The sequence below is a fragment of the Flavobacterium supellecticarium genome, assembly GCF_004801375.1.
Lineage (GTDB): Bacteria > Bacteroidota > Bacteroidia > Flavobacteriales > Flavobacteriaceae > Flavobacterium > Flavobacterium supellecticarium.
This window is the reverse complement of the sequence record NZ_SSNZ01000001.1, coordinates 519,044-576,714: the sequence shown is the minus strand read 5'-3', so window position 1 is coordinate 576,714 and position 57,671 is coordinate 519,044. Positions and strand designations below refer to the sequence as shown.

The window sequence follows — 57,671 nt, the reverse complement described above, 5'->3', positions numbered from 1 at the left end:
TATTAAAATATAAAAGAGATAAACATGAGTAGCTATAAAAAGTATAAGATTCTAAAAATTTTGGCAGATTTAAAACGTGAGAATTCTCTGCGCCCTATAAGATATGATGAACTAGAATTTTCTTTATCAGCAGAAGAGATAAATGATCGACTTAAATATCCCATGCGAGATATTTCTGTAATCTGCGATGATTTTTACACATTAGGTTTTATACAATTAACCTCTTATGATGGTCAACCCGACATTGTAAGATATTATATTACTGAAAATGGAGAACAAGCACATTTTGACAGGTTATATCTAAATAAATTATGGTATAAGGACAACCGTTTTTTGATTCCACTGACTGTTTCTATCATCGCTATTATATTTCCAGTAGCAGTTTCAATATTTGACACCTCAAAATTGGAAAGAATAGAAAAATTAGAAAAAGAATTGGATTCATTACGTGTAGAGCTAAAGTTAAATAGTGTAAAAAATCGAAATGAGTCTGTAAAATAAGATTACAGACTCTTGTTTTAATAATTTGTTAAATCTAATTTTTCGGATAATTTATACTCCAAATCATTAATCTTAATTTATGACACCAATTCTTAATTATGGTAAGAATCATTGTCAACTATTAAATAATCTTAATTCTATATTAGCAACGAGTTCCGAGTTAAGGGCTTGAAAAATCGGTTTGTTTAACAACCGGACATCTTGCCGTTTGCAGGAACGAGGCAAACTGCTTTATTTTCTTTCTGTTTTATGGTTCAATTCCCGAAACACATTCTCCATTTACAATATAATAGGGGTAATGATCTTCTGACCAATTTAAACCATCAATAGAAAGTTTTCATCCATGATAACCACTTCATCACTTTCTCCATTTTTCAGCTTTGAGCCGAATGGTGCAAAAAAAACATATCATCAATAAATAATTTAGCTCTTTAAAAAATGTCCCCTTTAAGACCGATTAAAAGATCATCCATTATTATTTACTGTATCGTTAATGAAAATAATTACTCCTGAAATGTAATAGGAATAGCTTCGTTCTTGCCATTTAATCCCGTCATCACTTGCTTTGATCATTAAAGTATTCTGATTAGTTTAGGAAATGATAACATCCACACTGATTGCTCCAATAAAAATTTCAGCGCTTTTAATCTGTTCTGCAATCTTATTTTCGAATGTGGCGATAGCTTTCAGAGCATCAAAATCAGGATCATCAGTGTTTTAACTATTCCTACAGTTTCAAGAATACTTTGATTTATTAATACTGAAGCATAAGAAAAAAATCTCCCGATTCCTCTAAAAAAATCTTAGCTTGATATCTCATCAAGGCTAATAAGTCTTCAAAAGTTTTTTCTTTTATGGTAGGCTCTTATCCAGTATTTATTTTTTAGGACTCAAATAAATCCCTAACAACCGCTCAATATCTTCATTTTCAGAATTATAATAAATAACATCCAACTCATCTAGTGGCTCAAACAGATCATCTCCATCAAAAAGTTTCGGAATTTGGTTATTCAATAATTTACGTCTAAATACTTCATCCGAATAATGGTTATAATTTACAATCCCTATCGCTTTTTCTAATAAAGTAGCTTTTTTAATAGCACCTATTGTTCTAAGAGAATTAATGGTTATTTGCGCAAACTGTCCATATCCATTTACAAAATACTGATGAAAACCTCCATTAAAAATCTGATTATGAAAAACAACAGTTGAATAACAGATCTTTAAATCATCAGAAAGCCCAATAATATACTCATACCATTTAGTACTTTGGGTATTAAACCATTCTTCTTTGATGCCTTTAACTGCCTCGGCATATCTTTCTTCTATTAATGTTGCATAAGTCATATTTTATTATTTTATAAAAGCGTGTGGATACATTGTTTTATTCATTTGAATTAATTCTTTTAAAGAGGTATAAGGAATACTTGGATATACGCGTCTTAATTCGAAAATATCCCTTGCTAAAACTTGGCGCGCATTTGAAAAACCGGACATGTTTCTCGATAGAACTCCAACTCCTTGCGTATGTCCTAACTTCGGTACCAAAATTGATGGAGCAGTACTTGGATTATAACCTGGAACAAATTTACTCATTAGAGCTTTTTGACCTGCATGGTGAGCATCCAAACCAACTTCAACACCTCTTAATTTATTGTATGAACCAACTTCAAAAACTCTACTGCCCGTCTTAACTACACCTGTGGCTCCCGATTTTGTTATTTGTGCAACACCTTTTAATGCAGGAACAATACTGACTGCAGTAACTGAAGCTTCAAGCGTGGACATTTTATTCCCAAATCGATCCTTCCCTGTAAAAGTGTAAGATAGAACGTCCCAAAGCCCAGCAATTGGATTAAATTGATTGATTCCGTCAGCAATACGTGCACTAATATCTAAAGCACTACCACTTCCATCTCCACCGTACTTTCTGGTTGATGTTTCAGGTTTGTTTACCGAAATTACGATCTCATTCAGATCCCCATCATTTCGTGTCCAATTACCATTATTAAAGGAATAATTCCCTCCTCCGGTTGAAAGATAAGTATCCCCGTTTTTTGCATTATTTTTATCTGGGCATTCAGGACACAGTCCACTCGGATCACTTAAAGCTACTGGATTTGAAAATGAAAAACTGTACGGGCTACTATCAGGGAAAGATTCAGATAAAAGATCCTGTGAATTAAACCTGCCTAAAGTGTTATCATATTGACGAAAATCCATCGCCGTAATACTAAGTCCAAACTCATTCTGCAACTCCTTTCCATTGTATTTATACATATAGAAATTTGTTGGAGTTCGTGTCCCTTCCTCAATCAGTTCAGCACTGTAATATGAGGGACCACTCTCGCTAGGAATAAAGACATAGGACTGATTATTATAAGATTTATGCCGTTCTCCAAACGGATAAAAATGATTTTCAGTGATTGCCTGTACTATTCCTACCTTATCATCCCATGTCCAGCTACTGCGAATGTTACCAAGGTGATCTACATAATTGAATACATAATTTAAGAACTTACCTTCGGTAACGTTTACATATCCTTCTGCATGTGGGAAAAACTTTAAGGTCTGATCCACATAATAGAAACCTTTCTGGTAATCAGTAACAATGTTACTTTCTGAAGTGATTACCCTTTTCTGTAACTTGACACCTTCAGCATTGTAAAGATATGTAATTTTATTTCCGTCATTAAAAAGAATTTCCGTTGGCAGGTTTAAATGATTATAGATAATGTTACTGATTCCCTTATTCAGGTTTTTAGTCATGTTACCCCATACATCATAGGTGTAATCATCATAGGTATTTCCGTACCCGTTATCTTTAAACCCTTCTGGATTGTTGGTTGCATCATCTACACGAAGTAGTTTATTCCCGTTATAGGTATAGGTTAAATCGTCTATTTCAATAGGAAACAATGGATTATCAAGATTTCCATTTCGTTTTAAGCTTGTAATGTTTCCGTTTTTATCATACTTTGCTTCTTCGTTATAAGAGTTCGAAATTGGAACAGTACTAAGCGGCTTTTGATAGTATGCTTTTCGTAGTCTGTTTAAAGCGTCGTACCGGTAACCATATTTTCTGATTTGGTTATCAGAAAACGATAGCCAGAATGTTTCTGCAATGTTCCCATTGTACAACGGCTTAACCTCACCATTAACACTAGATCCCGAATAAATGATACGAGCCGTTTCAACTTCCGTTACCTGATTGTAATTGATTTTAAATCCGAACAGATCGCCGTTTCCTAATTGAAATTCAGCACTACCTATTGGAGCATCATTATTGATATCGGTCATCCACCCACGGATGTTATAACGGTAGTCTACTTTTTGTAGTCCAACCGCACCCGTTATATCACTACCACCAACATTCTTGGAAACAAGTTGCCCTAATTCGTCATACGTATTTTTTGTAAGTAACTGTTCTGCTTCATCATTAATCTTATGCTTGTGCAACAACAACCGGTCTTCTTCGGTATAAATATAGGAGTCTACTACGTTCAATTCCGATGCACTATTACTTAAAAGTTTATGAAACGTCTGGCTATACAACATCTTTCCGCTAAAATCCAGTTTACTATCCACTCGGGTGTAGCCACTCAAATGATTGGCGGTACAAACACTTATCGGACGGTATTTCGGATCGTATAGCGTATAGCTTTGCTCGTTTAAAGTTTCCTCCGCTGTAGTTAACACGCGTACCCAGCTTCCGGTTACCTGCCCGGTTACCGATGTGGCTACCGTTTGGTCCTCTATTAACGATGGTGGTGTAATAGCATTTATGTATCTATAATCATCATAATAATTCACGGTAAGCAGTTTCATCCCGCTGGTTGGTAGAACACGATTGGTATAACTAATTGCTATATTATCTACGGTTTCTGTTACACCCACTTTGGTACGTTCTTCCGATACAATTGTTGCCGCAGCATTGTATTGCCCCTGTAAGGTCGCTCGTGTAGAGTTCGTTTGTAACCAACCCGTATACAGCGTTCTATCTAATGCATCGTATTTGGTGATCAGGTATCCGGTTTGCGGACTGCCAAAAGGCGATAAGGCAGGCCCGGTGGCCACCACACGGTCGATTTTATCATATACAATAAATTCCCATTGCTTGCCTGGTAATTTCTTTTCGACCATACGGTTGCGGGAATCGTATTTATACTGATAACATAAATCGTCCAGCTGAGCCGTCGGGTTGGTAACCAATGGCGGAAGGACATATGTTTGGTTTCCATAGATATCATAGACATAATAAGTATCATGAGCACCATCATTATAGCTGCGTTTTAAGACTACAAGGCCATTTTTATCAGTAAACTCCTCAGTTGTATTGTTGGTTCCCGATGTCCAGTTCTCATCCTTGATTACCGTTTTATATAAGCTGTTCGCACTATAATATCCTTTATCCTGTAATTGGATCGCATAGACTCCATTCGTGTTATCCCAATTGGTTAACGCAAAATAGTTTTTTACTTCATTCGCACCATTGGTCTGATAGTCCATTTTTATGGTATGATCGGTATTCGCATTCGGGTTTACCTGCCAGTCTACCCCAGGGGCGCCTTGTTTTAAGATACGCGCCAAAGGGGATAATTCTACTATTTTTTCGCTAAAGGGATACTGTCCGCTGTATTGCGAATAACTTAAAGTTGCCGACTGCGCTCCAGCCTGATAACTCATATCGTTGCTCGTAGCCGGGTACGGCAAGTATTCTTTTAGCTGTCGCCCCTTATCGTATTCGATATGGGTGATCAAATCTTTTCCGTTTCCGGATTGTTTGTTTATATTTTGTTGAACCGGGCGTCCCAAACCATCATAATAAGTCACGGTCGAAACTGGTCGGCCGCTATTCGCATCCCGATAGGTTGTTTTTTTGGTCCAGTTCTGTGAGTTCGTTTGCGCCACCATCCAAATTGGTGCGCACAATAGAGCGATAAGTAATTTTTTCATACTACTGGTTTTAGTTGGTTCGATAATTGGTATCATACTCCTCGATGATATTTCCGTCATGGTCTTTAATACGCTTTAGACGTAACAGACTATCGTATTCGTAATAGGTATTACGACAATTCGTATCGACAGTTCGCGCTAATAACTTTGTAACCGCATCGTAATAGAAAAAGGTTACAATACTCCCCGGATAGCTCTGACTTAATCCACATGGGCTTCCCGGTGTCAGTTCCGGTAATGGAATCGGATTGGCTGTATCATCGGAATCCACTGGTATATAATTTTCTATTTTAAGCATCAGCTGGTTTCGGCCATTATACTGATAGTAGGTACGGGAGCCGTCTTTTTGTCGTACCTGCGCCATGTTTCCAAATCCATCGTATTTTTCAATCAGGATACGGTCTTCCAAAGCACCAGTTCCTTTTGAAAAACGAACAATCTCCGGTAGAATCCGGTTCGGATTGTTATTCCAGCTTTTAAATAGTGTCACCTTGGTTCCTACTGCTGTTGGAAGTCCGTCGCTAGGTCCTTTGAAGGTTTTCACCATCATCGGTTCCGAGATCATATTAAGCTCCAATAACTTGGCCATCGCTGCATTTTGAATAGGTGTTGCATTGGTTATCAAATGCGGTTGATCGGCATAAACATAGTTAACATAACTTACCAAGCCATCTTCACTGGTACTGCTGATAATCGAAGTCGGCAATCCGATCAAACTCCCATAGTGATAATCTTCTGTTGTAGTAATAGCCGTACTTAATGTCGGTCCAACAAAATCCACTGTTTTTTTCTGAATTAACTGTTTTTTACGGGCAATCAAAGTATACTTCGCTAAATCAAAACTACTTGCACTACTTGCCGGAAACAAACAATTGTAATAACAATAACCGCCAATTATACCTGATATATTGGCTATATCCTCATATTGGTATTTATAGGTTTGCTGTCTTACCATATTCAGGCTATTTCCACGTTTGATCAAATCAGTCTCTTCCATAAGGGTTCCGTGATAGATATCTTCAGCATTTCCAAAATAAATATTGCGTTCTTGTTGGAATACGCTACCATCAGCTACATGTAAATCTTCATTTATAGCCAGCGGTACATTATAAAAACGTTTGTATTTTCCACCTAATTCAAAATTGTCACCTCCAAAGCTCACAATTACTTCTTCGTATTTTCCTTCAAGCTGATTTAGCGGTATTTGAGATTGGGATGATAATGTCCGAAAGCCAAGTCCCCATTGCTGATCGTGTAACAATGATCCCTCACTTCCACCACTACAACAGCGTACTAATGCCCAATCGGTCGTATAGGCATAGTTCTTTTTAAAGACAGCAAGTTCTAAAGGGTTTTTGTTCAGATTTGCCAAACTGCTATAATAATATCGTTTGATATAAGCATTTTCGGTTTCGGCGTTATAATCAGTAACCCGTTTTACCCGAAGTGGGCCATCATCGACCAATCGCACTCCTTTTACATAGGCAAAATAAACTTCGGCATCAAACTGGGTAGTAGAAAATTGATAATTGTTGGATAACTGTAGCGAATACTTATGGTCTTTTCTAATATCGAATGTAAACTCAATAGAAAAATTATAGCTTCCGCTTCCTATTTCCTGGTTACCATCCGGCATTCGAAAGGTAAAATTCTGTACCGTGTTATCGGTGATATCGGTAATTTTCAGGACAATTACATCGGTATGGCCCATCTGACTATTAGAAATAATATTAGCAATTCCTTTAATAGTTTGATCCATATAAACCCCTAAAAAGCCAAATGTTCCGTCCGGATTCTGATACGAATCACCCATCATAGATGCGGTTGTCGAGGTTTTATTAACCGGATTTCTTCCCGGATTATTACGCCAAATGTTCATTTGAACTCCACCTCCATAATCCAGTTCTTTTGATTTCACCATCTCATATTCAAATTCCGAATAACCTTTGGTTGGAAAAATGATCTTCTTTAAAGCACCTTTAACAGCATATGTCAGATCGGAACTGCGGTCAGCAAAATTGGAATAGTAATTATGAAAGTAATGATCAAAGTTTTTTGGCAGTGCGATCGTGTTACCCCATTTGCCATTGTAGTAGCCTAATACATCTTTAGCCTGGCTATCCCGATTAGGGAGTTCATTTGGTTCGAAGTATTCTAATTCGTATTGTTCATATTTACGTCCACTACCATAATTTTTGTTTTTGTTGAACTCTACTTTGGTGAGGAAAAATCGTTCTGAGGTGCTTTGTGTTTGAGGAAAATAGTAATTCAGATCAATGGTGTTGAGAATTGTATTATCCTCCTTAATAACAATACTGTTTAGTACTTTTCTATAATGGGTAGCTGAACCGGGAGTACTATTAAAAGTAATCTCAGTCGCTCCTTGATTTCCCTTAATCTTTGATAATGTTTTACCACTGGCAATGATGTTATACGACGTGTTAATGTCGTGACTCATTTCTGAATAAGCCGGTTGTATACAATCCCGATGTTCAGTCGGTAGTCCCGCTATTTTAACGGTTACACTTTCATTGGTTTCCAGCCGAATATTACGGTTTACGCTATCACTCAGGTATTCCAGTGTAATGGTCCCGCTTATCGGATGTTGAATTTTTGTCAGATAATACCCTGTTGGTACATAGGGGTTATCGATACGATTTCCTAAAAAGGAGGTTTCGGTGGCGTTATCACCACCAAAATAGTATTTAACCCCTTCAGGAGTCGTGATACAAAATTCATTGGACTGTCGTAAGCGTGTTCTGAGATTCGAATCTGTTCCTACTATTTCTATTTTAAGGTTGCTATCTGCTTTTACCAATCGTGGTTTAAATTGCTTATCCAAGAAGAAACTACCCGAATAACCCGGGAAGTTAAAGTAAAAAATATCGGGCTTGATATCTACTAATTTGCGTCGCTTGGCAAGTGTCAGATTAATCCAGCCCGCATATGCAGAACCGTTTAAAAAACCTGCCGGTACGATGGTATCGGCCGTCATCCTTCCATCGGGATTATCGGCTTCGTCTCCTTTATCATGAACGGTACGGGTAATAACTCCCCCGGCATTTAACACCCAGTTTATTCCGGTCCAGGTAGCTGTCTGGCTTACTTTAACACCGGCCGCATTATAATCTAAATTAATCGGCAAAGAAAGGTTTCCGGATTTTAAAGTATAAAGAGGGATTGCAGCATTAACCATCCCGGTATATTCGCTAATTGGAATGTCGCCAAATTTGGTGATCGCCTGCGCATCGACAGACGGATTGGTAATTTGGGGAACTACCAAGGCTGTGGGGCTTTCCGGAAATGCTTCCTGGGCCATAGTTATCCCATAAAGCCCTAAAAGCAGTAAGGTGAATAGTATTTTTTTCATGTGATTTCTTATTTAGGTTGGATACCCTTGATGACTTTTACCGAGTTATGCTGTACGTTGGTACGGATTTCTACGATATAGATGCCTTCCGGATACAGACTTAAGTCCACCGGTACGGTGCGACTGTCGATCGAAAACTGTTGCAGTTGACGTCCCGAAAGATCATATATAGCGGCTGTTCCCGTTTGGAAATCGTAACCCACAATAATGTTGGTAAATTGTTGCGCCGGGTTTGGCAGGGCTTCGATGGCCGGTTTGTCCAGTTCTTTTTTATAACGGTCTTTGAGTTTTACCACCCAGAAGTCGCTGCCGCCATGTCCGCCACTTTTATTACGGGACGGTTTTCCTTTGGATGTTCCAGCTAAAAGGTAACCGCCATCGCGGGTTTCGATCAAGCGACCTAAGATGTCTTCGCCATCACTCCCTACGGTTTTGCTCCATACTTCTTCACCTTTATCGTTGATTTTTACCGCGATATAATCGTTGATGTCTTTTTTATCTTTTTTGCCTTCACCGACTTCGGTATGCGCATGACCGCCAATCAAAAACGTATGGTCGTCATTCTCAATAATGGAAGTTAACAAGTCGGTTTTACCATAATTATAGGTTTCCTGCCAGATCGTTTGTCCGTCGGTGTCTAATCGCACTACCCAGAAATCGGTTCCTTTACCGTTGGCCTTACTTTTATCGTTCGAAGGGTTCGAATTGGAACTTCCGCCCAATAAATAGCCGCCGGTTTTACATTGAATCAACGCAGTCAGGTTATCGTCGCCATTGCCGCCTAACGTACGTTGCCATTCGATAGCTCCTTGTTTGTCGGTTTTAAGGATCCAGTAATCACCCGCGCCCATATTGTCGTTGAGTTTGTTACCCGAAGCTGGAGAATTCGAATAGCCGCCAATAATATAACCGCCATCCGGGGTTTGCTCAACCGTTTTAAGCTGATCAAGGTATTTTCCGCCGTAGGTCTTTTGCCATTCGATGGTACCCTCGGAGTTCAATTTGACCACCCAGTAATCCAGGTTTCCAAAATTTTCTTCCGTTTTGTCACCGGATTTACCCGATGCGGACGAACCGCCTACAATATAACCGCCGTCTTTGGTAGGTCGGATACAAGTCAGTTGCTCTTGACCGTTTCCGCCAATCGTACGTTGCCACTGTTCGGCTCCTTTAGCGTCGAGTTTTACGATCCAGAAGTCATCGTGACCTTTGGAGTCGTCTTTTTTACCTGCGCTTTTTGGGGAATCCGAAACACCGGCCAGAATAAAGCCGCCATCGGCTGTTAGTTGTACACTTTGTAGAAAATCCATACCGGATCCGCCATAGCTTTTTTGCCATTCGGGCGAGCCGTGTTCATCCATCTTCCAAAGCCAGTAATCGAAATTACCGCTGGAAGCCATTTCTTTGTTTCCGTTTTTGTCGGATAAGGAACTGCCTGCTAAGAGGAACCCATAGTCGGGTGTGGGCAGTGCATCTGCTAGGAATTCGGCATGTTTGCCGCCATAAGATTTTTCCCATCGTATATCCTGAGAAAATCCAGTAAATGTGCATACCAATAGCAGGGACAGGCAATAAAACCTGAACATAAATAAGTAAGACATAATGTATTCTTTTTAAGAGTTTATAAGTGTCAAACATATACAAAACGCCTCATACAAAGCAAATAATAGCTATAAAATGGGGATTTTTCCCCTTTTTCCAACAAATACTTTATGTATAAATACTTAATAATTTCAGTCATTTAATGGTAATTACTAATGCCTGATAAATAAATAAAAATGGTTCTTAATAATTTACGACTTCGGAGCCAAATACTACGATAGTAGCAAGGAGTTTTATGCAGCGGAAAGTATTTCAAGATGCTCAAAACACACCTTGCTGTTACTTCGTGGTAACCAATAATTGATAAAAGAAATATCAAATATTTGGATGAGATCAGGGCATAAAATCTAGCTGTTAAGCCTGAGATTTTCTTTGTAAGAAGGTAGCAGTTTGCCCAGTTGCTGCAAACGGCAAGATGAACAGTTGTTAAACAACCGGAATTTTATCCCTATACTCGGATCTTGTGGGATTAGCTTACCGTTAAATATTAAAGTAGCTGAGCGGTGGTACTTGTGTACCACTGTTTGTACGGCTATATGTAGCTATGTTTGTACGTTGAAGTGTAGAATCAAACATTAATCTAATTGGTTAATAGGAATATTGTATGAATCCTCTTTCTCTGCGACTATCTTCTGAATAATGAAGAAAAAACAAATTTGCCCCCTAAGATTTTTAATCTCAAGACTTATTATTTTGTAAACGTGATTAAAGATTACTATTTCTTAATCTAAATTAGAAAACCCGGTTGAACGCAAACGAGTATAATCTAAATTCAATCTCTTAAGTTTATTCAAGTACAATAAAAGTGGCATCAAGTGTTCGATTGTAATATCTTTCAGATAAAAGATTTTTTTATCATACATAATTTGTGCAATTCTTCTCTAGTAAATAAAGCGATTCTCTTATTTCTAATTCAAATTCAATACTTTAAAACTCCTTGTCTATAAATTGAGTGAAAATACGTATTGTTTTGTTGTCTATAAATTACGTTCTTTCGAGTTTAACAGTATTACAATTATTAAATAGTTTTTTTACGAAATAAATAAGTGGAAAGTTTCGTGAAAAACACTGTTAGGGGCAATTTTTACGAACAACATCAACAAATTCAAAATATGACAAAACTATTACTTCCAATTATTTTCTTGTCTTTCTCATTAACTAATTTGTTTGGGCAGAATAAAGAAAGTAAAGACCCTATTATTGATGACAAAGGACAAATCAGTAGATTCTACTATTTTGAAATCCCATCTGCCATTAATGGTTCTAATTTAGACCCTTCTGCAATAAGCAATGTAACAGCTAATTTTACCGACAGTAAAATATCACTAAAACTTGGTTTTCCATCTCTATTTAAAGACGTACCTTCAACAAGAAATTTGAAAAACTCTGGATTTGTTCAAGCGAACTTTAAAGCATCAAATGGTATAACAACACTTTATAAAAGTGGTAATCCTCCATTAGAATATGGTTTGACTGCAGGTTTTTCGCGAGTAATAAGACACACATATTGGACATACACTGACACTGCTACTTATGGAAAAAATGCTCATTCGTCAGAAGGTATGACTTGGATAAATATTATTGGAAACTTAGAACAAGTCAATTACAACATTTTTACTCCATCGGGACAATATGGTAATTTGATTACGAAACTTAATGGACAACTTGGTGGTTTATACATTAGTTTAAATAGATACTTTCACTCGGATATTTCAGAGCATAAATGGAAAAGATGCATAGCCTCTATTGGAGTGGGGTATGCCAAAACAAACAACTATTCATCTTTGAAAAAACGAACATTAGAGGATGGTAAGTTAATTCACAATAAAGATTCAACAGCCTATCAAACAGTTGTTGAAACAACATCTGGTGCTATTGGAAATTTAATTACCGTAGAGGGTTTGACATCATTTGGAGAACTTTTTATACCTTTAATAAAAAGTAAAAAATATGGCAGTTTATATTTGGGTAGTAGATTAACATATTATGGTATAGGTAATGATAATTACATTATAAATGGTAATACAGGCTTTTATGTTAATCTAAAAGACAAGAAACTTGACAAAGACAATCTAGATAAGCCAGCCAAAGATATTATAAGTTTTTCAGTGACAGGACAATTTAACCAGTTGAACAAATCAAAAGAGACAGACTATTTCAATAACAATTTTAGTGTTGTTTTGCAGCTTGCTGTACCTATCAGATTTAACTAAAACTGCCACTACATCATATTGGCAATAGAGGAGTTGACAGTTATAAATTCAACATTACTTAATTCTATAAGGCATTTGTACAAATGTTGATCTGACGTTTTTCACATTCCCTGACATCGCCAATACGTAAACTGCTAGCTGTAATTAAAATAAACTAACTTGAGAAATTTTAGATTTAATAAGATATATGTCATCGAATCTTTAGATAAAGATGAACAAAAAACGGGAAAAGATTTATATGATGACATTCTTAGATGGAGACAAATGTCGAGTGATAATAAGTTTACTTGTGAATATAAACCCATTAATAATAAAGTAGAGTACGAAACACTTATCGCTCACATTGAAAAGGAATGTGAAAAAGGTATATTTCCAATTTTACATTTTGAAATTCATGGATTGAGTAATAAGTCAGGTTTAGTATTGAATAACAATGAGACAATAACTTATTCAAAGTTAACCGAAGATTTATCTAAAATTAATATAAAAATAGGAAACAATTTATTTCTCACTCTTGCTGTGTGTCATGGAGCTTACTTATTAGGCGCAGTTAAAATAAATAAACCTGCTCCGTTTTTAGGCTTTATTGGATCTTTCGAAACTATAAATAATGATGATATACTATATAGATATACAGGGTTTTACAATGAGTTCCTTACCTCTTTCGACCTATCTACTTCATTGAAAATCTTTTTTGAAGCAAACCACATTGATAATAATAAATTCTCTTTTATAGATACAGAGGAAACATTTATGACGGTATATAAAAATTACATTAAAGAAAATACATCGAAAAAAGGAATAAAAAAACGTATCGAAGATGCTATTCTTGAAAATAATCTAACTTTTAAGTCGAGACAGGAAAAAAGAAAGTTTGGCAGAGATTTTGAAAAGGAACTGAATAAAACTAAACAAAAATATTATTCTAAACATAAAGACATATTTTTTATGATAAAGGATTTTCCTGAAAATAAAGAAAGATTTAAATTGGCGAGAAACTATTCAGAAATAATTAATTACAACTAACAGCAGTTTTATGTTATTGATATTTCAGTTGTAAAAGTTCGTTCAGACTTTATAACTTCGTTTTGTTCCGGTGGAGAGTACTTAGCCCCAATTTCCGCAACTGTCGCAAAGCCACAGGGCTTTATTGTCATTTTGAAAAATTACTTTTACTATTGTGTTTTGTTAGGTTGCTCAACTCAAAATGGATATGTTAACAAAAACTAGAGAAAAAGTTAAGCTGCATTTTATAGTTGTGTAGTTTTTTATTCATTTCATATGAAAATTTTCCGACTCTTGACAAACTAGGTCTTCTTTAGTTTTACGCATGTTTTTGCCCGAGTGGATCAGAAAGGTGTCAATGAGTAGCTTTGATCTGATAACATTATTATATTTGTAATGAGTCGTTTATGTCAAAGATCTGACAATAGCAGCCTAATGATGACAGTATTTAGATCCCAAATCGTTACCATTTATTGAGAAAAATATTGAACACCTATAAATAGGGCTATACAGGGAAATGGTTAAATACTCTCTTTCTATTAGTATTAGAACTACTAATAGTTTACCAGCCATTCCACTATATATTTTCCAAAAGAAAAACAGAAAAAAGAAAGTGATCTAAATATATTGGAAGAAGTGGACAAACAAAAGGAAACGCAATAAGCCCCCTTCGGGGTGGTTTGTGAGTGTGCGAACAAGCCATTATGGTGTAGTCTTTTGGATTGTCATAAGCTTTTCCAATGTACATTTACGGTCTTTTTAATGGTTTGCTTTTTTAGAATTTCTAACTTAAATTTTTAGTTTTATAACCAATCGTAGGGTTTACCTAGTCTGTTTAGGTAGCAATACATTTCTTCTTTTTTTAATTCAGGAAAAAATTCTATAGCGCTATCAATCCCATAGTTTGGTAAGAAATAGATTTCATCGCGAAGTGCTTTTATTACTCTTTCATAACCGTAAAAGCGTACTAATTCATCAGCTTCTTGCTGTGATCCACGTTCTATAATCCTGCCTATTACCATTTTGTAGGCTTCATCCCAATCCATTTTATCAAAATCATATTCCCAAAAGAATTTTGGATCGAGATTAGGGACATCCTTATTTATGTTTTTGATTTTCATACTTATAAAGTTAAGCAAACTTTTACTATTATCTTATTTACCTTATCTACGAAATCCTTTTGTATTCTTTTTTTGGGTTATTTCTCTCGTATTGGTTAGTCTGGTTTCTGTAAAATTTTTAGTAGGCTCAAATACGGCTTCTCTTAGGCGATCCTTCATACTGTTCCAGTTTCTTTCATTGCCATTTAATATCTTAACCATCTGTGAAGAGGCTATATTTTTGTGATATAGTAAAGCATTCCCTGCAAGTTTTGCATTCCCCTCGTATTTCTGTTCATAGGCATCTAAATATGTTTTTAAGGGATGATGTTCCAATAAAAAGTACATATCAATAAAATCTTTTATTCTACTACCGCTTTGAACAATCGCATGAAGTTTCATTGCGCCAATATCTTCATTTGAAACCATCCTGATTCCCATGATATCCTCAATGGGTTTTAACAGAGGATATTTATGGGCAATAATATCAACTTTAACTTTTTCAACATAAGCGTTTATTGAGTTTTTAGTGTATCTTTTCAAAATAGCATTATAGTTGTTCTGTAAATGGATTACTAAATTTTCTACATTAAAATCCTTATTTGTAAATAAGTCTATATCAATTGATTCACGATGTCCTATTTTTAAGGATAATGCTGTTCCTCCAACTAAAACAAATTCTTTTAGCAATTCATCTTTCATTAGCTTTTGTAGCTGTACCCATAACTCCTCACTTACCGTTTCCTTGTATATCATAATCTTATGGTTTAAATATTCTACGATGTTTTGTAATTGATTAATTACTGTTGAATAGATAAAACTAATTGATTAGTTGACAGGATGTTGTAGATAAATACGGTGAATTAAGGCGCATTATATAGTAAACCGCAACAAATAAAATAATAGCTGGAAAACTATTCGGGGATGGGTATATAGGATTGAAATCAAAAACAATAAAAGCAAGGCAAAATTAGCAGATGCGTGTAACTACGCGCTCATAATGGAGCAACCAAAAACTGTACCACCCTTTGGGACTTATAGCACTCGGTTGCTTTTACGTCTGCTTTGAAAAGGCTTTCTTTTTTTCGTTTTTCTTTTGGAAATGATATAAAAGTGATTCCCCTTAGTCAGACAAACAGTACCTATCAGAGACAAAGGACTATAAAAGTTTCAGGACAGCTAGTTAATATTGATATTTCGTTTAGCATTAATTTAGAATAGCTCACCGGCAACCACCCAAGTGACAAAAAGGGGCTAACCCTGAGCATATTTTGATTAGGGTACGAACGCTTTAAATATTTAATTTTATTGTGCTGTAAAATGTAGTAAAGAATAAATGTTAAAGAGGTGATAAAGCCGCTTGATGTAATTTTTGGGCATACCATTTAGGATGTGGGATTAAAATGAGGGAGATATGGAATTAACAGTTTTAGACATTCAGATCGTGGATGCATTATGTAGGGAAATAAGAGAAGTTTCGGGATTGGTGAGAGAGATTACAGCACCGCACAGGGCATTACAGCAGACAAGTAAATGGTTGGATCAGCAGGAAGTTTGTCAATTGCTCGGTGTAAGCAAAAGAACCCTTCAAACCTATAGGGCAAAAGGAGTGCTACGGGCAACGCGGATCAACCGTAAGAATTTCTTTAAAGCGGTTGACGTGGAAAAGTTAATGCAGACTAAGTTATCCTTAAAAAAGCATAGGGTATGAAGCAAATCGGAGATTCAAATCAGGAGATGCTTGCTTTGCTGGAAGTAGTGGTAGGAATTAAAAACGAACTACTTCATATCAGGGAACATTTTCAGCCATTATTAAAGGGAGAAATCTATCTTAGTGGGGGACAGGTTTGCGCTATGTTACATATTAGCAAACGGACGTTGCAACAGTATAGGGATGATGGCCTTATACCTTATATCAAGTTCGAAAGGAAAATTCTTTTTCGGGAATCAGATATTATCAAAGTACTGGAGCAAAATTATAAGCGATAGCTTGGTTAAATTTTGATCGTATTAAATGGAGAAAAAACAGCCCGTTGTTTTTGGCAACGGGCTGATTGGTTTTATGGGTATGAACCTGTTTATAGGTTTGTCACAAAAGAATTTTCCATAGTCTTAAATTTATTCGCTACCTTCTGCATATCTTTTCCGACTTTCTCATTAAGTACCTTGGCATAAATTTGTGTGGTGGCAATATTTTTGTGTCCCATCATTTTACTAAGACTTTCAAGCGGAATGCCTTCGCTTAAAAACAGGGTTCCAAAAGTGTGGCGAGCCACATGGAAAGTAATCTTTTTTTTGTTAAGACTGGGTATTGCCTGAGATAATCGAAATAGAAAATCATTACAGACCCTATTACATGGTACAGGAAATAGTTTTCCATTTCTTGCTAATCCGGCATATTTTTCAATGATCATCTTTGCCATATCCAATAGCATTACGTTTGAGGATGTGGTCGTTTTCTTTCTGCGGATGATGATCCACAGGTTACCATCAAAAAACTGTTGAATATGGCTGTGTTCTAAACGCTTTATATCTGAATAAGAAAGTCCTGTAAAACAACTAAATACAAATAAGTCTTTAATCAATTTATCAATTCGTCTTTTACACTCATAGCTGATAACTTCTTCAAGTTCACTGCGCAATAAATAGCCACGGTCTTTATCCTCTTTTGTGTTTTTGTATTCGGAAAAGGGGTTAAAGCTAAGATGCTTTCTACTTATTGCTAAGCGGCATACAGTAGTAAAACCGATCATATATAACCAGATACTGTTATGTTGTATGCCTTTATCATCGCGCAGGTAGTAATCAAAGTCCTGTACCAAATCGTAGGTAAGATCGTTAAAAGACAGGTCGGAATATCCATATTTTTTGATTGTAAAAGCGCGAAGGTGTCCTAATAGAACTTTATATTTGGTCAATGTATTATACTGCCTGATCCCATTATCTACCTTTTTCTGAAAATCATCAATATACTGATCAAAGAATTTAAAAAATGTCAATTCACCGCTACTCAACCCAAGATAGGTATTTTTGAGTTTTGTGCTGTTTACCGTGCCCTCATTCTTTAGTAGTTTAGTATGGTACTGTTCTAAATCCAAACGTATCTTGTCCAGTTTCGTATTAAGGATTTGTGCTTCTTTACTTTTCCCTAAAACCCTACCATATTTCAAATCCCAATTGGATGTCGAAACGTCAAGCTTGGCACTGAATGCCGATTGCTTTCCATTTACTGTGATGCGGCACATTATCGGCACATTTCCGTTCTTCTTTAGTGCGTTTTTTTTAAGGTAAAACAATACCTTAAACGTTGATCTTTTTGTCGTTTCCATAACTCGCTACGCTTAATGTTAAAATTAAATTTTCGTGAGTTGGGAAACAAGATGAAGGATAGTGCAGAATGCTGAAAAACAGATGTTTATCGCGGTGTAGCCAAAGGTGATATAGGTAACGATTTAGTAACCTAACTTTGGTTTTTCTTTGCTTTTTACTGCATTCTAATTCATTGCCTAAAAATGCAAAACGGCTGTAAAACCTTTATTTACAACCGTTTTTAACTATCTTGCTTTTTGAAGCATTTTTAGTAAACTTTTATTTTAAAAATAATCCGATTTCGTCTAAACAAAATTGCTTAATTTTGTAATGAAATTTTTAAAAACACAACATAATATAATTATACTATGAGTTCATTTGACGTAGTTATTATTGGTTCGGGTCCTGGAGGCTATGTAGCGGCAATCCGTTGCGCCCAGTTAGGAATGAAAACGGCCATTATTGAAAAATATTCCACTTTAGGAGGTACTTGTTTAAATGTTGGATGTATCCCGTCTAAAGCGATGTTGGCTTCTTCCCACCATTTCGAAGAAATTTCTCATTTTGCAGATCACGGTATTGAAGTGAGTGGTGAGGTGAAAGTGAACCTTGAAAAAATGGTGGCCCGTAAAAAAGCTGTTGTTGATCAAACTGCCGGAGGGGTGAAATACCTGATGGATAAAAATAAAATTACCGTATTCGAAGGAGTGGGAGCTTTTGAAAGCGCTACAGCTATCGCGATTACGAAAAAAGACGGATCGGTTGAAAAAATCGAAGCAAAAAATACCATTATTGCTACCGGTTCAAAACCATCGAGCTTACCTTTTATTAAAATTGATAAAGAAAGAATCATTACGTCTACAGAAGCATTGGAATTAAAAGAAGTTCCGAAACACTTAGTGATCATCGGTGGTGGTGTGATCGGGTTGGAACTAGGTCAGGTGTATTTACGTCTTGGCGCTCAGGTTTCTGTGGTTGAATTTATGGATCGTATCATTCCGGGAATGGATGCCGGTTTGTCGAAAGAATTGACAAAGGTGTTGAAAAAACAGGGAATGAAATTCTATACGTCACATAAAGTTCAGGCGGTTGACCGTAACGGAGATGTGGTGACAGTAAAAGCGGAGAACGCTAAAGGTGAAGTGATCACTCTTGAAGGAGACTACGCGTTGATTTCAGTAGGTCGTCGTCCGTATACAGAAGGATTAAACGCTGATAAAGCCGGTGTGAAAATTACAGAAAGAGGTCAGATTGAAGTAAATGATCATTTACAAACTACGGCGTCAAATATTTATGCTATCGGTGATGTAGTTCGCGGTGCAATGTTGGCGCACAAAGCAGAAGAAGAAGGTGTGGTTGTAGCAGAATACCTTGCCGGACAAAAACCACATATCGATTATAACTTAATTCCGGGTGTTGTTTATACTTGGCCGGAAGTAGCTGCTGTTGGTAAAACGGAAGAGCAGTTAAAAGAAGCAGGAGTAGCTTACAAATCGGGAAGTTTCCCATTCAAAGCGTTAGGACGTGCGCGTGCCGGAGGTGATACCGACGGATTTGTAAAAATCCTGGCCGATGCTAAAACGGATGAAGTTTTAGGAGTACACATGATTGGGCCTCGTTGTGCCGATTTAATTGCGGAAGCAGTTACGGCTATGGAATTCAAAGCTTCGGCGGAAGATATTTCCAGAATGTCGCATGCTCACCCAACATTTGCAGAAGCAATCAAAGAAGCAGCTTTAGCCGCTACCGATAACAGAGCATTACACGTGTAATTTTTGAAATCAAGGACACTATCCCAAAAAGTGTGTAAGTTTAAAAATAATAGGGTTTGACTTTTTACTTAAAGTTGAACCCTTTTTTCAAATATAGTTAAGAACTGGTTGAGAATTAATCCCCAATTTTGGATTGGCATTGACCATTTTTTGGTTGCTTCCCTTAAAGCCAAATATACGGATTTTAAAACGGCGTCATCCGTTGGGAATGATAATTTATTTTTGGTGTATTTTCTAATTTTTCCATTAAGGTTTTCGATTAAATTTGTGGTGTAAATGATTTTTCTGATTTCGATCGGGAAGTCAAAGAAAACAGTAAGCTCCTCCCAGTTTTCTTGCCATGATTTAACCGCATAAGGATATTTATGATTCCATTTGCCTGTAAAATCCTCCAATGCACTTTTGGCAGCCTGTTTGGTCGGCGCGTCATAAATTTGCTTCATATCTCTTGAAAATTCTTTTTTATCCTTCCAAACCACATAACGAGCCGAGTTTCTAATTTGATGAACAACACAGATTTGTGTTTCAGATTCCGGGAATACGTTTTTAATGGTTTGTGTAAAGCCATTGAGGTTATCAGTTGCAGTAATGAGAATATCTTCCACACCTCGGGCTTTTAAATCCGTTAATACTCCCAACCAAAAACTGGCGCTTTCATTCTTACCCAGCCACATTCCTAAAACTTCCTTTTTACCATCCTTGTTCAGGCCTACAGCTAAATAGATAGTCTTATTAATAACTTTGGAACTTTCTCGAACTTTAAACACAATCCCATCCATCCAAACAATTAAGTAAACGGGATCTAATGGACGGTTTTGCCAAGCAATAATATCATTGGATACCGATTCTGTAATCCTTGATATAGTAGAGGTAGATACATCAAAATTATAAACTTCTCTTATCTGCTCTTCAATATCGCTAACACTCATTCCTTTGGCATAAAGCGATATGATGACATTTTCCAATCCGTCAGCCATACTTTGCCTTTTAGGGATTATCATGGGATTGAAAGAAGCTTCTCTGTCTCTGGGAACCTGAAGTTCTGATTCTCCAAATGAGGTTTTAACCTTTTTGTTGGAATAACCGTTCCTAGAATTGGATGTCGTTGATTTTTCGTGTTTATCGTAACCTAAATGAGCATCTAACTCACCATTCAAGATGGCTTCTAAACCACGTTTTTGTAGTTGGGCAAGAAAACCATTTAAGTCTTCACCTGTTTTGAACTGTTTTAAAAACTCTTCTGATAATAACTCTTCTTTTTTCATAAGACTGTGTAACATTTAAAATTAAACAAAAAAATAATGGGGTTTTAAAACCCCATTATTTTTTATACTTACACAGTTAGTGAGACACTACCGTTTTAAACGATACCGTTTATCGCTCTACTTGATCAAAAAAAGTTAAAACCGTTTCATTAAATAATTCCGGTATTTTTGCCGGTGCTTCGTGATCGCCACCTTTAAAGATGATCAGTTTGCTATGCGGAATTTTTTCGGCAATCAACTTGGTGTGTTTTTCTTTTACAACATCATATTGTCCGGCCATAACCAAAGTAGGCGCCTGGATTTTTTGTAAAGCATCCGGATTAATATTCGGCTCGGTTAATAACAGCATTTTTAAACGATAATCCATACTGGTCTCCGGAATTCCTTTGCTTTCCATTTCTTTTACCTGTTTACGGATTAGTTTATTGGTTTCAGAAGTAACAGAACTATCATTGTTATACAAAACGGTTCCCATAATGGCCATTTTATTGATCTTATCCGGATATTGCATTCCTAATACTACTGCGATATTTCCGCCATCACTCCAACCTAAGATGTTCACATTTTTTAGTTGCATTTTTTCAAGGAAGGTATTCACATCTTCCGCCATTAGTTCATAGGTGATTTTGGTACCATCGGAAGTCGACTTTCCTTGCCCGCGACTATCCAGACCAATGACCATATACTTTTTACTCAGTGCCTCCAATTGTTTATTAAAACTACCCATGGATGAATTATTACCGTGAAGCAACAAAAGCGGTTCCCTTTTTCCATATACTTCGTAATAGAGTTTAACACCGTTAACATCCATATATTTTCCTAATTCGGTATTGCTTCCTAATGTTGGCGCAACCGTAAGTTTAGAATTATCGATAAACAGTGCTTGTTTTCCGGAAAAAACGGTTTCTTGAGATAATGATAGACTGGTGTTTTTATCCATCGTCATCGTTTTCCAGTTTAATAACGAATCGCCTTCAAAATCGGAGTTGTGAATCGGAATTTCAATTCTGTTTTTACCGTCTTCTATAAATAATTTAAAATCGTCCAGATAGTAATTCCCGGGACCGGCAATGGCAACGCCTATAGCGAGGAATTTGGCATTTTTTTCAATTTTCCCATTCAGTACATACGAACTCCAGTCGTCTTTTTTATGATAATCACCTGCATTTTCGTTATACAAAGCATTTTTTATCGGTTTACCGTTAGCATCTACCGAACGTGCCGCCAGTACGAGCCAGGAATCATTGGCTATCGGATCTTTGTAATATATTTTCCCTTCAAGAGTGAATTTTTTCCCTTGGTACGATTCAATGGCTACAGCCTCATAAATTTCATAAAACTGCGCATAGGAGTTTGCAGAGGTTACCAGTAGCAATAGGATAAGTAATTTAAAATATAGTTTTGACATAGTACAATTTTTATAGGTTTTAAGAAGTAGACAAATCGAAATCGTCATTGTAATCGGATTCCTGCATATCTAAAACCTTGCCATTTTATTCTATATCATAAAAAAACCGGTCTTTATCATTGTTATTAATGAGTGAATAATAACTCATTTTTCTTTCTTAACACTAGTTCAGAATTTACTTAATATCGTTTAAAATAAATTAGGTATAAACACTTATTTTTTTTCTATATGGATCTACATATATTACCAAACAAATTTTATTATTGTAAAGAATAAAATTTGTTTGGTTAGTAAGTAAAACACAATCATATATAAATGGCACATAGTATTAGAATCAACTTAACAGATTCATATAGAATAAAAATTGAAAAAAGCTTTGAATTTAAAAATTCAATATTTAAAGAGGTTTATACGGCAGCAAAGGCAAATCTTTTAGAGATATTAAACGATGCTGAAAATAGTTCTGCTAAAACTGAAATTGTAAATAATAGTTTTAATAATATTATTTGCTTTGCTGGGGAAAGAGGGCAAGGTAAATCATCATCAATGATTTCATTTCTAACGGCACTTATTGAAAAAAATACTAGTAATGATGAAAAGTTCTTTAATGAAGAAAAAATAAAAAGGGTAAATTTCTCAACAATCGAATTAATTGATCCTTCTTTATTTAAAGGTGAAGAAACCTTGTTAGAAATTATTTTAGCAAAAATGTTTTCCAAATTCAAGTGCAATCTTGAAAATAGAAGTAATATAAATATACAGGATGATCATAGAAGGCAATTAGTGAATTTATTTCAAGAAGTATTTAATAATTTAAGATATATCAATAACAGAGAAAGCATTTATACAGAAGATTCTCTTGATGCTTTAATTAAATTATCAACGAGTAGTAATCTAAAAGAGAGTTTTGAAAAATTAGTAGACAAGTACTTAGAGGTTATGTCTATAGGAGATAATAAGTATCTTATTATTGCGATCGATGATTTTGATTTAAATACCGATGGTGTCCATGATATGCTAGAAGATATAAGACGGTTTTTAATTACAAAAAATATTATTTTGTTTATTGCCTGTAAACTGGAACAACTTAAAGAAGCAGTTGAAGCTAATATATATTCTGAATACCTCGCTCAGGTAAAAGGAAATTCTCAGATATTATTCAACGTAGTTGATGAAAAAGAAATAAAACGTAAAGCAGTTAAGTATGTAGATAAACTTATACCTGATAGTAGAAGAATTAACTTACCAGATGTCTCGAGATTAGACTTGAAAAAAATATTAGAGAAAAAAAATAGTGGTTTTCAGAATGCAAATACACTTGTGCTAGAGACGTTGTATGATCGTTTAAGTTTGTTTTTAAAGAAAGAAGATTATCAAGAGTCAATTTTTCTAAAAGCTAATTTACGTAGTTTGATTTCGCTCTTGGTTAGGCTTAATAAAATAGAATATTTTTATAAGAACAACTCTTTAAAACATTATGAGGCCGTTATTGAATTTAAAAATTACATTAGAGACTTTTTATTAGATTTTCTCGATTTAGATCAGATAGATTTAATATTACAATCTGATATTAATCTACTTAATTTTAGAGTTATTCAAACTCTAAGATTATATTTTTATTCAGAAATACCAAATGAAATTACGAATATTAAAAATTATAATTTAATCCAAAATAGTGATGTATATGGGGTTTTTTTTAATATTGAAACCCAAATATTAGATGATGATGTTAATTACGACTGGTTTCAATCGTTTAAATTATTATATATAGTTAGACAGTTACTATACAGAATTGAGCTTTCTCAAGTCTCAGATTCTTTTGAATTGGACATTTTTAATCAATCTGATTTAATAAATACTAAATTTATTAGAGATGTTCTGCCTAAAGATGAAAAGAGGCGTAGTAGAGATAATTTTAGATTTACAGAGAAAGTTGATAATCTAGAAATCTTTGAGATAATATCAAATCTAAATGATATCGATAAAAGCATATTAGCTGCTTTTATTGTGAATTTAGGACAATTTAGAGAATCATTTAGAGCCTTAAATCATAATATTTTTGATGTAAGTTTAGAGAACGTTTCAACTTTACAGTTTTCCCTATTTTCGTTTTTTTCTGCGCCTTATTCATTGTTACATAAATTGACAAATAATTATAGCATAAAAGACAATAGTGACTTAAAGAAAAATCATAAAATTTGGATTGAATCAAAGTTTTATTACCTTTTTAATAATGTAGATTTTGTTATGAATTTTTATGATGAATTTATCAAAAGCTATAAAGGTTTGAGTAAGGACAAACAATTTAAAGATCTTAGTTATTATGATATTTTAAAAGTTCTTTTAAATGAAGGATTGAAAAAAGCATTTAAAAATCTTAATGATAAATATTCATATTTAGATTTATCAATAGAAGATTATTATGAAGCATTTCCTTATGCTAAAATTTTTGTTGAAGAAGATAATGCTGACTTGAAACGAATTATTAATCATATATATGAAGAGCAATCAGGAGATAAGATTGTGAGATCTATGTCATTAACTCCAGGTGGAATAAATGAAATAGAGTCTGTAAATAATATTGATGCGCTAAAATCTTTAATACAGTTTCTTAAAAACAGGAAGCATGTAAGCTTTGAAAGAAAAACATTAGAAAAATATGTCAGAGATGTCGATTCAGATCTCAGAAATATTATTATGGAAACAAAGCATTTTAATTCATTGTTTAAGTCTGGAGGTAATAAGCAAGCAGTATTTAATAGAGATAGATTAATTATTGAATTAGAGAAATTATTAGCTAAAAATGGATAATCTACGTAAAACAATAAAGCTTTTTTTTAATGGCTTGGATCCCGATAGCGTACTAAAAGAATTACAAGGAAAAGATAATCTGGTTAACAGCAAATATGTTAATGATCGTGCTGTCTTTAAAAAGACAGCATTCGCACAAAGAACATTTGATAATAACAGTGTAGATGAAATAAATAATCTTTGCCGTAAGGTAGAAGAAGATTGGAGTTTTTCACCCTATAAGAACAATGGTGTAAGATCACCTTTTTATCTTCTCTCACATTTCACCAATCAGGTTATAACGGATGAAGGTAAAGAACCGTTTATAGTTTATGAACATTTATTAAAATGGCGTGATTTAACATTTGAAATTGGAGAGGATGTGTTTTCTACGTCACATTTGGCGTATTGTGATGTAATCTCAAATAGGAAACGACATTATTTATCTTGGAGACCTATTTTGTTCAGTAATAATAAACGTTTAAAAAAAATACTTGAAAGAGGAGTTGCTGAAAATCATTCCCATTTGTATGCATCGAGTTTAAATTTTGATGTGAGTTGGATCGCTTTGATGAACAAATATGATTTAAAGAAAAATAATCTTAAAAAAATTCTTAAAGAAGGAAGACTTGCTGGGAAAGCTTTGTATGATTTTAATAATGAGAAAGTTGAATTTTTAGTACTTATAAAAAAAGCAATAGCTATTCGGTTATTGTTATTTGAAGCGATCGAATACTATAATAAAGACATAAAAGATAGTGATTTAGAAAAGCATTTTAATGATAAACTAGATTTCGACATTAATTGTTTGTTTCAAAACGCTAATACAGTTGATTCGTTTAAACTCGGTTTAAACTTTGAAAAAATAAAAAATCAAATTAACTTTTTAGGAAATGAGCAGGCAATAAAACTACCATACAAAAGTAATCTAGAGTTTTACGATTATGCAGCTATAAGAAATATGCATCCGGAAAATTATTCAGGATGTTATTTTTTATTTGGGGAGCGATATATACTATATCATTCGTTTAAGAATTTATATCAAAGTTTAAATACTAAAAAGGATGTTGTTATACTGGAAAAATTTTTACATTTTTATTTGTTGATAAAGAATGCTTTTAGAAATGAAATTATACAGTTAAACAAACGATATGGCTTTGGAAATTTTAAAGCTTATCAGGACAGAAAATATTCTCTTATTGGACACAAAACTATTTATAATACTTTTTTTCTTGACATGGCTTTAAATTATAACAGGGAATTAATGAATATTAAATCTCATGAAGTTAGAATAGGACCAAATGAAAAGGTTTTAGAACTTAAGGAAAGTCTTGAAGGTATTATAAAGATTAGAGGATCAGAAAACTCAGAAGCAGACTGGAAAAAATACTTATTAGGAATTAGTGATTCTATTAAATATATTAGGCAGCTTAAAGAGGAAAATAAGGAAGAGAAATGTGAAGAATTATTTTTTGTGCTACATTTTTTTAAAAGAGATTGTAATGTCTATAATAAAAAAAACAATACCAAAAATTACATATGGATAAAACAGGTTAAGCAATCGCGAGATGAAACACTAAGACATAAAGTAAAGAAGAATGCGTATAGTATTATAGAGTTAAGAAAGAATTATGCTATTGCGACTAAAGTAAGAGGGATTGATGCCGCTTCAAGTGAAATTGCAGCGCGACCTGAAGTTTTTGGTTTGGCTTTTAGATATCTTAAAAAGCACACATTAAAACAAGAGGAAATATTTGTTAAAGGAATAAAAAGCATAAAACCATTACGTGTTACTTTTCATGCGGGTGAAGATTTTTTCGATATTGTAGATGGTATGCGTTATATCGATGAATGTATGTTTTTTTTAGGAATGGGACAAGGTGATAGATTCGGACATGCACTTGCTATTGGAGTTGATGTTCATGATTATTTTGAACTGAAATGTAGAAAAATAATGATGACTAAACATATGATTCTGGATAATATTGTATGGTTGTTAGCAAAGACGAAAGAGTTTGGGTTAAAAGAACATCTTGGTGAAATGGTAAAGCTTGAGGACATATTTAAGCAACTATTTAGCGAGATATATTTAAATTCTAATATAGATTCTGAAATAAGACATATATCTTATCACGATTATTATGATGCATGGAAGCTTAGAGGAGACGATCCAAATGTTTATTATGATTATTTTAATAAGTATACACACATTAACCTGGCTATTTATTTTAATGAATTAATAAACAATGATTTTTGGGACAGATGTCGTTTAAATGAGGGGGACTTCAGACTCAACCAGATAAGGAACAGATATGAAATTTCTCGATTGTATTATGAATATCATTATAACCCATCGGTGAAGAATAAAGGAAATGAAATAAAGCAATTTGAGATTACTGATGGTTACATAAAGCTTGTAGAAGCTGTCCAAAAATGTATGGTGGAATGTATTTTGCAGAGAAATATAGCTATTGAAACGAATCCGACATCAAATTATTTAATTGGTCCAATATCGAAATACATACAGCACCCTATTATAAAATGGCATAATTTAGGTTTGGAATACGACCACAGAAAAATTAGTGAGTCACCTCAAATTTCAGTTTCTATAAACACAGATGATGCAGGAATATTTTCTACTTCTTTAGAAAATGAATACGCCTTAATGGCAATTGCTTTGGAAAAAGAAAAAGATGAGAATGGAAAACCGAAATATAATAAATCGATGATTTATGACTGGATTGAAAATGTTAGAAAAATGGGACTAGAACAAAGTTTTCTGGATTAATTAAAAAAGAATAAAGAGATATATTATTATATAAATCTTAAAAAATTAGAATAACATTTTCATAATATCATTCAACCTCCGTCTGTTCCACTTGATCAAAAACAAACTTAGAATTTTCAAACACAATCGGAAATTCCGGTTTATAATACACAAAATTCATATAGCTGGCGGCAATACCGCTACCCAGTATTAATTTCCCATTGCGCTTTAAAAAAATTACCGGTACCACATTGATACCACCGCCAAAAGAACGGTAGCGGTACTTCCCGCGTAAGGTATCGCCGGAAATAATACCTTCAATATTCCCGGAATCTTTTACCACGCGGCTTCCGTAATAAATCTGATAGTTTCCGTAAAAACGATCTTTATGAGTTTCGATGGCCAATAGTGCCGTGTCGTTATGATGTACGGCACGATAATAGGAGCGGTATTCGTTAAAATCCTTTTTCTGACAACCGGGAAGCAATACTGAAAATAGCAAAATCAGCATACTAAAGATTAGCAATGGCTTACCGTTTACAGGATATGCTATTGGAGTGGTACTCATTTTAAGTTTGTAATGTAAAATGCGAAGATAAGATAACCGTTGCGGTTTTCGAACTTTTTTTGCAGATTGACAGATTGCTTTCAATGCGTTAAAACCATAGTGCTGCGGTAGTATTTAACGTAATAAAACTTATTTTTGCTGCGATTGCAAAACCTGATGATATGGATTACGATAAATTTATTTATTGCCTCGAAGCGGTCCCGGATATCGAGATATTTAGGGCGACCGAAGTATATAAAAATCTCGAAAAACTAGCTGCCGAGCAGGGAATAGACAGTATTTATAAAGTTTGCGATTCAATTGAAGGTCTGGAAGAAAGTCTGGGCGCTTTATTGTATGAAGATCATAACTTTAAGAATTATGAAATTATCTATCTGGTCATGCAGGGAAAAGGAAATAATATCTGTTTAAACGGATATTATTACAGCATTGAAGAAATCGCCGAGCTTTTCGAAGGAAAAATGAAAGGCAAAATCATTCACTTTGCCAATGCCAAGATTCTCGATTTAAACGACGACGAAGCGCAATATTTTCTGGATATTACCGGAGCAAGAGCTATTTCGGGTTATGGACACATGCATCCTACGATAAGCAGTAGCAATCTCGACCGGGTTTTCTTTAGCTTGTTTGAAGACGATGACAATCTGGTCGAAATTGTCGAAACCTTACACGAAAAACATTATGCTTTATGTAAGCTGCTGGATTTTAGATTGTATTATTGATAGTTAAAGTGTATGTATAAAAGAGTCTTAAGTCAATTGACTGTGGTATTCTCGATCGTATTTCTTCTGAGTTGTAATAAGGAACGAAATAAAATGATCCAAAAAGAAAAGAAAGAGGTAGTTACTCAGGAAAGTGATGGTACATATTTCAAGTTTGATACTGTCGAGCATTTTTATCTGAATATTGCTGAGCATGATGTCTATGAATTAGACAAAGCGAATAGAGAAAAGAAATCACAAGAAAAAGAGATGCTTTTGGAGGTAATCGGAGGGCATACGCCTACAATATTGCCGGATGAAAGTTATGGACGGATGCTTGAAAAAATGCATTTTTCTAAAACAATAATGGATCCATCTAAACATAAAGCAATACGCGAGGTATTTCGTGTGACAAGATGTGCCAATGGATTTGCAGCAGCATGTGAACCTATTTACAGGGATATTTTCATTTTTAAAAACAAAGGAAAAATAACCGGTTTTGCTAAAATCTGTTTTGATTGTCGTTTGTTTCATATCGTAGGAACAGATAAAGATCAAAGTGATTTCGGGCAATGTGGCGGATACGAAAAACTTCAGCGTCTGATAGAATAACAGTGAATATGAAAGTCAAAAGGGAAGTATTGGAAAAAATGGGTAATCGGGAATTGGAAAGTTATCTTGTGCCCGGTAATGGTTTTGTAGCCCAAGCGGTTGTTCTGGCTTTCCAAATTTTAAAAGAGCGAGGAATCGAATTTACAGACGAAGAGCTCGAAAATATCAGAACACTTATCGAAACTAAAAAAGAAAAGGAAGAAAGCCAAGACGAGCGAAAGGAAACACTGCCGGATCCTGGCTTTATAGAATTTATAGTTGCTTTATTAGGACGTTAATAAGGAACGTGTTAATATCATTTAGGTTTCTTACTCAACAAAAATATAGTTGAAATAATACAAATACTTCCAATCCAATCGATTGTAGAAAACGGAACCTGTAACCAGAGTACGGCCATAATGGTAGCCGATAAAGGTTCGGCAGAAGCTAATAAACTGGCTTTTTGTCCACCGATGATTTGTACGGCAGTCAGGTAGCTGTAAAAAGGGATTAAAGTTCCAAAAAGAACAATAAAACTGGTGTAAAGATAGGTTTGGGCATCCCATTGTCCTTCGATACTCCATGGTGCTTTTATAAAGGAAAAGGCCAGTCCGCCCAATAACATGCCCCATCCGATGATGACCGATGACTTATACCGACTTAATAATGCGATCGGTTGTAGAGTATAAATGGCAAGGGTTACAGCCGATGCCAATCCGAAAAACAAAGCGGTTCCGGATATCGCCAGACTATGGATATTACCGTGCGTTACCAGTAAGAAAGTACCGCCCACAGCCAAAGCGATGGCCAGATATTCAATAGGACGTGGGAGTTTTTTATTTTTTGCCGCCAGATAAATCGCGATAAATACCGGTCCGGCATATTGTAAAACCGTAGCAGTAGCCGCATTCGAATGTTTGATTGCCGCAAAATAGGTGTACTGTACCGCCAACATTCCGGTAGTACTAAAAATCAATAGTTGAATGGCATCTTTTTTATTTTTCCAGATTGCCCATAAATCCGATTTTTCGCCAAATCGGGCAAAAAGCAACAGGATTGTACCGGATACAAGCATTCGAAGGGTAATCAACCATTCGACATTAATACCTCTTTGCTGAAAAAGGAACTGTCCGAATGTACCGGAAACACCCCATAACATAGCGGCTAAAACAGCCAGAAAAAAACCTTTGATAATCGATGATGGCATAAAATAGGGGAAGGAAAAAAATTATAATTCGTTTTCTGGGATCGCTTTAATAACACGACACGGATTTCCGGCTGCGATCACATTGGCCGGAATACTTTTGGTGACTACGCTTCCAGCGCCAATAATGGAATTCGCACCAATGGTAACCCCTTGTAAAGTTACTGTGTTACCACCAATCCAGACATTATTTTCGATATGAACCGGTTTGGCGTATTCGATTCCGGCATTGCGTTGTTCGATATTAGTCGCATGATTTACGGTATAGATACTCACATTGGGAGCAATTAATACATTATCACCAATACGGACTTCCGCTTCGTCGAGAACCGTAAAATTAAAATTCGAAAAGAAGTTTTCGCCAACATGAATATTATAACCGTAATCACAATAAAACGGTTGCTTGATACTGAATTTTTCCCCGGTAGAACCAAACAATTTGCGAATAATTGTGGCTCGTGCCGCTTCTTCTTTTGGGTGTAGGCGATTGTAATCGGTTACAAGATCTTCGGCAATATCTCTTTCGGCATCCAGTTCGGCATCAATATAGGTATAGTAGGCTCCGGAAAGCATTTTTTCTTTTTCAGTCATTTTTTTGAGCGTATAAAGTGCAAAAATAGATCAAATAGCATGTGTTTTTTCTTTAAATTTAGGGTCTGATTTGCAATTTTGTTTCATTAATACCCCACATTCATTTGGAAAATCTGGATAAATTTGATTTAGCAATTTTAAAAGTGCTGCAAAAAGACAATCTTACACCGCAACGAACGATAGGAGAAAGCATCGGATTGTCGGCTGCCGCAGTACAACGACGGATCAAACGAATGCGGGAAACTGGTGTGATCTCGGCCGATATTACAGTGATCAACCGGGAAAAAGTAGGGAGGATGATCACCCTATTCGTTGAGGTAAAGATGGACAGCGAAAAGATTGAATTAATTGATCAAGCAAAAAACAGCTTCCGATCCGCGCCCGAAGTACAACAATGTTACTATGTAACCGGAGAAACGGATTTTGTACTGGTAATCGTAACCCCGTCGATGTACGACTATGAACAATTAACACGACGATTATTCTTTAGTAACAAAAACATCAAAAGTTTCCGAACCATTGTTACGTTGGATATCGTAAAAGAAGGATTGGAAATTCCGTTGGACTTTATAATGTAAGTTGTAATATTTCAAATAATTTGAGTATTAGAAGCTAGAAAATAGATCATGAATTATGGAAGTACAAAATACACACAAAAATGCTGTTTCAGAATTAGGATTTAGCTCTATTCCAGGAGTATATTCTAATGATGAGGTCGATGCAATCATACAGTTGATAACAAAGACAGATACCACAAGGGATACTTTTAGAAAATCGAAAGAATTGTTTGCGATTCGGCAGTTTTTAAAGGAGATTCCGAATATAAATGAACTAGTTTTTAATGAAAACTTGCAAAATATTATCAGAAATTATTTTGGAGAAGACTATTTTGTGGTAAAAAGTATTTATTTTGATAAACCGGAAACATCCAATTGGTATGTTGCTTACCATCAGGATTTAACGATTTCGGTTGATCAAAAAATAGAGATTAATGATTTTGGACCGTGGACGGTAAAGCAAAATCAATTTGCAGTGCAACCACCGTTATCTATTTTGGAAAATATTTTTACTGTCAGAATACATCTTGATGATACTGACGAAAATAACGGCGCGCTAAAGGTTATTGAAAAATCGCATGCAAAAGGAATTTATCGCCCGGAAACTATTGATTGGAATACAGAAACCGAAGCGATTTGTAGCGTTCCTAAAGGAGGAATAATGATTATGAAGCCATTATTGTTACACGGTTCAAATAGGACTACAAACCATAAAAAAAGAAGGGTGATCCATATTGAGTTTTCTAATATAACGTTGCCCGAAGGATTGAACTGGTCTGAGCGGATTAATTGAAAATCTATAAAGTAGGATAGGTATGAAAAATGCACTTTCAAAACAAATAGCAAAGCATTTCCGGGATTTACATTTTGGCGGAAACTGGACATCGGTAAGTCTTAAAGAGGCTTTGGAAGACATTAACTGGGAACAGGCGACAACAAAGGTATATGATCTGAATACGATAGCCGTTTTGGTCTATCACGTGAATTACTATGTTAGTGCTGTTTTAAAAGTTTTGGAAGGCGAACCATTGGACGCCAGTGATAAATTGAGCTTTAATCTGCCGCCAATTAGTTCGGAAGCCGAATGGGAAGCGTTAAAAAACAAAACATTCTCCGAAGCGGAACAATTTGCAGCCCGAATCGAACAACTGGACGATACACGTTTTTTCGAGGAATTTATCGAATCAAAATACGGCAATTACTATCGGAATATAACCGGAATCATCGAACACACGCATTACCATTTGGGGCAGATTTCGCTGATACGGAAAATGCTACCGCAAACAGTTGTTCAATGAAAATAGTAACACACGAAGTAAACAATATCCGAATCGCGGAGGTTATTTCCGACGAATGTATTGTAAACACTACTGACGAGGCTTTGCAATTATTGGTCGATTTGTATTATCAGGAGTTTGACAAGGTAATCCTGTATGCTCAAAATCTTCATCCGGATTTTTTCGACCTTAAAACCAAAATGGCAGGAGAAATTCTGCAAAAATTTTCGAACTATCGTGTACAACTCGCCATTGTCGGCGATTTTGACCAATATCCAGGCAAAAGTCTTAGGGATTTTATATACGAATGCAATAAAGGGAAGGCCGTCAATTTTGTTCCGACGCTTACTTTGGCACTGGACTAAAATCGATTTGAGTCGGAAATTAATTATGAAATGTTTAATAATTTTGGATGTATAAAATGTTTACTTTTGATAAAAAAGAAAAATGAAAAAACTACTATTGGCCTGTTCCGTACTGGCACTTTTTAGTGGCCAGATTCAGGCGCAAAATAAAGCAGCAACAGCATCAACCGAAAAATTAACCACTATGAATGCAGAAAACATTTATCAGTTTAAAGTAAAAGATATTGAAGGGAAAACCTTTGATTTTTCGAAATTAAAAGGGAAAAAAGTAATGATAGTCAACACTGCGTCCGAATGTGGTTTAACGCCACAGTACGAGCAGTTGCAAAAGCTATACACAGCGTATAAAGACAAAAACTTTATAATAGTAGGTTTTCCGGCTAATAATTTCGGAGCACAGGAACCGGGATCGAATAAGGAAATTGCGACTTTTTGCTCGAAAAACTACGGAGTGACATTCCCGATGATGGAAAAAATATCGGTAAAAGGGGATGATATGGCACCATTGTACCACTTTTTAACCGAAAAATCCAAAAACGGTTACCAGGATAGTCAGGTAGAATGGAATTTTCAGAAATACCTGATCAACGAAAAAGGACATTTGGTTAAAGTGATCAGCCCGAAAACACTACCGGATAGCAAAGAAGTTATCGATTGGATTAAAAGCTAAGACATATAAAAAGTAAAGAAGCCTCTGTTTTACGGAGGTTTTTTTTATAAAAATAATTGCAGAAATACCGAATCCAGCCAGCGATCAAATTTATAACCGCTTTCCCGTAAGGTTCCGGCGATTTCAAACCCCATTTTTTGATGAAACCGGATGCTGCCATCATTTTCGGCATCGATCACTGCGATCATGGTATGCTTTTGTTGTTCTTTTGCGATTTTGATCAATGCTCCCAACAATAGTTTACCCAAACCCTTTCCCTGATGTTCGTGGTGCAGATAAACCGAATGTTCCACCGTAAAGCGATAGCCTTCCTTAAAACGGAAATCACCGTAGGTTGCAAAACCGGCGATTGCGCCATCGGAAACCGCTACCAGAAACGGGAAGTTTTTAGTCTCTTTTTCGAGAATTATAGCTTGTTGTTGTTCCAGTGTTCGCGGCGCATAATCGTAAATGGAAACACCGTTCAGGATTTCGTAATTGATGATTTCCAGTACTTCCGGAATATCGACTTCGGTTACAGGTCGGATGATAACAGACATAGTATCGTGTGTTGTAGAAAGTAAAGTCAAAGATAGAAAGTTTCACACTTTTTTTGAAGGAAATTCAGTAGACTACCTTAAATTTGTTACTGCGTTTCAGGACGCCCAATTTAAACTACTACTACAAAATGGCATACCCTAAAATACCTTTGGCGCAAAGTATAATTGCGCTTTGTAAAGCCAAAGGACTACTTGATATCATTATTTCTCCAGGATCTCGTAATGCACCCTTAACCATTGGGTTTGCCAGTACAAAAGATTTTAATTGTTATAGTATTGCCGACGAACGTTGTGCCGCTTTTATGGCTGTTGGTATGGCGCAACAACTCGGAAGACCGGTCGCGCTTGTTTGTACTTCGGGTTCGGCTTTGTTGAATTACTATCCAGCGGTAGCCGAAGCCTTTTATAGTCAGTTGCCCATTGTGGTCATTTCTGCTGATCGTCCAACCTCTAAAATCGATATTGGCGACGGACAAACCATTCGACAGCGGGATGTATTCGCTAACCATATATTATATAATGCTAACCTTACAGAAGAGGCTTCAGCGGAAAACGATCTAATGATCAATGAAGCGATCAATACAGCCATACTACAAAAAGGTCCGGTCCATATTAATGCTCCGTTTGAGGAACCGCTATATGAAGTAACCGAAAACCTTTCGGTAGTACCAAAAGTAATCCAGCCCGAACTGTTGGAAAGCGTTTTGCCGGATGTACAGCCTTTTATCCGGCAATGGAATAAGGCAACGAAAAAACTGATTCTTATCGGGACCAACAATCCGGAGACTATAGCACCAGAGATCATCGATCAATTGGCGAACGATGACTCGGTAGTGGTAATGAAAGAGGTGACATCCAATATTCATCATCCGCATTTTATCGGGAATATCGATACGATTATAACGCCTTTTACCGATGCCGATTTTACCGGTTTTCAACCCGACATTCTGGTTACAATAGGTGGAATGGTGGTTTCGAAAAGGGTAAAAGCCTTTTTACGAAAATATCCGCCTCAGGAACACTGGCATGTCGACACCTTACGGGCATATGATACCTTTGGTTGTTTGTCGCAGCACTTTAAAGTTATGCCCAATACCTTTTTTGGAATGCTATTAGCGGAAAATAAACCGGTTGCCAGCGATTATTTGCCCAAAATAGTGGCATTAAAAGCATTACGGGCCGAAAAGCACGAAACCTACGCGAATCGTATTCCGTATTCTGATTTTACGGTATTTCAAACCCTTTTACCCGCTTTACCTGAAAGTAGCCAGCTGCAAATTAGTAACAGTTCGGCCATTCGCTATGCGCAGTTATTTTCGATAGATCCATCAATTGAAGTCTTTTGTAACCGCGGTACCAGTGGTATTGACGGTAGTACGTCGACTGCGATTGGTGCGGCCATTGCTTCAAATAAGCAAACCATTCTGATTACCGGTGATATCAGTTTTCTATATGATAGTAATGCCTTGTGGAATGCCTATATTCCGAATAACTTTAAAATCATATTGATCAATAATGGTGGTGGTGGTATTTTCAGAATTCTTCCCGGACATCAGGAAACACCGGTTTTTAACACCTATTTTGAAACCGAACATCAGTACACCGCCGAACATTTGGCAGCGATGTACCGATTTCGTTATACGGCGGTAAAAGAGCAGTCGGAACTGGAAAAAGCACTACCGGTTTTCTTTAGTGATAAAGCACAACCGGCACTATTGGAAATCCATACGCCTACGGAGATTAACGATAAAATTTTACTGGAATATTTTAAAAACTTAACGGAATAAGCAAGAAAATAATTGCCAAAAATAAGACATATTGGTTTTATTTTGTTAAATTTGAGAGAGTGTAAAAATCAATTAAGTAACACAAAACAAATTTATTATGAGTAAAAGAGATGAACTTATTGCAAAATACGCGGCTGATTTAAAAGATAAATGTGGCGTAACTCCGAATATGGATTTATTGACAAAAGTAACTATCGGTTGCGGTCCCTCTATTTACAATGCAGATTCTTCTACGGTTTCGGGGACTTCGAAATCGGAGTTGGATACCGTTAAAAATAACTTTTTGATCAAAAAGTTAGGTTTAAAAGACGGTCCGGAACTGGATAAAGCCATTGATGCCGTAATAGAAAAATATGGCCGTTCGAATAAAAACAAATACAGAGCGGTAGTGTACTACTTGTTGACGGTTCACTTTAAAAAAGAAAGTGTTTACAAATAGGATAAAATAAAAAAATAGGGCTTAAAGCCCTATTTTTTATGATAGAAAGATCCGTTTTTTATTTGAAAAGGTCCATTCCGGGAATATTCGGCATACCGTCTTTAGCCACTGCGGCCAATTCTACCTCATTTACATTTGTAGCTTTTGCGATAGCTTTGTTAATAACAAGTAGCAGATAGTCTTCCAATTGTTCTTTATCGTCCAATAAAGAATCGTCAATCTGGATGGATTTTATCGTTCTGTTAGCCGTTAACGTTACCTTTAAAAGCCCGTCGTTACTTTGCTCGTCAATTAAAACCGTATCCAAACGTTTTTTAGTGTCTTCAATTTTTTGCTGGGTCTCTTTTAGTTTCCCCATCATTCCCATAATGTCTCCGAACATGTTAATAAAATTAATGATTAATGTTACCGCAAAATTATTAAATTGCAGATTGATTAGTAAACAAAACTAAATGAAAAATCAAATTATTTTGAGTTGCGTTTGTCTTATTTTTGTAACGGGAAACGCACAAAATAAAAAGCCCGATATGGTAAAAACACTAACACCGCCTATGGCAGCCGTAAAGCCAAAACAATTGGAAAAACACGGCGATATACGAACAGATAATTACTATTGGTTGAACGAAAGAGAAAACCCGGAAGTTATCGATTACCTTAAAAAAGAAAACGAATATTACCAGCAAATGACCGCACATACGAAACAGTTCCAGGAGGACTTGTTTCAGGAAATGAAATCGCGGATAAAAGAAGACGACAGTTCGGTTCCGTATCTGTATAACGGGTATTATTACATCACCCGTTACGAAAAAGGAAAAGATTACCCGATTCACGCCCGTAAAAAAGGCTCGTTGGATGCCAAAGAAGAAATCCTGTTCGACTGTAACGAAATGGCCAAAGGACATGCGTATTTTCAGTTAAGCGGAATGAGCATCAGTGAAGACAACAAATGGTGTGCTTTTGGAATCGATACCGTTTCCAGAAGAGAATATACCATTCAGATCAAAAACCTTGAAACCGGAGAAATTCTACCGGTAAAACTTGAAAAAACAACCGGAGGTTCCACCTGGGCGAGCGATAATAAAACCTTGTTCTATACGCGTAAAGACCTGGTTACGCTTCGTTCGGATAAAATTTACAAACACAAACTGGGAACGGATCCTAAAAATGACAAGGTTGTTTTTGAAGAAAAAGACGATACTTTTTCGGTATTTGTATATAAAGAAAAATCAAAAAAATATATTGTAATCGGTTCTACAAGTACGCTAACGTCCGAATTCCGTATTCTTCCATCCAATACACCGGATGCCGAATTTAAAGTATTCCAGCCACGTACACGAGGATTGGAATACAGTATTTCACACTTTGGCGATAGTTTTTATGTGGTGACCAACAAAGACAAGGCGACCAATTTTAAACTAATGAAAACGCCCGAAAATGCAACCGGAAAAGAAAACTGGAAAGATCTGATCGCCCATCGTAAAGATGTTTTACTGGAAGATATTGAAATCTTTAAAAACTACCTGGTGGTTTCCGAGCGTTCTAATGGATTAAACAAAATCCGTATTATGCCTTGGAGCGGAAAAGGAGAGTACTACCTTCCGTTTGAAATCGAAACCTATACGGCGTATACGACTACCAATGTTGACTTTGATACCGATATTTTACGATACGGTTACCAGTCGATGGCCACTCCGTCGTCTGTTATCGATTTCAATATGAAAACCAAGACTAAGGAAGTCAAAAAAGAACAGGAAGTTTTAGGTGGGAAGTTTGATAAAAACAATTATATCGAAGAACGTATTTGGGCCACTGCTCAGGACGGAACTAAAGTGCCGATTTCGGTTGTATACCGCAAAGGTATCCAGAAAGATGGTAACAACCCGTTCTTGCTTTATGCTTACGGATCATATGGCGCTTCAATGGATCCGTATTTTTCATCGATACGTTTGAGTTTACTGGATCGGGGATTTATCTATGCTATAGCACATATCCGTGGAGGAGAAGATCTTGGACGGGAATGGTATGAAAATGGAAAACTACTTAAAAAGAAAAATACATTTACAGACTTTATTGACTGTTCCAAATTTGTAATTGCCGAAAAATACACCTCCGCGAAGCATTTATATGCCGAAGGCGGATCGGCCGGCGGATTACTAATGGGAGCAATTATCAATATGGCACCGGAGCTATACAACGGTGTAATTGCACAGGTACCTTTCGTAGACGTAATCACAACCATGCTGGACGATTCGATTCCGTTAACAACCGGAGAATATGACGAATGGGGGAACCCGAACGACAAAACGTATTACGACTACATGCTATCGTATTCGCCATATGACAATGTTAAAAAACAAAAATACCCGAATTTACTGGTCACAACCGGACTTCATGATTCGCAGGTGCAATATTGGGAACCGGCCAAATGGGTTGCCAAACTGCGCGTTATGAAAGTGGGAGATAGTCAGTTATATATGGATACCAATATGGATGCAGGCCATGGTGGTGCTTCCGGACGTTTCGAATCGCTTAAAGAAGTAGCCAAAGAGTATACTTTTTTGTTAGATTTAGAAGGAATTAAAAAGTAGATAAAATTTTTTTGTTAAATTTGCAGTGTTCTGAGGTTACTTAATTACTGTAAGTAATATCGCTCGACTAATTTATATTTTATGAAAGAAGACATAAAAGCCTATAATAATGTATTGGAATTAATAGGTAATACTCCCCTAATTAAGCTCAATAAAATTACAGAAGGATTAGAAGGTAATTTTTATGCTAAAGTAGAAGCTTTCAACCCGGGTCATTCCACAAAAGACAGAATTGCCGTATATATAATTGAAGAAGCAGAGAAAAGAGGAATTCTAAAACCTGGCGACACAATTATAGAAACGACTTCCGGTAACACGGGTTTTAGTCTGGCGATGGTGAGTATTATTAAAGGTTATGACTGCGTTTTGGCAGTTAGCTCAAAATCTTCCAAAGATAAAATAGATATGTTACGGGCGATGGGTGCTAAAGTATATGTATGTCCGGCACACGTATCTGCAGATGATCCCCGTTCGTATTATAACGTGGCCAAACGTTTACACGAAGAAACCAAAGGATCGGTTTATATCAACCAGTATTTTAACGATCTGAATGTCGATGCACATTATAATACAACCGGCCCTGAAATATGGGAACAAACCAACGGAAAAATCACCCATTTGGTGGCTTGTTCCGGTACTGGTGGAACGATTTCCGGAACGGCTCGTTTCTTAAAAGAGAAAAACCCGGCGATTAAAGTGCTTGGTGTGGATGCTTTTGGATCGGTGTTGAAAAAATACCATGAAACGAAGGAGTTCGATAGTGAAGAGATTTATCCGTATCGTATTGAAGGTTTGGGTAAAAACCTGATTCCAACAGCAACCGATTTTGACGCGATCGACAAGTTCACCAAAGTAAATGATGAAGAAAGTGCGCATACGGCGAGAGAGATTGCCAAAAAAGAAGGTTTGTTTGTAGGCTATACGTCCGGAGCAGCGATGCAGGCGGTGAAACAATTTGCCGAAGAAAACGAATTCACCAAAGACAGTAATGTGGTGATCATTTTCCCGGATCACGGTTCCCGTTATATGAGCAAAATCTTTAGCGATGAATGGATGAACGAACAAGGTTTTTTCGACAGCGTAAACGCCGAAGAAGTGCAAAAAATTGAATTTATAAAATAATATATATCACAATAAACATAAAGACTCCGAAGCCAATTCGGAGTCTTTTTGCTTTTAGTAAATATATTTTCAGATTGCTGGTGTAATAAGTAATGCAATGTGTACCTTTGTGCCTGATAATCGCACAGAATACCATGATTGAGATCGGAAAATACAACACCTTAAAAATCGACAGAGATACAAAAGTAGGCTTGTTCCTGACAGACGGTAACGCGGATATACTTTTACCGAATAAATATGTCCCGGAAGAATATGAAATAGGCGACGAGATTGCTGTTTTTGTCTATTTGGATCACGAAGAACGCCCTATTGCCACGACGTTAGAACCGTATATTTTTTTAAATGAGTTTGCCCTTTTACGCGTGAACTACACCAATAAATTTGGTGCGTTTATGAATTGGGGTATGGAAAAAGACCTGTTTGTTCCGTTTAAAGAGCAGGCACGTCCTATGGAACAGGGAAAACGGTACCTGGTGTATATGTATATCGATGAAAAAACCGGTCGACTGGTAGCTTCCAGTAAAACGAACCAGTTTTTGGATAACAAAGTGATCACGGTGGAAAAAGGCGAGGAAGTCGATCTGATCATTTCGCATATTACCGAAGTCGGAATCAATGTGATTATCAATGAAAAACACAAAGGTTTATTATACAAAAACGAAGTATACGACGATCTAAGAACGGGCGATCGTATTATCGGTTATATTAAAAACATCCGTCCCGATGGTAAAATTGACGTTTCGGCGACCAAATTAGGCTTTGAAAAACTAGAGCCGAGTTCCCAGTATATTTTAGACGAATTAAAAGCCAGCAGAGGTTTTTTACGACTCAATGACGATAGTCACCCGGAAGATATTAAAACCGTACTGAAAATGAGTAAAAAGACCTTTAAAAAAGCGATTGGTGTTTTGTACAAACAAAAGCTGATCGAAATTAAAGAAGACGGTATTCACCTGTTAAAATAAAACACAAAGAAGGGAGCATTATTAAGTGCTCCCTTTTGTTTTGGTTTGCTATACCTGACAGGTTTTTAAAACCTGTCAGGTAAAACAGTATTATATTATTGCGTTCCGCCACCTAATGCTTTATATAGCATGATGATGGCATTAAACTGTCGGTATTTATTATCGATAAGATCCAATTCACTACTTAAAGCGGAGTTCTTAGCCGTTAATACTTCTAAGTAGTTTACAAAACCGTGGTTTAATAACTCATCGGAATAATTGGCTGCTTTTTTAAGCGCATCCACTTGTTTTTCGCGGATTACCAGCTTACCGGTTTCGTTTTTATATTGCGATAATGCATCCGAAACTTCTTTTCCAGCCGTTAACAGAGATTGCTCAAATTGTAAATACGCTTTTTCCTGATTGGCTTTTGCGATTTCGTATTTGGTTTTAATCTGACGTTGATTAAAAATAGGTTGTGTCAATCCGGCTACGATATTTGCAAATAGGGAATTGGTGCTAAACCATTCTTTTAACTCCAAACTCTGGAAACCTCCGGAAGCCGTTACTGTAAACGACGGATAGAAATTACTACGCGCTACATTCGTCATCTCAAAATTAGAGATCAGATTGTATTCGGCAGCCATTACGTCCGGTCTTTTGCTTAATAAATCGGCAGGAACACCAAGGTTTACATCTACATTCATAGTCTGAGCCGCAAGGGTTCCTCTTTCGATTTTACCGGGCGATTGTCCTAATAAAATAGATAGGGTGTTCTCCATGATTGTGATGTTATTTTTCAAATCGGCAATAATCAACTCGGTAGCATATTTCTGTGCTTCCGTTTGTTTTACGGCTACTTCGTTTACGTTTCCGGCGTCTTTTAACGCTTTAATCGTAGTAACACTATTGTCACGGTTGAGCAAGGTTTCTTCGGCTACTTTTAACTGTGCATCCAACGATAACAACTGATAATAGGTCGAAGCAATACTGGCCAATAATTGTGTTTTTACTGCCTGATTGGCTGCTACCGTTTGCAAATAGGAAGCATTGGCCGCACGTTTGTTACTTCTGATTTTCCCCCAGATATCCGCTTCCCATGATAAGTTTCCGGCCAGTTGGTACTGGTCTAACGAACCATTAAAAAAGGAACCAAACTGACTGTTTTTGGCCAATTGCTGGTGGGTAAGGCTGGCACCCACACTAAGCGTAGGCAGGTAGCCCATTTTGCCTTGTTTCAGATTTGCTTCTGCCGCTACAATCGACTGCATGGCGATACGGATATCGTAATTATTCTGTAGTCCTTTTTCGATATAGCCCTGAAGGATCGGATCGGTAAAAAGTGTTTTCCACGAAACACCCGCCAGTGACGCACCTTCGGTAGTCGTAGCATCGGTACGATACAATGCTTCAGTTTTTACCTGTGGGCGCTCATAATTCTTGGCGACAAAGCAGGACTGCATCACCGATGCAGCTGCTATGACAACCATTATTTTATATGATTTTTGATATTTCATTTTCATAGTTTTATAATGCAACATTTTCAGAATCCTGCTCGGCCGCTTTTTGGGCTGCTGTTTTTCCGGTAATACGTTCCTGTAGTCCCTGAAAGATCACAAACAATACCGGAATAAAGAATACCCCTAAAATGGTACCGACTAACATTCCTCCAACAGCTCCCATACCAATGGAACGGTTACCTACGGCTCCAATTCCGTTGGCTAAAGCCAGTGGCAACAGACCAAAGATAAAGGCGAAAGAAGTCATCAGGATCGGTCGTAAACGGGCTTTAGCGCCTTCAACTGCCGATTCGAACAGGCTCATGCCATGACGTCTACGCTGGATGGCAAACTCTACGATCAGAATGGCATTCTTCGCGAGTAATCCGATAAGCATGATCAGTGCAATCTGGAAGTAAATGTTGTTTTCCAGACCGGCCAGTTTTACAAATCCGATGGCTCCTGCAATACCCACCGGTAACGATAGGATTACCGATAATGGTAATATATAACTTTCGTACTGTGCACTTAACAGGAAGTATACGAAAATCAAACTCAACAGGAATACGCCAATCGCCTGACCTCCGGAAGCAATCTCCTCACGGGTCATACCGGAAAACTCGTAGGTGTAGTTATTCGGTAAATGTTGCGCGGCTACTTCTTCGATGGCTTTAATCGCGTCCCCGGAACTGTATCCCGGTTTGGCTTTACCGTTCACGTTAACCGATTTTAATAAGTTAAAACGCGTAACCGATTCCGGGCCATAGGTTTTCTTAAGGCTCACAAACTGACTGATTGCTACCAATTCGTCATTTCGGTTTTTGATATAAATCTTATCCAAACTTTGTTCCGTAGCACGATCTTCCGGTTTTGCCTGAATCATTACACGGTACTGTTTACCGAAACTGTTAAAGTCGGTTGTATATAATCCTCCGTAATACCCTTGTAGCGTATTGAAAATATCGGATACACTGATACCGGCATCTTTCGTTTTTTCAATGTTAATGTCCAATTGGTATTGTGGGAAGTTCGGGTTAAAGTTGGTCATCGCATACTGGATTTCCGGACGTTGGTTTAGGGCTTGTAAAAACTCACCGGTCACTTTACTAATGGTTGCCCAGTCGTCGTCTGCTTTGGATTGTAGTTTAAACTCAAATCCGTCTGCCGTACCAAATCCCTGTACACTCGGAGGTGTAAAGAATAATGCTCGGGCATCTTTAAATTGCGCTGTACGTCCGAATAGTTCACCAACTACCGCTTCAATCGATTGGGTCGCTTCTTTACGGTGCGCCCAGTCTTTTAATTTGATAACGGTAAAGGCATATGAACCACCATTTACGTTGTTTAATAAACTGAAACCAACCACACTCATACGGGATTCAATAATGTCCATAGAGGCCAGAATAGAATCCAGTTCGTTAACGGCTAATTGTGTTTTTTCTAAAGTGGTTCCCGGAGGTAAGGTTAAATCACCCATAATGATACCACGGTCTTCATTCGGAATAAACCCGGATGGAGTGGTGTTGAATAATAGTAATGTAATACCCGTTACTGCTAATAAAGAGATTCCGGTGATCCATTTTCTTTTAACCAGGAAGTTTAACGACTTACTGTATTTGTTGTTCATCGAATCGAATGCCGTGTTGAACGCGGTAAAGAAACGATCTTTTAATCCTTTTTTAGCATGTTCCGAATCGTCATGTGGTTTTAAGAACAGGGCACAAAGCGCCGGACTCAAGGTTAAGGCGTTGATCGCCGAAATCACAATCGCAACGGCCAATGTAATCGCAAACTGTTTGTAGAATACTCCGGATGGTCCTTTCAGGAAGGAAACTGGTACGAATACCGCCGACATAACCAGGGTGATCGATACAATCGCTCCGGTGATCTCGTCCATAGCCGAAATCGTCGCTTGTTTGGCGTCTTTTATACCGTGGTCGAGCTTGGCGTGGACGGCTTCCACCACCACGATGGCGTCATCCACTACGATACCAATCGCCAGAATCATTGCAAACAAGGTAAGCATGTTGATCGAGAATCCGAATAATTGCAGGAAGAAGAACGTACCTACAATCGCAACCGGTACGGCAATGGCCGGAATCAATGTAGAGCGGATGTCCTGTAGGAATACGAATACTACGATAAATACCAGAATAAAGGCTTCTATCAATGTCGAAACTACTTTCGCGATCGACGCGTCAAGGAAGGTTTTCGAGTTGTAAGGGATTACATAATCAATACCTTTAGGGAAAGTACCTTTACTTTCTTCCAAAATATGGATTACTTCGGTCATAATGTCCTGAGCATTCGATCCGGAAGTCTGGAAAATACCAACGGCTACACCTTCTTTACCCATTGCCATGTTTTTGGCACCGTAGTTAAAGGCTCCCAATTCGACAGTAGCTACATCTTTTAATCGTAGGAAGTTTCCGTTTCCAGTAGATTTGATGATGATGTTTTCGTATTCGGAAATTTTAGATAAACGTCCTTTATATTTGATTACGTATTCGTAAACACCATCTGCGTTTTCACCGAATTTACCCGGTGCGGCTTCTAAGTTTTGTTCGCGTAACGCATCCTGAATATCCGATGGTACCACTTTGTAGTTGGCCATTTTCTCCGGATCGATCCAGATACGCATCGAGTAGTCTTTGGCACCAAATACGTTTACCTGTCCAACCCCTTTTACACGTTGTAATTTCGGTACCAGGTTGATACGGGCGTAGTTTTGGATAAACGTCTCGTCATAATCCTTATTGTTTGAATATAAAGCGAAGAACATCAACGCACTCGTTTGACTCTTAATCGTGGTTACACCGGTATTGACTACCGCTTGTGGTAGCTTACTGGTGGCACGTGCCACACGGTTTTGTACGTTTACGGCAGCGATATCGGGATTGACACCCAATTCGAAGAATACGCTAATGTTGGCCGCACCGTTATTTGCCGATGTCGACGTCATATAGGTCATTCCTTCCACACCGTTGATTTCTTCTTCGATTGGCGTTACAACACTGTTTAAAACCGTTTCGGCATTGGCTCCGGTATAGGTAGCACTAACCTGCACGGTTGGCGGTGCAATTTCCGGGTATTGTTCGATGGGTAACGACGTTAATCCCAGGATACCCAGAATGGTTATGATGATGGAGATTACGGTAGAAAGTACCGGTCTGTTTATAAATGTTTTAATCATAAGTTTACTTTTTTACGGGCGCATTTGCTGCCGGTTGTGCGTTTTTACCAGCTTCCTGTGGAACGATTTCCTGATTGTCGGCCAATTTGGTAACACCTTCCACCACAATTACTTCTCCGGATTCAACACCACCGGTTACGATAAAATTCAAACCGGAAGTACCGTTGGTTTCTATAATTTTCGAATGTACTTTGTTGTCTTTTCCAACCGCATAGATCATTTGTTTCCCTTGCATGTCGTAAACCGCATTCTGAGGAATCAGGATTACGTCCTTGGCTTCAACCGGTAAGCGAATGATCCCGCTACCACCGCTTCGCAATACCGATTGCGGGTTCGGGAACTGTGCACGGAACTCAGTACTACCGGTACGGGCGTTTACTAATCCGTTTACAGTTTCGATTTTCCCTTTGTGCTCGTATACCGAATTGTCGGCAAGGATTAATTCTACCGAAGGAATCGCTTTGATCTTGTCCGATAATGTAGCACCCGGGAAGGTTCTGCTAAACTGGATCATTTGTTTTTCATTCATCGTAAAATAAGCGCGAATATTACGGATATCCGATACAGTGGTCAACGGATCGGCTGTAGTAGCGCTTACCAAACTTCCTACTTTATACGGAATGCTTCCAATAACACCGTCTACCGGACTGGTAATGGTTCCAAAGTTGATGTTTGCCGCAATACTGTTGTAGCTGGCTTTCGCACGTGCCAGATTGGCTTTAGCGGTTTCCAACGTTACATTACTGATAATCTTACGATCCACTAACGGAATTAAACGATCTACTTCGACCTGAGCGGCTGCTACGGCTGCTTTGGCCGCACCGGCATCTTGCGACAGGGTGTTGGTTTCCAGTTTAAACAGTACCTGTCCTTTGCGCACCGTTTGTCCCTCGTCGACAAAAATCTGCTCGATAAAACCGCTTACTTTCGGGCGGATTTCAACGTTTTGCTGACCTTGTAAATTGGCGGAATATTCTTGATAGGTTGTGGTATTTTCTTTAACTACTTTCTGAACGGGAAAGGGCATGGGACCACCAGGTTGCTGCTGTTGCGGATTTTTGTCTCCACATGATGCCAATACCATCGACAGGACCAACATGCTAAATATTACTTTATTCTTCATAGGGTAAAATATTTATATATAATTGTAAATAGTTTTAAAATTCGTCTTTGGATAAGGATTCTTCCTTCATACATTCCGTGAGTATACTTTCAAATTTGCTCAGATAATTCATATAGGTATTCAAAGCATTCACAACAAAAGCCGTATGGGCTTTATCTTCTGCCGGATAGGTGAGCTCATAGGATTTTACACGGTTGAGCATGTTTTTCTCGGATTCAATAAATTTCAGATGATTCTGAATGCGTTCGTTGGGAGGGGAGGGCAAAAAATACTTTTTACGATCACCGGTTTTTGTGTAATAACTGATTTTTCCCAGCTTGAGTAATAAATTGATGTTGGTCGATATCGTGCTTTTGCTGGCACATCCCTGATCGACCAATTCTTCGAATGTCATGCCCTTATCGCGGGCATTCATAATTAATAATCCTAATATTCGGGCCGCACAGGGCGGTAGATGATAATACGTTTCAAAGTGTATCCCGAATAGTTCTATTAATTCTTCTTTTTCTTCCTGCTGTTTATTCATGGGGATTGATTTTGGTTCGCAAAGATACGATTAGTTTGGTTAAAACCGAACCAACCGAACTTTGTGAAAGCGTTAAAAAATACTTAATATTTTGACGCTGCGTCAGCCGTAAAAAAAAAAGAATCTGAATATTAGGATATTACTACTATTCAGATTCAAAAAACATTGAACTAATTTACAACAAAAATGAATTAAAAAAGCATTTTCTTGTTAAGAAATGATTGTCATAAGCCTATTTCTGTGATATTGTCATTCAATTAGGATGTCTTTTTTTGGGTTTTATTTCTTTTTAACGCATTCTTTGATAATAAAAAGCGTCGCGCTGGTTTGTTATTTTTTAAAGAGTTCCAAACACCACTATATAAGTGGCATAATTCAGTTTATCCTCAAACCATGTTATAAATTGCGTTTTAAATTCCAGTACTTTCGGGTCGTCTGTTTTTGATTGCTTTATTCGTTCCAGTATTATTTGGCAAGTTGGATTGTCAAAATAATTATAACCACAATGATCTAAAGAGTTTTCGATCAGTTTATTCCATGGATTTTGGATAGGAAAAACGGAGTTGAATTCGTCCAGGATAAGGTCAAAATCGTAGTCCGCAATAAAGACATCGTTTCGCTTTTTGGTTTTATAATAATTTATGTCATTATCGGCCGGCCATATACTAAACCCGATTTCATTTCGAGATGTTGGCTTTTCTCTTGTGGAGATTCGTACGGTTCTATCATTAATTCGTTCGATCGCTTTAGTAGTGTCATATTTACATAATTCATAATACTCCTTGGCGGTTTCATAATCACATTCTGCTTCAAATACTATTGCTCTTATTTTGTTGTGGTGAAATGCTTGTTCACTGGCGTCAATATCACCGTTATTTTCTTTTAAAAGTTGTATCGCAACGTCCAATGGAATTGCAGTTCTACTCCGTAATATTTTTATTTTAGTTGAATCCATTTAGTATTTATTCTTGTAAAGATCTATTTTGTCTAATAGTCTTTTTGCCAAATAGGCGTTGCCGTCTTTTAAATAGGTATAAATAACTTTTGCTTCTTCCCGGTATTTTTCCTTTTTCGATTGGTCCCAATAATAGGGTGGCGCATATAAATTGCAGATTCTATCGGCCATTTTAACCGCCCAGATTTCTTTAGGTTGTGCTTTTATCCGGTTTAAACTATCGACCATTTGAAGTTCTCTTTCAAGCTGCGTGTTTTTGGTTAAGGCCAGTACGCCTTCCAGAACCGGTTTCCCATAGTCTTTTTCCAATTCTTCGATACTAAGATCGGTATCTTCTATGGTATCGTGTAAAAGAGCACATTTTACGGCAAGCGCTACGTCGAAGTCTAAAGTGTTTTTTGAAGCATTTATAATTTCGAATACAACACTACCGATATGATTGATATATTCGATTTTTTCGCCTTTATTTTGCCCGCCATAGGTTTGTCCGCTATGTAAAATACTAACTTTTTGCCATAAGTCTTGTAAATCATCAATGGTAAACGTATTGTTCATTTTAGGTTTAATTTTTTAATTCATCGTCTGTATTCCAATAATCGCCAACGCCTATATATTCGATTTCTTTTTTAGCGAAAAATTTTTCGTAAACCTTATCTTCTTCCCGGATGGTTTTTATGTCATCTTCAATTCTGTGCTTTTCAAAATACCATTCTTTCCAGGTGTTTAGGTTGGTCCAACGAATGGTTGTATCGAAATGTTCCACCTGAATACCTTTTACCCATCCGCTACACGAAGGAACGCCACAGCAACATGAAAAGATAAAGTATTCTCCATTCTGTACCATACTTTTTAGAAATTCCGAAATATCAATGATGTCGCTTTCTGCATAGGGCTTTTCAGCGTTGATCCGGATTTCAAATTTTCCCTGCATATAGACCTCGTTCTCATCATATATCGATTGTGAAGCCGTAACAACCAACTCTATACAAATGGTATCATATATTTGCGCCTCCAGCCAATCGTTTAGTTGTTTTAATTTCTCGGGGGCAATATGACTTTTGTAATTTAAAATCTGCTGTAGTAATTCCTGATAATCTTCTACATCGTAATGCCGTTCTTTTGGATCCTCACCTTCACTGATTATTTCGTCATGACGTAGTATCATTTCATTTGCTTTTTCAACATAAAAATCGGCAAGGAGCTGTTTGGAATCAGCATAGTTGTCGACTACGTATTCTTCAAAAAGGCAATTCCAACGCGTAAAGTCCCGGGTACTTCTGAAATTTAACGTTCCATTTATAATTTCATACCGACTGATTATGTCATCCCAGAGTATATAAAATAAGGCATCTTCCAAATAGGTCGCCATAGTCGAAAAAAAATCATTGAAATCGCTACCAAAGCCCGATTTGCTGCCACTTTGTAGCGATATATAGATACCGGGTTCATTGAAATCGATTATCCGGTCTGTTGCAAAAAGAGAAATTCGCTCAATTTTCCCGTCTTCTGAGTTTATGATAAACGTATTGGAAAAAATACCTTGTGCATTGGTATTGTTTCCCTGATTGACGATGGTATATTTTTTTAAAAAAGCAGCTTCTTTATTTTTACGAACCCGCAAAATAGTCCCGGAATTAATAATTCCTGGTTTAAGCTGATACAGATCGTTTGTTATTCCCATTTGTTGCTTTTAAATTAGGGGCATTCCAATACTTTTTCCGAAGAATCGATCTCGTGCATGATCGTACGTGAGTTTTTCCTTTTTGATGATCCAGGCAATTTCAAACAAACCGGATAGATTTGCCATTGCGAGGAATCGGGTAGATTCCTCCATTGAACAAAAAAATTCGGCTCGTTCCGAAACGGCATAGCCTTTACCATTATCGGTTAACGTTACAATAGCTATAGTTTTGGCATCATCACCGGACATTCCGAACTCGGTATCCCATTTCCATCGTAGGTTGTCGGTCGCGCCAACCAAAATAACATTTTTGTCAATATCGATCCAATTGACTACAAGGTGTGTAAGTGACTCGCTCATTTTATTTTGTATTATTAGGATATTAGGGGGCGTTTTTAGGTTTAATTTACTTTCGGACTTACCCATCCGGAGTAGACGCTTTGGTCAAATAAAATTTCGGTATCAATAGGGCGGAAATCAAATCCGGTCAGTTTATTTTCCTCAATGGCATTTTTTACTTTTTCGTTACAGATTAAGCCTATTCCAAAAGCGGGAGTGATATCAAAACACCCGGCGATTTTTAAAGATTTCGACGTTAAATCCCAACCGACTTCATCCGCATTGTCATCAAATAATGTTCTATATTTAGCTTTATAATCTTCAAAGTCGTTTACAGCTATTATCGCTCCCGATTTTTCATAAATATCGTTGTATTCAATAAATTCTGATTTTTTAAAATCTATTTTGCTTATAGCGCCATATTCGTACCAAAGAAAACGGTAGGGATGAGGCGTTCCGCGTCGGAAAATAGTCATGGGATGAAAACTACCGTTTATTGTAAAGGCTTCTAAAATCTGAGAACATTTTTCACTGAGAAATAAACCACTGGATGTGATGACAAAATTATTAGAAACACAGTCTGAAAGCCTCGAATTATTATGCAAAACAAAATTATTAAGGTCGGGAATATCATCTTCTGATTTCCATTTGCTTATGATACCCCATTGCGAAGCTCTTGCTTCATGAAAACCGATTTTTAATTCTTTTACCTGAGGATATTTACCTATTATCTTCGAATCGGTTTCTTGTCTTATTTCAAAGTGTTTCATACTTAATTATTTAATCGTAATCCGCTATTTGAACTTTTAGCCAATCTTTTAAGACATTAAATTCTTCTATCGTAATCGTATTTTTGTAATTTGAAAGGCTATCGAGTAATTCTTCATACTCGTCTACATCATACAAATCTTTTGGATTTTCGCCATCTTCAATCATTTCATTATGCCGTACTAGCATTTCGTATGTTTGATCAGCATAATAATCGCCAATAATTGGCTCGGCATCGGTATAATTTGCTTTTAAGTATTTTCCAAAATTATAATTCCAAACACTAAAATCACGAGTATTTTTATGATACAATGTTCCATTTGTGATTTCATACCGATCGATTATAAAATCCCAGATCACGTAGAATAGGGAATCTTCCAAATAGGCAGCCATCTCATTTATAAGCACATCAAAATCGCTTCCGAAACCATTTTTACTGCTATCCTGTATGGATATATAAATACCAGGTTCTTTAAAATCGATGATTCTTTCTGTGGCATAAAGGGCATATCTTCTCACTTTTCCATCCGGAGCGTTTATGACGAATGTATTGGAAAAAATACCGTGCCCGTCATTGGTATAATCGATTTGAGGATCGGTGTATTTTTCTAAAAAAGCAGTCTCTTTTTCTCTTCGAACCCGTAGGATGGCACCACAATTTATGACTTTGGGTTTCAACTGATAGACTTCATGTAGTGTTCCCATTTCTGTTTGTAATTGGAAGTACAAACATATCGTTTTATTTCATTTTTTTGTGAAATTTTTTAAAATATTCGTATTTAATCTGATCTCGCGGATTTGTAATCCGTGATATCAAGGTATACACTGTGATCAATTGTTCTTTTATTTGATCAATCTTTTCTGAAGAAAGGATGCGACATCATTAAATTCCCGGTTATCAATAGAAGCAGAATAATCGGTTCCGGCATAAACAGCAATCGTATTCTCATTTTATCAATAACCGTTTGACTCCAAAAATCAAAATAGTTCAAATAAAAGACATTAATACGATCCGGTTGATGCTTTACTTTATTGCCTTCTGCGAATAAATGAGCTGCCGGCGGAATAAGTATTCGTATTCCCGAATCGGCAAACTTAACTTCGTATTCTTCATTTTTGATCATATTGGAACAACTCAAATTCTCCGGATTTAAATAGTAAATGATTGTAATGATTTTGAAATTTGAGAGGCAGGCACCAAAAGCAACCGTCTTTATTATCTGAATTGGTGCTGTTTTCGGATCAATTCAATTATCGGGACAAACAGTTCTATTGCTTCCGTTGCCGCTCTCCAGGTATAATCGATGTTTTTATCGGCCAAAAGGAAGCCAAATTTCCATTCGGAACAATCCAGAATGATTGCTTTTTCATTCCGTATGCTTTCGGGTAATTGTATTTGTTTCAGTTTTAACAATTGCTCTTTTAATAGTGCAATGTCGCTTTCGGAAAGCTTTTTTTCATCCGTTATGATTCGAAGTCGGTCCAGATTGTAAATCCCGTTGATCCATTGTGAAAAGTTGTATTCGGTGTCCCATTGTCTGAATCTTGAAAGGATCGTGCCGTCTGGGGTTTCAATTATAATTATTTTATATGGAAAACCACGAATTGGCGGTACTTCTGAAAAATAAGCGATAATTTTTTCTCCTTCCTTCAAATCAAATTGGTCAATCTCAATTTGGGCCGCCTGATATACGGCTTGGTCATCATTTGTGAGTCGTTCCATTTTGTTATGTTCTTTTTTGTCCTTTATCCGGACGGATTTTAAGGTAAAAAATTTCAGTTGATCATTAGATAGGAGTAAGCCTTTCCGGTTATTCTAAGTCAATTTTAAAATCTTCTTTGAGAAATTCTCTAAAGTCAGCCCATTCCACTTCATTATGATGCCCACACCATGGGTGAGCATCATTGAAGTCGAATATTTTAGCAAAATCTTCTGACGACTTATCACAACATAGTAGGAACTCATGATGCGATCCCCATTCACCAATGACCAGAAATAGTTTATCATTTTTGGTAAGTTGGTTGGCATCCCGTCGTTCCAAAAATTCATCGTCAAACATTTTTGTCCATGATTCGGTGTTGGATAATGCTCTTGAAAGACTATATAAATCGCCAACGTCTAATTTTTGAACATTGTCGGTATAGATTCGTGGCACTTCAAGGTTTTGATCAAGGTATTCCGAATCGAAATAAGGAGCGTAAATTTGCTTTAATCGTTCCGTTACTTCCTTGTTGATTTCTCCGTGGTTCATAAATCCTCGGTTTGTTTCATTTACAGGAAATTAGTTTTCGATTTTAATTTCGAACATTTTATCCCAGTTCTTACCGGTTACAAAAATGGTTTTGGTTTTAGGATTGTAGGCAATTCCGTTTAAAACGTCCAGATCCGGATGTGCCGTTACTTTCGATTTTAGATCGCTTAGGTTTACAATCGCTTCTACCGCACCATTTTTCGGATCGATAATCGCAATCGCATCTTTGGTATAAATGTTAGCATAAATTTTACCGTCGATCCATTCCATTTCATTTACCGCTTTAATTTTAGAACCGGCCGTATACACATTAATATAGTCCACTTCCTTAAAGTCGGCCGGATTTACAAACCAGATTTTTTCGGTTCCGTCTGACATTAGCAGGTTTTTACCGTCGTTCGATAATCCCCATCCTTCCATTTGTTTAAAATAAGGGAAGGTTTTTTCTTTTTTAAAGGTGTCGGCATTATACACGTAGGCTTCATTATTCTGATACGTAAGTTGATATACCTTATTGTTTAATACGGTTGTACCTTCTGCGAATACATTTTGAGGTAATTCGACAATCTTATATACTTTTCCGGTTTTATAATCGGTTTTGCGCAAACTGGAAATCCCGCGCAATCCGGTTCCGTTTCCGGCACCGTTTCCAGTACTTTCAATTAAAGTGTCACGGTAAAATTCCAATCCCTGTGTATAGGCTTTGCTATCGTGCGGGTAGGTGTTTAGGATTTTATAGTTTAAAAGTTTGGGTTGTACATCCGATACCACTTCAATACGGCCGGTTACTTCATTGGTATTTCCTTCCGAATAAACCAAGGCTTTAATATTCTGATACCCCAGTTTTTGTTCTTTTAGAGCAAAAGCGAATTTTTCACTTCCTTTAACACGGCCTACAATTTTGTTGTTGATATAAAAAACAATAGAGTCGACAGGCTTGTTTTCGGCATTTTTTATACCCAATCCCAGGCTTTCATTGGGTTGGTATACCTCTTTTAAGTCGGTTGTATCGAGGCTAAATAAATTTTCTTCATTTTTTTTTCCGTTGTCACACGAAAAGAAAAAAGAGCTTAATAAAATGAATGCGAATGCATTATACTTTTTCATGGTTATTAAAATTGGATACCACAATATACAATTGTATTTTATATCTCGCAATTGCCTTGCAAAAATATAAAAAGATTGTATATTTGCACCGGCAAGTCCTACACGACCAGCTCCTGCAGACTCCTCCAGGGTGGGAACACAGCAAAGGTATGTGGTTGTAGCGGTGCGATGTAGGTCGCTTGCCATTTTTTCTTTGATCTCCTTTTGGGAGATTTTTTTGTTTTAGAACTTTTGTAACGTTTTTCTTCCTTATTTTAGCAACTCAAATTTTGAACCGGATACTATGGGAAAAGTGGTTTTAATTACCGGAGGCTCGTCAGGCATCGGAAAAGCCATAGGCGAATTATTATTTCAAAAAGGATATACCGTTTACGGAACCAGCAGAAACCCCGAAAAGATACAGCAAACGCTTTTTCCGTTACTAGCAATGGATGTGCGTCAGGCGGATACCATTCGTATGGCTGTCGACACCATCGTAGCCAAAGAAGGGCGATTAGATGTGTTGATCAACAATGCGGGAGTGGGAATTACCGGTCCGCTGGAGGAAATTCCTGGCGATGAAATCCGCAATAATTTTGAAACCAATCTTTTTGGTCCGATCGAAGTGATGAAGGCTGTTTTGCCCTCGATGCGCAAGCAGCAATCTGGATTGATCATTAATGTAACCTCCATTGCCGGTTATATGGGATTGCCGTACAGAAGTGTGTATTCGGCCTCAAAAGGTGCATTGGAATTGATCACAGAAGCGCTTCGTATGGAAGTAAAAGCTTTTGGGGTTCAGATCACCAATGTAGCGCCAGGCGATTTTGCCACCAATATCGCTTCAGGACGTTATCATGCACCGTTGGTTAAAGGATCGGCCTATGAAGTTCCGTATGGGAATACGTTAAGTATGATGAATGATCATGTCGATAGCGGTAGTGATCCCGGACAAATGGCTGCAGCAGTATATGCGATTCTTCAAAATCCAAATCCGAAGATCCATTATAAGGTGGGTGCTTTTATGCAAAAGTTTTCGATTGTTTTAAAACGGATACTTCCGGATAAAGTATACGAAAAGTTATTAATGAACCATTATAAGTTGTAATTTTGTAATCCGAATTTTAACACAACTATCATTAAATATATTTAAGATGAAATTTTTTATTGACACGGCTAATTTAGAGCAAATTAAAGAAGCGCAAGCTTTGGGAGTATTGGATGGTGTAACAACTAATCCGTCGCTAATGGCCAAAGAGGGAATCACCGGAAAAGACAATATTTTAAAACACTATGTAGACATTTGTAACATTGTAGACGGTGACGTAAGTGCTGAAGTAATTGCTACCGATTACGAAGGAATGGTTCGGGAAGGCGAAGAATTGGCGGAACTACACGAACAGATTGTGGTGAAAATCCCAATGACCAAAGAAGGAATCAAAGCGTGTAAATATTTTTCAGATCGCGGTATTAAAACAAACGTAACCTTAGTATTCTCTGCTGGTCAGGCTTTATTGGCGGCCAAAGCAGGGGCAACATATGTGTCGCCTTTCTTAGGTCGTTTGGACGATGTTTCGACAGATGGTTTAAACCTGATTGATGAAATCCGTTTGATCTATGATAACTATGCGTATGAAACACAAATTCTGGCTGCTTCAGTTCGTCATACGATGCACGTTGTAAATTGTGCGAAGATCGGAGCTGATGTTATGACAGGACCATTGTCGTCAATTTTAGGACTTTTAAAGCACCCGCTTACTGATATCGGTTTGGCGCAGTTTTTAGCCGACTACGAAAAAGGAAACAAATAATAATACTCCTTATAGTATACAAGCAAAAAGGCGGTTTCAATAATTTGAAACCGCCTTTTTTATGTTTAGTTTGTTTATTTGAGGTTCTTTTCAAAATCGGAATCAAAAAGACTCACAAAAGCATTTTTGATCATGCCATTTGGCTGGAGTAGGATCGTACGTTGTATTTTCGTAATCACCCAATGGTCTTTTAAAGCTTCGAAATTTGCCGAATGCAATTCCGTAGTGTTTTCAAAGGCATATTGCGATAGTATTTGTTTCCATTCCTGTTCGGAATCATCCACATTGATCGAAACAAAATGCAGGTTTGGATGTTTCTTTTTTAATTCGTTTACCTTTTTGTGTACGGTTACCATATGGGCTTTGGCATTGGATGTCCAGAAAAACAGTACCGTCTGTTTACCATCGGTTATCGAATTCAGGTCGATTTTTTCACC

Annotated in this window: 52 protein-coding genes and 1 other RNA gene (1 of these 53 cut by a window edge); 24 read left to right on the top strand and 29 right to left on the bottom strand. The window is 36.8% G+C overall.

All coding sequences use genetic code 11. The annotated features are described in order from the left end of the window. Window positions 1–24: 24 nt before the first annotated feature. Entirely contained in the window at window positions 25–501 is a 477-nt protein-coding gene (locus E6C50_RS02790; protein ID WP_136401671.1) for a hypothetical protein, read from the top strand. 876 nt (window positions 502–1,377) lie between these two features. Here the strand turns inward: E6C50_RS02790 and E6C50_RS02785 are convergent. The 4 genes from E6C50_RS02785 to E6C50_RS02770 are packed head-to-tail and all read right to left on the bottom strand — an operon-like array spanning window position 1,378 to window position 10,428. Beyond that, window positions 1,378–1,848, bottom strand: coding sequence for a DMP19 family protein (locus E6C50_RS02785; RefSeq protein WP_136401670.1), 471 nt, complete (start codon window positions 1,846–1,848; stop codon window positions 1,378–1,380). Window positions 1,849–1,854: 6 nt separating this feature from the next. Next, on the bottom strand, window positions 1,855–5,457 hold the full coding sequence (locus tag E6C50_RS02780) for a DUF6443 domain-containing protein (RefSeq protein WP_168732729.1): 3,603 nt from the start codon (window positions 5,455–5,457) through the stop codon (window positions 1,855–1,857). A gap of 10 nt (window positions 5,458–5,467) precedes the next feature. After that, complete coding sequence (locus tag E6C50_RS02775; RefSeq protein ID WP_136401668.1) at window positions 5,468–8,827, bottom strand: hypothetical protein; 3,360 nt, start codon at window positions 8,825–8,827, stop codon at window positions 5,468–5,470. Window positions 8,828–8,835: 8 nt separating this feature from the next. Further along, window positions 8,836–10,428, bottom strand: coding sequence for a T9SS type A sorting domain-containing protein (locus tag E6C50_RS02770; protein ID WP_230978942.1), 1,593 nt, complete (start codon window positions 10,426–10,428; stop codon window positions 8,836–8,838). 1,113 nt (window positions 10,429–11,541) lie between these two features. On the opposite strand from E6C50_RS02770, the gene E6C50_RS02765 reads away from it, so the two are divergent. Next, complete coding sequence (locus E6C50_RS02765) at window positions 11,542–12,642, top strand: hypothetical protein (RefSeq protein WP_136401667.1); 1,101 nt, start codon at window positions 11,542–11,544, stop codon at window positions 12,640–12,642. A 159-nt stretch (window positions 12,643–12,801) separates the two neighbouring features. Continuing rightward, window positions 12,802–13,668: a hypothetical protein gene (locus tag E6C50_RS02760; protein ID WP_136401666.1), complete on the top strand. Its 867-nt coding sequence runs from the start codon at window positions 12,802–12,804 to the stop codon at window positions 13,666–13,668. Window positions 13,669–14,450: 782 nt separating this feature from the next. Here E6C50_RS02760 and E6C50_RS02755 read toward each other — a convergent pair. After that, complete coding sequence (locus tag E6C50_RS02755) at window positions 14,451–14,768, bottom strand: DUF6922 domain-containing protein (RefSeq protein WP_136401665.1); 318 nt, start codon at window positions 14,766–14,768, stop codon at window positions 14,451–14,453. Between the two features lie 42 nt (window positions 14,769–14,810). Next, window positions 14,811–15,503: a nucleotidyl transferase AbiEii/AbiGii toxin family protein gene (locus E6C50_RS02750; RefSeq protein WP_136401664.1), complete on the bottom strand. Its 693-nt coding sequence runs from the start codon at window positions 15,501–15,503 to the stop codon at window positions 14,811–14,813. A gap of 658 nt (window positions 15,504–16,161) precedes the next feature. On the opposite strand from E6C50_RS02750, the gene E6C50_RS02745 reads away from it, so the two are divergent. Then, complete coding sequence (locus tag E6C50_RS02745) at window positions 16,162–16,458, top strand: helix-turn-helix domain-containing protein (protein WP_136401663.1); 297 nt, start codon at window positions 16,162–16,164, stop codon at window positions 16,456–16,458. Further along, complete coding sequence (locus tag E6C50_RS02740; protein ID WP_136401662.1) at window positions 16,455–16,736, top strand: helix-turn-helix domain-containing protein; 282 nt, start codon at window positions 16,455–16,457, stop codon at window positions 16,734–16,736. Before E6C50_RS02745 ends, E6C50_RS02740 begins: the two co-directional genes overlap by 4 nt. A gap of 89 nt (window positions 16,737–16,825) precedes the next feature. Here E6C50_RS02740 and E6C50_RS02735 read toward each other — a convergent pair whose 3' ends face one another. After that, the gene (locus E6C50_RS02735; RefSeq protein WP_136401661.1) at window positions 16,826–18,076 is read right to left on the bottom strand and encodes a site-specific integrase; all 1,251 of its coding nucleotides are present in this window, start codon (window positions 18,074–18,076) and stop codon (window positions 16,826–16,828) included. 348 nt (window positions 18,077–18,424) lie between these two features. Here E6C50_RS02735 and lpdA point away from each other — a divergent pair, with 348 nt between their 5' ends. Next, complete coding sequence (gene lpdA, locus E6C50_RS02730) at window positions 18,425–19,828, top strand: dihydrolipoyl dehydrogenase (RefSeq protein WP_136401660.1); 1,404 nt, start codon at window positions 18,425–18,427, stop codon at window positions 19,826–19,828. 68 nt (window positions 19,829–19,896) lie between these two features. Here lpdA and E6C50_RS02725 read toward each other — a convergent pair whose 3' ends face one another. Together E6C50_RS02725 and E6C50_RS02720 are read right to left on the bottom strand one after the other, a co-directional pair. Continuing rightward, window positions 19,897–21,093, bottom strand: coding sequence for an IS256 family transposase (locus E6C50_RS02725; RefSeq protein WP_136401659.1), 1,197 nt, complete (start codon window positions 21,091–21,093; stop codon window positions 19,897–19,899). 109 nt (window positions 21,094–21,202) lie between these two features. Continuing rightward, window positions 21,203–22,501, bottom strand: a complete 1,299-nt coding sequence (locus E6C50_RS02720; RefSeq protein WP_168732728.1) for an alpha/beta fold hydrolase — start codon at window positions 22,499–22,501, stop codon at window positions 21,203–21,205. Window positions 22,502–22,816: 315 nt separating this feature from the next. Between E6C50_RS02720 and E6C50_RS02715 the strand changes: the two genes are divergently transcribed. Beyond that, window positions 22,817–25,312, top strand: a complete 2,496-nt coding sequence (locus E6C50_RS02715) for a hypothetical protein (RefSeq protein ID WP_136401657.1) — start codon at window positions 22,817–22,819, stop codon at window positions 25,310–25,312. Then, window positions 25,305–28,079, top strand: coding sequence for an amidohydrolase family protein (locus E6C50_RS02710; protein ID WP_136401656.1), 2,775 nt, complete (start codon window positions 25,305–25,307; stop codon window positions 28,077–28,079). The genes E6C50_RS02715 and E6C50_RS02710 overlap by 8 nt, the downstream gene beginning before the upstream one ends. Before the next feature lie 67 nt (window positions 28,080–28,146). Here E6C50_RS02710 and E6C50_RS02705 read toward each other — a convergent pair whose 3' ends face one another. Next, entirely contained in the window at window positions 28,147–28,626 is a 480-nt protein-coding gene (locus E6C50_RS02705; RefSeq protein WP_230978941.1) for a hypothetical protein, read from the bottom strand. Between the two features lie 161 nt (window positions 28,627–28,787). Here E6C50_RS02705 and E6C50_RS02700 point away from each other — a divergent pair, with 161 nt between their 5' ends. The 3 genes from E6C50_RS02700 (at window position 28,788) to E6C50_RS02690 (ending at window position 30,217) form a co-directional block, all read left to right on the top strand. Next, on the top strand, window positions 28,788–29,348 hold the full coding sequence (locus E6C50_RS02700; RefSeq protein WP_136401655.1) for a DUF6642 family protein: 561 nt from the start codon (window positions 28,788–28,790) through the stop codon (window positions 29,346–29,348). A gap of 93 nt (window positions 29,349–29,441) precedes the next feature. Then, complete coding sequence (locus E6C50_RS02695; protein ID WP_136401654.1) at window positions 29,442–29,939, top strand: hypothetical protein; 498 nt, start codon at window positions 29,442–29,444, stop codon at window positions 29,937–29,939. A gap of 8 nt (window positions 29,940–29,947) precedes the next feature. Then, window positions 29,948–30,217: a hypothetical protein gene (locus E6C50_RS02690; RefSeq protein WP_136401653.1), complete on the top strand. Its 270-nt coding sequence runs from the start codon at window positions 29,948–29,950 to the stop codon at window positions 30,215–30,217. A gap of 17 nt (window positions 30,218–30,234) precedes the next feature. Here E6C50_RS02690 and E6C50_RS02685 read toward each other — a convergent pair whose 3' ends face one another. Together E6C50_RS02685 and E6C50_RS02680 are read right to left on the bottom strand one after the other, a co-directional pair. Next, a complete protein-coding gene (locus E6C50_RS02685) occupies window positions 30,235–31,125 on the bottom strand; it encodes a DMT family transporter (RefSeq protein ID WP_136401652.1) in 891 nt (296 codons plus the stop codon). A gap of 21 nt (window positions 31,126–31,146) precedes the next feature. Then, window positions 31,147–31,713 (bottom strand): sugar O-acetyltransferase, encoded by a 567-nt coding sequence (locus E6C50_RS02680; RefSeq protein WP_136401651.1) that lies wholly within the window; start codon window positions 31,711–31,713, stop codon window positions 31,147–31,149. A gap of 104 nt (window positions 31,714–31,817) precedes the next feature. Here E6C50_RS02680 and E6C50_RS02675 point away from each other — a divergent pair, with 104 nt between their 5' ends. From E6C50_RS02675 to E6C50_RS02655, 5 genes are all read left to right on the top strand, one after another. After that, complete coding sequence (locus E6C50_RS02675; RefSeq protein WP_136401650.1) at window positions 31,818–32,291, top strand: Lrp/AsnC family transcriptional regulator; 474 nt, start codon at window positions 31,818–31,820, stop codon at window positions 32,289–32,291. A 55-nt stretch (window positions 32,292–32,346) separates the two neighbouring features. Then, window positions 32,347–33,063 carry a phytanoyl-CoA dioxygenase family protein gene (locus tag E6C50_RS02670; protein ID WP_136401649.1) on the top strand — a complete coding sequence of 239 codons (717 nt, stop codon included), beginning with the start codon at window positions 32,347–32,349 and terminating at the stop codon, window positions 33,061–33,063. A gap of 22 nt (window positions 33,064–33,085) precedes the next feature. Continuing rightward, the gene (locus E6C50_RS02665; RefSeq protein WP_136401648.1) at window positions 33,086–33,568 is read left to right on the top strand and encodes a DinB family protein; all 483 of its coding nucleotides are present in this window, start codon (window positions 33,086–33,088) and stop codon (window positions 33,566–33,568) included. Next, complete coding sequence (locus E6C50_RS02660; RefSeq protein WP_136401647.1) at window positions 33,565–33,912, top strand: DUF4180 domain-containing protein; 348 nt, start codon at window positions 33,565–33,567, stop codon at window positions 33,910–33,912. Before E6C50_RS02665 ends, E6C50_RS02660 begins: the two co-directional genes overlap by 4 nt. 82 nt (window positions 33,913–33,994) lie before the next feature. Next, window positions 33,995–34,582, top strand: coding sequence for a glutathione peroxidase (locus tag E6C50_RS02655; protein ID WP_136401646.1), 588 nt, complete (start codon window positions 33,995–33,997; stop codon window positions 34,580–34,582). 44 nt (window positions 34,583–34,626) lie between these two features. Here E6C50_RS02655 and E6C50_RS02650 read toward each other — a convergent pair whose 3' ends face one another. Then, complete coding sequence (locus tag E6C50_RS02650; RefSeq protein ID WP_136402063.1) at window positions 34,627–35,121, bottom strand: GNAT family N-acetyltransferase; 495 nt, start codon at window positions 35,119–35,121, stop codon at window positions 34,627–34,629. 128 nt (window positions 35,122–35,249) lie between these two features. On the opposite strand from E6C50_RS02650, the gene menD reads away from it, so the two are divergent. Both menD and E6C50_RS02640 read left to right on the top strand, forming a co-directional pair. Further along, entirely contained in the window at window positions 35,250–36,908 is a 1,659-nt protein-coding gene (menD, locus tag E6C50_RS02645) for a 2-succinyl-5-enolpyruvyl-6-hydroxy-3-cyclohexene-1-carboxylic-acid synthase (RefSeq protein ID WP_136401645.1), read from the top strand. Window positions 36,909–37,005: 97 nt separating this feature from the next. After that, complete coding sequence (locus E6C50_RS02640) at window positions 37,006–37,347, top strand: DUF2853 family protein (RefSeq protein ID WP_136401644.1); 342 nt, start codon at window positions 37,006–37,008, stop codon at window positions 37,345–37,347. 58 nt (window positions 37,348–37,405) lie between these two features. On the opposite strand, the gene E6C50_RS02635 is transcribed toward E6C50_RS02640, so the two are convergent. Next, complete coding sequence (locus E6C50_RS02635; RefSeq protein ID WP_136401643.1) at window positions 37,406–37,729, bottom strand: YbaB/EbfC family nucleoid-associated protein; 324 nt, start codon at window positions 37,727–37,729, stop codon at window positions 37,406–37,408. A 145-nt stretch (window positions 37,730–37,874) separates the two neighbouring features. Here E6C50_RS02635 and E6C50_RS02630 point away from each other — a divergent pair, with 145 nt between their 5' ends. The 3 genes from E6C50_RS02630 to E6C50_RS02620 all read left to right on the top strand — a co-directional run bounded on the left by E6C50_RS02630 (window position 37,875) and on the right by E6C50_RS02620 (window position 42,022). Next, a complete protein-coding gene (locus E6C50_RS02630; RefSeq protein ID WP_394346674.1) occupies window positions 37,875–39,935 on the top strand; it encodes a S9 family peptidase in 2,061 nt (686 codons plus the stop codon). 81 nt (window positions 39,936–40,016) lie between these two features. Next, a complete protein-coding gene (locus tag E6C50_RS02625; protein WP_136401641.1) occupies window positions 40,017–41,057 on the top strand; it encodes a PLP-dependent cysteine synthase family protein in 1,041 nt (346 codons plus the stop codon). Window positions 41,058–41,191: 134 nt separating this feature from the next. After that, on the top strand, window positions 41,192–42,022 hold the full coding sequence (locus E6C50_RS02620) for a CvfB family protein (RefSeq protein WP_136401640.1): 831 nt from the start codon (window positions 41,192–41,194) through the stop codon (window positions 42,020–42,022). Between the two features lie 95 nt (window positions 42,023–42,117). Here the strand turns inward: E6C50_RS02620 and E6C50_RS02615 are convergent, their stop codons facing one another. The 14 genes from E6C50_RS02615 to E6C50_RS02550 all read right to left on the bottom strand — a co-directional run bounded on the left by E6C50_RS02615 (window position 42,118) and on the right by E6C50_RS02550 (window position 55,444). Next, window positions 42,118–43,518 (bottom strand): efflux transporter outer membrane subunit, encoded by a 1,401-nt coding sequence (locus tag E6C50_RS02615; RefSeq protein WP_211089514.1) that lies wholly within the window; start codon window positions 43,516–43,518, stop codon window positions 42,118–42,120. 10 nt (window positions 43,519–43,528) lie between these two features. Continuing rightward, the gene (locus E6C50_RS02610) at window positions 43,529–46,693 is read right to left on the bottom strand and encodes an efflux RND transporter permease subunit (RefSeq protein WP_136401638.1); all 3,165 of its coding nucleotides are present in this window, start codon (window positions 46,691–46,693) and stop codon (window positions 43,529–43,531) included. 4 nt (window positions 46,694–46,697) lie between these two features. Beyond that, window positions 46,698–47,816: an efflux RND transporter periplasmic adaptor subunit gene (locus E6C50_RS02605; protein ID WP_136401637.1), complete on the bottom strand. Its 1,119-nt coding sequence runs from the start codon at window positions 47,814–47,816 to the stop codon at window positions 46,698–46,700. Window positions 47,817–47,850: 34 nt separating this feature from the next. Then, the gene (locus E6C50_RS02600) at window positions 47,851–48,342 is read right to left on the bottom strand and encodes a GbsR/MarR family transcriptional regulator (protein WP_136401636.1); all 492 of its coding nucleotides are present in this window, start codon (window positions 48,340–48,342) and stop codon (window positions 47,851–47,853) included. Window positions 48,343–48,679: 337 nt separating this feature from the next. Then, entirely contained in the window at window positions 48,680–49,297 is a 618-nt protein-coding gene (locus tag E6C50_RS02595; RefSeq protein WP_136401635.1) for a hypothetical protein, read from the bottom strand. Continuing rightward, on the bottom strand, window positions 49,298–49,852 hold the full coding sequence (locus E6C50_RS02590; RefSeq protein ID WP_136401634.1) for an HD domain-containing protein: 555 nt from the start codon (window positions 49,850–49,852) through the stop codon (window positions 49,298–49,300). Between the two features lie 7 nt (window positions 49,853–49,859). Then, window positions 49,860–50,978, bottom strand: coding sequence for a hypothetical protein (locus tag E6C50_RS02585; RefSeq protein ID WP_136401633.1), 1,119 nt, complete (start codon window positions 50,976–50,978; stop codon window positions 49,860–49,862). A gap of 9 nt (window positions 50,979–50,987) precedes the next feature. Then, the gene (locus E6C50_RS02580; RefSeq protein WP_136401632.1) at window positions 50,988–51,338 is read right to left on the bottom strand and encodes a hypothetical protein; all 351 of its coding nucleotides are present in this window, start codon (window positions 51,336–51,338) and stop codon (window positions 50,988–50,990) included. A gap of 41 nt (window positions 51,339–51,379) precedes the next feature. Continuing rightward, window positions 51,380–52,087 (bottom strand): hypothetical protein, encoded by a 708-nt coding sequence (locus E6C50_RS02575; RefSeq protein ID WP_136401631.1) that lies wholly within the window; start codon window positions 52,085–52,087, stop codon window positions 51,380–51,382. Window positions 52,088–52,097: 10 nt separating this feature from the next. Next, complete coding sequence (locus E6C50_RS02570; protein ID WP_136401630.1) at window positions 52,098–52,790, bottom strand: hypothetical protein; 693 nt, start codon at window positions 52,788–52,790, stop codon at window positions 52,098–52,100. A gap of 146 nt (window positions 52,791–52,936) precedes the next feature. After that, on the bottom strand, window positions 52,937–53,224 hold the full coding sequence (locus E6C50_RS02565) for a hypothetical protein (protein ID WP_136401629.1): 288 nt from the start codon (window positions 53,222–53,224) through the stop codon (window positions 52,937–52,939). A 77-nt stretch (window positions 53,225–53,301) separates the two neighbouring features. Continuing rightward, window positions 53,302–53,808, bottom strand: a complete 507-nt coding sequence (locus tag E6C50_RS02560) for a hypothetical protein (RefSeq protein ID WP_136401628.1) — start codon at window positions 53,806–53,808, stop codon at window positions 53,302–53,304. 88 nt (window positions 53,809–53,896) lie between these two features. Continuing rightward, a complete protein-coding gene (locus E6C50_RS02555; protein WP_136401627.1) occupies window positions 53,897–54,337 on the bottom strand; it encodes a hypothetical protein in 441 nt (146 codons plus the stop codon). 30 nt (window positions 54,338–54,367) lie between these two features. Continuing rightward, window positions 54,368–55,444: a glutaminyl-peptide cyclotransferase gene (locus E6C50_RS02550; RefSeq protein ID WP_136401626.1), complete on the bottom strand. Its 1,077-nt coding sequence runs from the start codon at window positions 55,442–55,444 to the stop codon at window positions 54,368–54,370. An 89-nt stretch (window positions 55,445–55,533) separates the two neighbouring features. On the opposite strand from E6C50_RS02550, the gene ffs reads away from it, so the two are divergent. The 3 genes from ffs to fsa all read left to right on the top strand — a co-directional run bounded on the left by ffs (window position 55,534) and on the right by fsa (window position 57,234). Further along, an RNA gene (ffs, locus tag E6C50_RS02545) (signal recognition particle sRNA small type) lies at window positions 55,534–55,631 on the top strand. A gap of 96 nt (window positions 55,632–55,727) precedes the next feature. After that, window positions 55,728–56,531, top strand: a complete 804-nt coding sequence (locus E6C50_RS02540) for an SDR family oxidoreductase (RefSeq protein ID WP_136401625.1) — start codon at window positions 55,728–55,730, stop codon at window positions 56,529–56,531. A 46-nt stretch (window positions 56,532–56,577) separates the two neighbouring features. Continuing rightward, on the top strand, window positions 56,578–57,234 hold the full coding sequence (fsa, locus tag E6C50_RS02535) for a fructose-6-phosphate aldolase (RefSeq protein ID WP_136401624.1): 657 nt from the start codon (window positions 56,578–56,580) through the stop codon (window positions 57,232–57,234). A gap of 74 nt (window positions 57,235–57,308) precedes the next feature. Here the strand turns inward: fsa and E6C50_RS02530 are convergent, their stop codons facing one another. Continuing rightward, window positions 57,309–57,671 carry the 3' end of a TlpA family protein disulfide reductase gene (locus E6C50_RS02530; RefSeq protein ID WP_136401623.1) on the bottom strand. Its footprint extends 1,050 nt past the window's final position, so the window shows 363 of its 1,413 coding nt (coding positions 1,051–1,413); its start codon lies beyond the right edge, outside the window; its stop codon occupies window positions 57,309–57,311.

Coding starts and splice junctions, on each gene's coding strand:
- E6C50_RS02790 (WP_136401671.1), top strand. CDS start 25: ATGAGTAGCTATAAAAAGTATAAGATTCTAAAAATTTTGGCAGATTTA.
- E6C50_RS02785 (WP_136401670.1), bottom strand. CDS start 1,848: ATGACTTATGCAACATTAATAGAAGAAAGATATGCCGAGGCAGTTAAA.
- E6C50_RS02780 (WP_168732729.1), bottom strand. CDS start 5,457: ATGAAAAAATTACTTATCGCTCTATTGTGCGCACCAATTTGGATGGTG.
- E6C50_RS02775 (WP_136401668.1), bottom strand. CDS start 8,827: ATGAAAAAAATACTATTCACCTTACTGCTTTTAGGGCTTTATGGGATA.
- E6C50_RS02770 (WP_230978942.1), bottom strand. CDS start 10,428: ATGTCTTACTTATTTATGTTCAGGTTTTATTGCCTGTCCCTGCTATTG.
- E6C50_RS02765 (WP_136401667.1), top strand. CDS start 11,542: ATGACAAAACTATTACTTCCAATTATTTTCTTGTCTTTCTCATTAACT.
- E6C50_RS02755 (WP_136401665.1), bottom strand. CDS start 14,768: ATGAAAATCAAAAACATAAATAAGGATGTCCCTAATCTCGATCCAAAA.
- E6C50_RS02750 (WP_136401664.1), bottom strand. CDS start 15,503: ATGATATACAAGGAAACGGTAAGTGAGGAGTTATGGGTACAGCTACAA.
- E6C50_RS02745 (WP_136401663.1), top strand. CDS start 16,162: ATGGAATTAACAGTTTTAGACATTCAGATCGTGGATGCATTATGTAGG.
- E6C50_RS02740 (WP_136401662.1), top strand. CDS start 16,455: ATGAAGCAAATCGGAGATTCAAATCAGGAGATGCTTGCTTTGCTGGAA.
- E6C50_RS02735 (WP_136401661.1), bottom strand. CDS start 18,076: ATGGAAACGACAAAAAGATCAACGTTTAAGGTATTGTTTTACCTTAAA.
- lpdA (WP_136401660.1), top strand. CDS start 18,425: ATGAGTTCATTTGACGTAGTTATTATTGGTTCGGGTCCTGGAGGCTAT.
- E6C50_RS02725 (WP_136401659.1), bottom strand. CDS start 21,093: ATGAAAAAAGAAGAGTTATTATCAGAAGAGTTTTTAAAACAGTTCAAA.
- E6C50_RS02720 (WP_168732728.1), bottom strand. CDS start 22,501: ATGTCAAAACTATATTTTAAATTACTTATCCTATTGCTACTGGTAACC.
- E6C50_RS02715 (WP_136401657.1), top strand. CDS start 22,817: ATGGCACATAGTATTAGAATCAACTTAACAGATTCATATAGAATAAAA.
- E6C50_RS02710 (WP_136401656.1), top strand. CDS start 25,305: ATGGATAATCTACGTAAAACAATAAAGCTTTTTTTTAATGGCTTGGAT.
- E6C50_RS02705 (WP_230978941.1), bottom strand. CDS start 28,626: ATGAGTACCACTCCAATAGCATATCCTGTAAACGGTAAGCCATTGCTA.
- E6C50_RS02700 (WP_136401655.1), top strand. CDS start 28,788: ATGGATTACGATAAATTTATTTATTGCCTCGAAGCGGTCCCGGATATC.
- E6C50_RS02695 (WP_136401654.1), top strand. CDS start 29,442: ATGATCCAAAAAGAAAAGAAAGAGGTAGTTACTCAGGAAAGTGATGGT.
- E6C50_RS02690 (WP_136401653.1), top strand. CDS start 29,948: ATGAAAGTCAAAAGGGAAGTATTGGAAAAAATGGGTAATCGGGAATTG.
- E6C50_RS02685 (WP_136401652.1), bottom strand. CDS start 31,125: ATGCCATCATCGATTATCAAAGGTTTTTTTCTGGCTGTTTTAGCCGCT.
- E6C50_RS02680 (WP_136401651.1), bottom strand. CDS start 31,713: ATGACTGAAAAAGAAAAAATGCTTTCCGGAGCCTACTATACCTATATT.
- E6C50_RS02670 (WP_136401649.1), top strand. CDS start 32,347: ATGGAAGTACAAAATACACACAAAAATGCTGTTTCAGAATTAGGATTT.
- E6C50_RS02665 (WP_136401648.1), top strand. CDS start 33,086: ATGAAAAATGCACTTTCAAAACAAATAGCAAAGCATTTCCGGGATTTA.
- E6C50_RS02660 (WP_136401647.1), top strand. CDS start 33,565: ATGAAAATAGTAACACACGAAGTAAACAATATCCGAATCGCGGAGGTT.
- E6C50_RS02655 (WP_136401646.1), top strand. CDS start 33,995: ATGAAAAAACTACTATTGGCCTGTTCCGTACTGGCACTTTTTAGTGGC.
- E6C50_RS02650 (WP_136402063.1), bottom strand. CDS start 35,121: ATGTCTGTTATCATCCGACCTGTAACCGAAGTCGATATTCCGGAAGTA.
- menD (WP_136401645.1), top strand. CDS start 35,250: ATGGCATACCCTAAAATACCTTTGGCGCAAAGTATAATTGCGCTTTGT.
- E6C50_RS02640 (WP_136401644.1), top strand. CDS start 37,006: ATGAGTAAAAGAGATGAACTTATTGCAAAATACGCGGCTGATTTAAAA.
- E6C50_RS02635 (WP_136401643.1), bottom strand. CDS start 37,729: ATGTTCGGAGACATTATGGGAATGATGGGGAAACTAAAAGAGACCCAG.
- E6C50_RS02630 (WP_394346674.1), top strand. CDS start 37,875: ATGGTAAAAACACTAACACCGCCTATGGCAGCCGTAAAGCCAAAACAA.
- E6C50_RS02625 (WP_136401641.1), top strand. CDS start 40,017: ATGAAAGAAGACATAAAAGCCTATAATAATGTATTGGAATTAATAGGT.
- E6C50_RS02620 (WP_136401640.1), top strand. CDS start 41,192: ATGATTGAGATCGGAAAATACAACACCTTAAAAATCGACAGAGATACA.
- E6C50_RS02615 (WP_211089514.1), bottom strand. CDS start 43,518: ATGAAATATCAAAAATCATATAAAATAATGGTTGTCATAGCAGCTGCA.
- E6C50_RS02610 (WP_136401638.1), bottom strand. CDS start 46,693: ATGATTAAAACATTTATAAACAGACCGGTACTTTCTACCGTAATCTCC.
- E6C50_RS02605 (WP_136401637.1), bottom strand. CDS start 47,816: ATGAAGAATAAAGTAATATTTAGCATGTTGGTCCTGTCGATGGTATTG.
- E6C50_RS02600 (WP_136401636.1), bottom strand. CDS start 48,342: ATGAATAAACAGCAGGAAGAAAAAGAAGAATTAATAGAACTATTCGGG.
- E6C50_RS02595 (WP_136401635.1), bottom strand. CDS start 49,297: ATGGATTCAACTAAAATAAAAATATTACGGAGTAGAACTGCAATTCCA.
- E6C50_RS02590 (WP_136401634.1), bottom strand. CDS start 49,852: ATGAACAATACGTTTACCATTGATGATTTACAAGACTTATGGCAAAAA.
- E6C50_RS02585 (WP_136401633.1), bottom strand. CDS start 50,978: ATGGGAATAACAAACGATCTGTATCAGCTTAAACCAGGAATTATTAAT.
- E6C50_RS02580 (WP_136401632.1), bottom strand. CDS start 51,338: ATGAGCGAGTCACTTACACACCTTGTAGTCAATTGGATCGATATTGAC.
- E6C50_RS02575 (WP_136401631.1), bottom strand. CDS start 52,087: ATGAAACACTTTGAAATAAGACAAGAAACCGATTCGAAGATAATAGGT.
- E6C50_RS02570 (WP_136401630.1), bottom strand. CDS start 52,790: ATGGGAACACTACATGAAGTCTATCAGTTGAAACCCAAAGTCATAAAT.
- E6C50_RS02560 (WP_136401628.1), bottom strand. CDS start 53,808: ATGGAACGACTCACAAATGATGACCAAGCCGTATATCAGGCGGCCCAA.
- E6C50_RS02555 (WP_136401627.1), bottom strand. CDS start 54,337: ATGAACCACGGAGAAATCAACAAGGAAGTAACGGAACGATTAAAGCAA.
- E6C50_RS02550 (WP_136401626.1), bottom strand. CDS start 55,444: ATGAAAAAGTATAATGCATTCGCATTCATTTTATTAAGCTCTTTTTTC.
- E6C50_RS02540 (WP_136401625.1), top strand. CDS start 55,728: ATGGGAAAAGTGGTTTTAATTACCGGAGGCTCGTCAGGCATCGGAAAA.
- fsa (WP_136401624.1), top strand. CDS start 56,578: ATGAAATTTTTTATTGACACGGCTAATTTAGAGCAAATTAAAGAAGCG.